This window comes from bacterium, assembly GCA_023145965.1.
Taxonomy (GTDB): Bacteria; UBP14; UBA6098; order UBA6098; family UBA6098; genus UBA6098.
In genome coordinates, this window is the sequence record JAGLDC010000017.1 from 1 (window position 1) to 47,625 (window position 47,625).

Annotated in this window: 39 protein-coding genes, 1 other RNA gene and 1 pseudogene; 10 read left to right on the forward strand and 31 right to left on the reverse strand. The window is 44.3% G+C overall.

The genetic code is table 11. The features are described from left to right. The 3 genes from KAH81_01990 to KAH81_02000 form a co-directional block, all read right to left on the reverse strand. On the reverse strand, positions 1 to 333 hold a 333-nt coding region (locus KAH81_01990), incomplete at its 3' end, for a DUF2089 domain-containing protein (protein MCK5832418.1). A 708-nt stretch (positions 334 to 1,041) separates the two neighbouring features. After that, positions 1,042 to 2,463 carry a hypothetical protein gene (locus KAH81_01995; GenBank protein MCK5832419.1) on the reverse strand — a complete coding sequence of 474 codons (1,422 nt, stop codon included), beginning with the start codon at positions 2,461 to 2,463 and terminating at the stop codon, positions 1,042 to 1,044. An 820-nt stretch (positions 2,464 to 3,283) separates the two neighbouring features. Further along, positions 3,284 to 5,734: a leucine--tRNA ligase gene (locus KAH81_02000; protein MCK5832420.1), complete on the reverse strand. Its 2,451-nt coding sequence runs from the start codon at positions 5,732 to 5,734 to the stop codon at positions 3,284 to 3,286. Positions 5,735 to 6,274: 540 nt separating this feature from the next. Here KAH81_02000 and KAH81_02005 point away from each other — a divergent pair. Next, positions 6,275 to 6,814 (forward strand): HD domain-containing protein, encoded by a 540-nt coding sequence (locus KAH81_02005; protein ID MCK5832421.1) that lies wholly within the window; start codon positions 6,275 to 6,277, stop codon positions 6,812 to 6,814. Positions 6,815 to 6,900: 86 nt separating this feature from the next. Here KAH81_02005 and KAH81_02010 read toward each other — a convergent pair whose 3' ends face one another. The 19 genes from KAH81_02010 to KAH81_02100 all read right to left on the reverse strand — a co-directional run bounded on the left by KAH81_02010 (position 6,901) and on the right by KAH81_02100 (position 26,523). Continuing rightward, positions 6,901 to 7,392, reverse strand: a complete 492-nt coding sequence (locus tag KAH81_02010) for an asparaginase (GenBank protein MCK5832422.1) — start codon at positions 7,390 to 7,392, stop codon at positions 6,901 to 6,903. Positions 7,393 to 7,599: 207 nt separating this feature from the next. Next, positions 7,600 to 9,051, reverse strand: a complete 1,452-nt coding sequence (locus KAH81_02015; protein ID MCK5832423.1) for a pyridoxal-phosphate dependent enzyme — start codon at positions 9,049 to 9,051, stop codon at positions 7,600 to 7,602. Further along, positions 9,029 to 9,529, reverse strand: coding sequence for a hypothetical protein (locus KAH81_02020; GenBank protein ID MCK5832424.1), 501 nt, complete (start codon positions 9,527 to 9,529; stop codon positions 9,029 to 9,031). Before KAH81_02020 ends, KAH81_02015 begins: the two co-directional genes overlap by 23 nt. After that, positions 9,526 to 10,335, reverse strand: coding sequence for an XdhC family protein (locus tag KAH81_02025; protein MCK5832425.1), 810 nt, complete (start codon positions 10,333 to 10,335; stop codon positions 9,526 to 9,528). The genes KAH81_02020 and KAH81_02025 overlap by 4 nt, the downstream gene beginning before the upstream one ends. Further along, the gene (locus tag KAH81_02030; protein ID MCK5832426.1) at positions 10,313 to 11,050 is read right to left on the reverse strand and encodes a DUF364 domain-containing protein; all 738 of its coding nucleotides are present in this window, start codon (positions 11,048 to 11,050) and stop codon (positions 10,313 to 10,315) included. The genes KAH81_02025 and KAH81_02030 overlap by 23 nt, the downstream gene beginning before the upstream one ends. A gap of 120 nt (positions 11,051 to 11,170) precedes the next feature. Further along, the gene (locus tag KAH81_02035) at positions 11,171 to 11,806 is read right to left on the reverse strand and encodes a hypothetical protein (protein ID MCK5832427.1); all 636 of its coding nucleotides are present in this window, start codon (positions 11,804 to 11,806) and stop codon (positions 11,171 to 11,173) included. Continuing rightward, positions 11,803 to 12,645 (reverse strand): FAD binding domain-containing protein, encoded by an 843-nt coding sequence (locus KAH81_02040; protein ID MCK5832428.1) that lies wholly within the window; start codon positions 12,643 to 12,645, stop codon positions 11,803 to 11,805. The genes KAH81_02035 and KAH81_02040 overlap by 4 nt, the downstream gene beginning before the upstream one ends. Continuing rightward, the gene (locus KAH81_02045) at positions 12,636 to 13,109 is read right to left on the reverse strand and encodes a (2Fe-2S)-binding protein (GenBank protein MCK5832429.1); all 474 of its coding nucleotides are present in this window, start codon (positions 13,107 to 13,109) and stop codon (positions 12,636 to 12,638) included. The genes KAH81_02040 and KAH81_02045 overlap by 10 nt, the downstream gene beginning before the upstream one ends. Next, a complete protein-coding gene (locus tag KAH81_02050; protein MCK5832430.1) occupies positions 13,099 to 15,237 on the reverse strand; it encodes a xanthine dehydrogenase family protein in 2,139 nt (712 codons plus the stop codon). Before KAH81_02050 ends, KAH81_02045 begins: the two co-directional genes overlap by 11 nt. After that, a complete protein-coding gene (locus KAH81_02055; protein MCK5832431.1) occupies positions 15,230 to 15,796 on the reverse strand; it encodes a nucleotidyltransferase family protein in 567 nt (188 codons plus the stop codon). The genes KAH81_02050 and KAH81_02055 overlap by 8 nt, the downstream gene beginning before the upstream one ends. Continuing rightward, positions 15,793 to 16,977, reverse strand: a complete 1,185-nt coding sequence (gene thrC / locus KAH81_02060; GenBank protein MCK5832432.1) for a threonine synthase — start codon at positions 16,975 to 16,977, stop codon at positions 15,793 to 15,795. The genes KAH81_02055 and thrC overlap by 4 nt, the downstream gene beginning before the upstream one ends. Continuing rightward, on the reverse strand, positions 16,971 to 17,984 hold the full coding sequence (locus KAH81_02065) for an ornithine carbamoyltransferase (protein ID MCK5832433.1): 1,014 nt from the start codon (positions 17,982 to 17,984) through the stop codon (positions 16,971 to 16,973). The genes thrC and KAH81_02065 overlap by 7 nt, the downstream gene beginning before the upstream one ends. Before the next feature lie 2 nt (positions 17,985 to 17,986). Beyond that, complete coding sequence (locus tag KAH81_02070) at positions 17,987 to 19,174, reverse strand: YgeY family selenium metabolism-linked hydrolase (GenBank protein MCK5832434.1); 1,188 nt, start codon at positions 19,172 to 19,174, stop codon at positions 17,987 to 17,989. Further along, positions 19,171 to 20,268 (reverse strand): 4Fe-4S binding protein, encoded by a 1,098-nt coding sequence (locus tag KAH81_02075; protein MCK5832435.1) that lies wholly within the window; start codon positions 20,266 to 20,268, stop codon positions 19,171 to 19,173. Before KAH81_02075 ends, KAH81_02070 begins: the two co-directional genes overlap by 4 nt. Beyond that, positions 20,261 to 21,559 carry an amidohydrolase family protein gene (locus KAH81_02080; GenBank protein MCK5832436.1) on the reverse strand — a complete coding sequence of 433 codons (1,299 nt, stop codon included), beginning with the start codon at positions 21,557 to 21,559 and terminating at the stop codon, positions 20,261 to 20,263. Before KAH81_02080 ends, KAH81_02075 begins: the two co-directional genes overlap by 8 nt. Next, a complete protein-coding gene (locus KAH81_02085) occupies positions 21,559 to 22,902 on the reverse strand; it encodes an amidohydrolase family protein (GenBank protein ID MCK5832437.1) in 1,344 nt (447 codons plus the stop codon). Before KAH81_02085 ends, KAH81_02080 begins: the two co-directional genes overlap by 1 nt. After that, positions 22,899 to 25,223, reverse strand: coding sequence for a molybdopterin-dependent oxidoreductase (locus KAH81_02090; GenBank protein ID MCK5832438.1), 2,325 nt, complete (start codon positions 25,221 to 25,223; stop codon positions 22,899 to 22,901). The genes KAH81_02085 and KAH81_02090 overlap by 4 nt, the downstream gene beginning before the upstream one ends. Next, positions 25,216 to 25,683 carry a (2Fe-2S)-binding protein gene (locus KAH81_02095; GenBank protein MCK5832439.1) on the reverse strand — a complete coding sequence of 156 codons (468 nt, stop codon included), beginning with the start codon at positions 25,681 to 25,683 and terminating at the stop codon, positions 25,216 to 25,218. Before KAH81_02095 ends, KAH81_02090 begins: the two co-directional genes overlap by 8 nt. Positions 25,684 to 25,686: 3 nt before the next feature. Continuing rightward, positions 25,687 to 26,523: an FAD binding domain-containing protein gene (locus KAH81_02100; GenBank protein ID MCK5832440.1), complete on the reverse strand. Its 837-nt coding sequence runs from the start codon at positions 26,521 to 26,523 to the stop codon at positions 25,687 to 25,689. A 251-nt stretch (positions 26,524 to 26,774) separates the two neighbouring features. Here KAH81_02100 and KAH81_02105 point away from each other — a divergent pair, with 251 nt between their 5' ends. Genes KAH81_02105 through cobO form a run of 3 tightly spaced genes read left to right on the forward strand, consistent with a single transcriptional unit; the run spans position 26,775 to position 28,742 of the window. After that, entirely contained in the window at positions 26,775 to 27,242 is a 468-nt protein-coding gene (locus tag KAH81_02105; GenBank protein MCK5832441.1) for a GyrI-like domain-containing protein, read from the forward strand. Then, complete coding sequence (gene meaB / locus KAH81_02110) at positions 27,239 to 28,198, forward strand: methylmalonyl Co-A mutase-associated GTPase MeaB (GenBank protein MCK5832442.1); 960 nt, start codon at positions 27,239 to 27,241, stop codon at positions 28,196 to 28,198. The genes KAH81_02105 and meaB overlap by 4 nt, the downstream gene beginning before the upstream one ends. Before the next feature lie 34 nt (positions 28,199 to 28,232). Next, on the forward strand, positions 28,233 to 28,742 hold the full coding sequence (cobO, locus tag KAH81_02115; protein MCK5832443.1) for a cob(I)yrinic acid a,c-diamide adenosyltransferase: 510 nt from the start codon (positions 28,233 to 28,235) through the stop codon (positions 28,740 to 28,742). 63 nt (positions 28,743 to 28,805) lie between these two features. On the opposite strand, the pseudogene KAH81_02120 reads toward cobO, so the two are convergent. The 4 genes and pseudogenes from KAH81_02120 to KAH81_02135 form a co-directional block, all read right to left on the reverse strand. Continuing rightward, positions 28,806 to 29,061, reverse strand: a pseudogene (locus KAH81_02120) (TMEM165/GDT1 family protein). After that, complete coding sequence (locus tag KAH81_02125; protein ID MCK5832444.1) at positions 29,061 to 29,360, reverse strand: zinc ribbon domain-containing protein; 300 nt, start codon at positions 29,358 to 29,360, stop codon at positions 29,061 to 29,063. The pseudogene KAH81_02120 and the gene KAH81_02125 overlap by 1 nt, the downstream one beginning before the upstream one ends. Positions 29,361 to 29,362: 2 nt before the next feature. Next, positions 29,363 to 29,860 (reverse strand): tRNA (N6-threonylcarbamoyladenosine(37)-N6)-methyltransferase TrmO, encoded by a 498-nt coding sequence (gene tsaA, locus KAH81_02130; protein MCK5832445.1) that lies wholly within the window; start codon positions 29,858 to 29,860, stop codon positions 29,363 to 29,365. Beyond that, on the reverse strand, positions 29,857 to 31,056 hold the full coding sequence (locus KAH81_02135) for a pyridoxal phosphate-dependent aminotransferase (protein ID MCK5832446.1): 1,200 nt from the start codon (positions 31,054 to 31,056) through the stop codon (positions 29,857 to 29,859). The genes tsaA and KAH81_02135 overlap by 4 nt, the downstream gene beginning before the upstream one ends. A gap of 354 nt (positions 31,057 to 31,410) precedes the next feature. Between KAH81_02135 and KAH81_02140 the strand changes: the two genes are divergently transcribed. The 3 genes from KAH81_02140 (at position 31,411) to recJ (ending at position 35,159) form a co-directional block, all read left to right on the forward strand. Continuing rightward, positions 31,411 to 32,847 (forward strand): aldehyde dehydrogenase family protein, encoded by a 1,437-nt coding sequence (locus tag KAH81_02140; GenBank protein MCK5832447.1) that lies wholly within the window; start codon positions 31,411 to 31,413, stop codon positions 32,845 to 32,847. A gap of 204 nt (positions 32,848 to 33,051) precedes the next feature. Next, positions 33,052 to 33,409: RNase P RNA component class A (gene rnpB, locus KAH81_02145), an RNA gene on the forward strand. Between the two features lie 40 nt (positions 33,410 to 33,449). Then, positions 33,450 to 35,159 (forward strand): single-stranded-DNA-specific exonuclease RecJ, encoded by a 1,710-nt coding sequence (gene recJ, locus KAH81_02150; GenBank protein ID MCK5832448.1) that lies wholly within the window; start codon positions 33,450 to 33,452, stop codon positions 35,157 to 35,159. Between the two features lie 269 nt (positions 35,160 to 35,428). On the opposite strand, the gene mnmA is transcribed toward recJ, so the two are convergent. Genes mnmA through KAH81_02165 form a run of 3 tightly spaced genes read right to left on the reverse strand, consistent with a single transcriptional unit; the run spans position 35,429 to position 38,569 of the window. After that, a complete protein-coding gene (gene mnmA, locus KAH81_02155; protein MCK5832449.1) occupies positions 35,429 to 36,484 on the reverse strand; it encodes a tRNA 2-thiouridine(34) synthase MnmA in 1,056 nt (351 codons plus the stop codon). After that, positions 36,481 to 36,903: an iron-sulfur cluster assembly scaffold protein gene (locus KAH81_02160; GenBank protein ID MCK5832450.1), complete on the reverse strand. Its 423-nt coding sequence runs from the start codon at positions 36,901 to 36,903 to the stop codon at positions 36,481 to 36,483. Before KAH81_02160 ends, mnmA begins: the two co-directional genes overlap by 4 nt. A 1-nt stretch (position 36,904) precedes the next feature. Beyond that, complete coding sequence (locus KAH81_02165; protein ID MCK5832451.1) at positions 36,905 to 38,569, reverse strand: tetratricopeptide repeat protein; 1,665 nt, start codon at positions 38,567 to 38,569, stop codon at positions 36,905 to 36,907. Between the two features lie 366 nt (positions 38,570 to 38,935). Here KAH81_02165 and KAH81_02170 point away from each other — a divergent pair, with 366 nt between their 5' ends. Genes KAH81_02170 through KAH81_02180 form a run of 3 tightly spaced genes read left to right on the forward strand, consistent with a single transcriptional unit; the run spans position 38,936 to position 41,649 of the window. Then, positions 38,936 to 39,160 carry a 4Fe-4S dicluster domain-containing protein gene (locus KAH81_02170; protein MCK5832452.1) on the forward strand — a complete coding sequence of 75 codons (225 nt, stop codon included), beginning with the start codon at positions 38,936 to 38,938 and terminating at the stop codon, positions 39,158 to 39,160. Then, positions 39,160 to 40,227: a 3-methyl-2-oxobutanoate dehydrogenase subunit VorB gene (vorB, locus tag KAH81_02175; GenBank protein ID MCK5832453.1), complete on the forward strand. Its 1,068-nt coding sequence runs from the start codon at positions 39,160 to 39,162 to the stop codon at positions 40,225 to 40,227. The genes KAH81_02170 and vorB overlap by 1 nt, the downstream gene beginning before the upstream one ends. Then, on the forward strand, positions 40,228 to 41,649 hold the full coding sequence (locus tag KAH81_02180) for a 2-oxoacid:acceptor oxidoreductase family protein (GenBank protein MCK5832454.1): 1,422 nt from the start codon (positions 40,228 to 40,230) through the stop codon (positions 41,647 to 41,649). 260 nt (positions 41,650 to 41,909) lie between these two features. On the opposite strand, the gene KAH81_02185 is transcribed toward KAH81_02180, so the two are convergent. Both KAH81_02185 and KAH81_02190 read right to left on the reverse strand, forming a co-directional pair. Beyond that, on the reverse strand, positions 41,910 to 46,280 hold the full coding sequence (locus KAH81_02185; protein ID MCK5832455.1) for a hypothetical protein: 4,371 nt from the start codon (positions 46,278 to 46,280) through the stop codon (positions 41,910 to 41,912). 284 nt (positions 46,281 to 46,564) lie between these two features. Beyond that, positions 46,565 to 47,625 (reverse strand): hypothetical protein (locus tag KAH81_02190; GenBank protein MCK5832456.1); only part of this gene is annotated, 1,061 nt, incomplete at its 5' end.

The following is a 47,625-nucleotide window of genomic DNA, read 5'->3' on the forward strand; positions in this document are numbered from 1 at the left end:
AACATCCATTTTGCCTTCTTCAAGGTTTTTCAAGATATCAATCCTATCATTTGATTCGATAGGTATCTCATCGAGGCCAAGTGCGATATTTATCTCTCGAAGACGGGTTTTTACTGTCGGATAACTAAGTCCAAGGCGCGCCTCCATTTGCTTAATATTTCCTCCGGATGCCAAAAAAGCCCCCACTATCCCTACTTGCTCTCGATTCAAATTATCAAAAGGTCCCGCCTCAAATTTACCGCGAACAGTAATATCACATTTAGGACAATAGTATTCTGTGACAATTACCTCGCCATTACAAGATGGGCACCCTTTTAGTTTTTTCAGTTCCATAATAAACCTCTTTCATTTGAATTAAACATAATCATCATTTTAATTATTTCAAGTCTTTTTTTAAATATATTAATATTTATATTAAATATATTAAGATTAAGCTGTATTTTATTAATATACAGCAACTTATGACCATGTGGTCATAAGTTGCACTGCTTTTAATCTCAAATACCCCTTCTCGGGCGGCATCGCGCAGAATGATATAATCATTCTGCCAACGGCAGGCCGATTAATCATTTAATACAAATTGCAATATCTCGCTCCGGCCTGCCGAACTTTAGCTTTATCGGAAAGCTAGCTTTCCGATAAAGCTAAACGCGACGCCGCCCTTTTGAAGAACACTGGAAAGTAATACTAATCACTATATTAAGTATATAAAAAGAAGACAAAATTCTTTGAAACTGGCTGTTGCTGATTATTGCACTCTTTGGAACTGTGGTAGCGTAGCAATAAATGGGTCTATTTGTTTGTAGTTAGTTGACATATTATCTACTTACTTGCTTTCATTGAATGGACATTGAACCAGAATTTAAGGAACGCCCTACACGATTCATCCGTTTGGAACCCATACATATTCTTCAATTTGCGCTCTAATGTCCTTTACAGGCCTCGGTTGCCGTTGAAACCCTCTCCCGACGCTTCGCGTCAAATATGACGCAAAGCAATAAAAAGAGCGCCTCCATGCAGGAGTTTGGGAGCGAAGAAAAACTAATCCCAGTTGTGTTTGTATAAATAAACCGGCGGAGCCGATTCCGCCGAATCCTCGACATATATCAATTTGGATTGTGGCGGGATTTCATGTTCGCCCGCGCGTATGCTATAATCAGGGTGCATCATTACATCGAATTCACTGCGACTTATCTTGCCGCTTCTAACCTCCAAACCCTCACGCGTGGCTATACCAGCCGGATCGATGATTTTCCTATCGGTAACATATCCCGCCAGTCCAATGCGGCCTATCTCTATAGTTGCATCGTCGGGTGTATTCTTGTCCACATATGCGACCATTCTGTCAAGATTTGAGTCAATCTTGCTTCGACGAATGGTTCTCGTTATATAAGCCGCAGTCTGCAATGCAAGAAGTAGGATTGAGATTATTGTGATTAACAAAATCACATTTCGTTTTGAACATCTACCCAGATATTTCAAGATTACCGACGCACTCCAAGCTCCTAGTACCGCGATAAAAGGCCCGTAGGTTACAGTATATCTACTGGAAAAATTCCACTCTTTCAGGCCGAGAAAATAAAAAGCTAGCATACCCAACACCCAAGCTATTTCCAAATCGCGCTTCATAAAAGCGTTACCTAGCCTTTTTTCTTTATATGCGATAAAAATCCCACCTAAAGAGATAACAATCGGTATTAAAAAGCCGCGTAAGATCATAAATATCAACCTTATGCGATGATGAATTATTCTGGAAAGCGGCCAATTTGCGGATGATTTTGCGATTATTGTAATAGGAACGATAGTGCCATATGTTTTTTGCGCATAGACTATCCATGGAGAATAAACAAGAAGCGCAACCAACAATGCCAATAAGCCCTTCAAACTTCTTTCTCGCCACACTCTATGAACGACAAACAATAAAATTAAGGGAATCCCTTCTGGCCGTGTCAATGCCGTCAGAGCCATTAAAATACCAGACGCGATAGGAAGCCGCTTCCTCTCTATTTCCGCCCTGTGGACAAGGAAAAGCGAAGCCGTTAGTAAAAGGAAAAGGCTCATCTCCATGGCCATATTGTAGGAGAAATAAACATCCCCCGAAAGCAAAGCCAGCCCGATTACCATTGCGTAATCATCGCCTCGCTTGCGGATTAATTTTGATAAAAGTATTATTGCAAAAACACCGCAAAGCCAGCTTAAAATTCGTCCTATCCATAGAAAATCCAGGCCGGTTAAATAACCTATCGAACCTAAAAGGAGAGACCATAAGGGCGAGGTGCTCGAGTAGGTCGGGAGTTCCACATTGAACGACAGGACGCCGTAGCGCGCAAAATTACGCGCTGTTTGCATGTGAATCCAGGTGTCGTCGCATGGAAACCCGATACTCGCTAGGTTATAAAGAGAAAATAGCGATAGAAATATGATGAAAAGCAATAGCTTCTGTTTATGAGAAAAAGTCTCCAAATCATCATCCTTTCATTATCTTATTCGCTCGGTTGCCATTGAAACCCTCTTCCATCGCTTTGCGTCAAATATGACGCAAAGCGATAAAAAGAGCGCCTCCATACAGGAGTCTGGGAGCGAAGAAAAATCCCTAAATTTTTCGTTTTGACACGCCTTCGGCTACTTAACGACCGGTCGGTATAAGTAGGGAAGCACCTATGTGGGCTTCCGCGTTTCCGCGTCCCTTTATTGCACCATAAAAAAAGGCGACTCACCGGCGCGCCTTTTGCTCCTTCGGCATGCTGTCGGCAAGGGCTAAATCTGTCGTATTTCCGTTCACCTTAAACATCCTAAAAAGCAATCTATAGCATTCATTACCCAAACACAAGAGGATTTTACTAAAACATAAGCTGTCTTTTGGCATGGCGTGACCCATCGCACATTTCACTAAATATTGATCGCTCCATTTTCATCCGTTTGCGCTCCTATTTTAGATAAAGGATTCGTTTCGTGATATTGTTAACCCCGCCCGTTGCGCGAACGAGATAAACGCCGGAACCAAGGGAGGGAGAGGAATTCGGGCATTGTAGGCAGACGCATATGTCGGCCCGTGCAATGGGTGTTTCGTAGAATCCGGGAATTTTTTTACGACAATTTTCCTACCGATACTTGGAAGCCTGTCCCCTCCGACTGGATTCCCAATCGAAATCGGGAATAACATAAGAATGACGCAATGCATCAAACCAGTGCAACCGGGGCAGCCACACAAAATGAAGCGAGAGTGCGAAAAATGCTGGGTGTTATAAAAAAAGCGGCCTCCATCCGGAGGCCGCTTATTTGTTTATTTCGCGATTATGTTCAATATTCGGCCTTTTACATAGATCACCTTAAGTATCTTTTTGCCTTCAAGATTGCGTTGAACATTAGCAACCTCCATCGCTGATTTAATCGCCGTGTCCTGATCGGCATCGGGCGAGATATTTATTGTGCCTCGGAGTTTACCGCTTACCTGAACGCCTATCTCCACCGTGTCAAGCGCGATAACCGATTCATCCCAGGTCGGCCATTGCCTTTCGACAATAAACTCGTCATATCCGAGACGCTCATTGAGTTCCTCCGCAAGGTGCGGCGCAAACGGCGCGATCATGCGCGCTAGGCTGTCGGCTATCGAATACGCGATGCGCGAACCGGCCATATCTTCAGGCGAAACGATATTGATGAACTCCATAAGGCGCGCGATGGCGGTGTTGTAGGACATCCCTTCTATGTCATCTGTGACGGCCTTTATTGTGCGATGAAGAGTTTTATAAAGCTCCATATCTCGCTCGTTCAAACCATCGACCGAATCGGCAACCGCGCTCTTGTCTATGTTACCACTGACGAGCGAATCAATTCGGCGAAGGAAGCGCTCTGCCCCTTTCATGCCATCCTCATTCCACGATATCTCGTGCCCCGGAGGCGCGAAAAAGAACATCGCCGTGCGCGAAACATCGACACCGTGCTTATCCGCAATCTCGATCGGGCTAATCACATTGCCCTTGGATTTGGACATCTTGTCGCCTTGCTCGTCGCAGACCATACCGTGGTTGAACATTTTCACCACCGGTTCATCCACCGGCAGAAGCCCCATATCGAAAAGAACCTTTGTAATCCAACGAAAATACAGAAGATGGCTGGTTGCATGCTCGATACCGCCTATGTATAAATCAACCGGGAACCATTTCTTGGCTTCTTCGACCGAAAAGGCAGCGCTATCGTTATTAGGATCGAGATAGCGTAGTTCATACCAACTGCTACAAACATAGGTGTCCATGGTATCAGGGTCGCGGCGCGCGGGGCCTCCGCAGACCGGGCAGGTTGTATTCATAAACTCTGGAACATCGGACAGAGGGCTTCTTCCTCTTGGAAGAAAATCCTCGACATGAGGTAATATAACCGGCAAGTCTTCCTCCGGAACCGGCACTATCCCGCATTTCTCGCAATGGACAACCGGGATAGGCGCGCCCCAATATCGTTGCCTACTTATAAGCCAGTCGCGAAGCCGGAACTGTATCGTTGGTTCTGCGTGATGCTCCACCGCACCAAACTCGACAATGCGCTTCTTGGCTTCGAGCGACTCCATCCCGTTGAACTGCGCCGAATTGACAATAAAACCCGGTTCGGTGAACGCCTCGGTCATCGCACCGGGGTCGAGGTTTACGCCCTTCGGGTTGATGACTACCTCGATCTTTATATCATATTTCTTGGCAAATTCGAAATCGCGCTGGTCGTGCGCCGGGACTGCCATCACCGCACCAGAACCGTAGCCCGCGAGCACATAATCCGCGACAAACAGCGGCACATTGTCGCCGTTGAAGGGATTGTGCACATGAAGGCCGGTGAAAACGCCGTCCTTCTCGCGGTCTTCGGCCATGCGTTCGATCTCGCTCTTCAAAGCTGTTTTTTGAATATACTCCTCGACGGCCTCGCGGTTCGGGCAGATGCCGACGAGTTTTTTCATAAGTTCAGCCTCTGGCGCAATTGCCATAAAGGTTACGCCATAGACTGTGTCCGGTCGAGTAGTGAACACCGGAAGGTCATCGCCGGTTTCAACCACTGAAAATAAAACATTTGCGCCTTCTGAACGACCTATCCAATATCGCTGAATACCCTTGAGTGTGTCCGACCAATGTTCGAGTTTGTCGAGATCATCGAGCAATCGCTGAGCATAGTCTGTAATTTTGAAAAACCACTGCTTGAGCGATTTCCGTTGAACCGGTGTGTTCTCATGGCGCCAGCAACATCCGCCAGTAACCTGTTCGTTCGCCAGAACGGTGTTACATTCCGGGCACCAATTCACCATGGCCTCTTTTTGATATGCGAGGCCCCTTTTATATAGCTGAACAAACACCCATTGTGTCCATTTATAGTATTCAGGTCTGCTAGTGGCTATCTCGCGCTCCCAATCGAATGAAACACCGAGCGCTTGAAGCGTGCTCTTTCCGGTAGCAATATTTCTCTCAGTCCATTCGCCCGGATGAACTCCTCGTTTTATGGCGGCTTGTTCGGCGGGTAGTCCGAAAGAATCCCAACCAAAAGGATGGAGCATTTTTTTGCCGCGCATACGCATATACCGCCAGACCAAATCACCAATAGAGTAATTACGGAAGTGCCCCATGTGAACATCCCCGCTTGGGTATGCAAACATCTCCAATAGATAGAACTTATCCTCACCGGGATTTTCCGGGGTTTTAAAAACCTCGGCTTCGCGCCATCGGGTTTGCCATTTTTTTTCTATATCTTCGAAAGGCATGATTCCTTCCTTCGTTTTAACTCAATAATATTTTTTCTATTAAAAAAACAGATTCTGAAAAAGCAAACATAAATAGTTTGCCTGATTCGAAGGATTATGATTAAAGGCCTCGGTTGGCCGATATAATGGCCACCGGTAGCACCTCCATAATTATTGGTCTCTTCTTCTTGGCGGAAAATATAGTTATCAAATTGTCATTCGTCAAGGGATTTTGGCAACCACAAATCGAAGAAAGATTAAGGGCTAAGAAATTCTTTGCAACTCATTTGTAACCAACTCATTAGGCCTCATTAGAGACCCACTTATTGCAACGCAGCACTAATTCTTAATAAAGCCAATATTATATTCAAGTATACAAGTTCAAAACTCCGGATGATAATATCGTCATCTCTTTTATGTTGCTATAATAGCCCTATAACGATATAATGATTCTAACCTACCTCAATATAGATCCCCCTGTAAATAAAAGAACTCTTATATTCACCTTGACCTCAATCTTACAATCTATATTATTTTGCTTAACTAGACTGGAGGTAATAAATGAAAAAACTTTGGCAAAAATTATCGATCATCGAGGAAATATCAGACGCGGCGCTGCGTGAGAAAGTCCGCAAAACCATGGAATCAGCCATCCAGACGGCAGGATGGACAGAGAAGCAAGCGCTCGATATACCTTTTACTCTGCTAATTCCCAAAACAAAAGTCTCGCTGATCGAGCACACAAAACAAGTTACACTGATGGCTCTTGAAAACGCGGAACGCATGGCTGAAGCCTATGATGGTTACAAATTCGACCGCGATGTTCTAATCGCTGGCGGCATTCTCCACGATGTTGGCAAATTTCTCGAATATAAATTTGAAAACGGCAAATATGTCAAATCCCAAATTGGTAAATTCTTAAGACATCCATTCAGTGGCTGCGCTTTTGCATATAAAATGGGACTTCCCCCCGAGATATGCCATTGTATTGCGGTCCATGCCCACGAAGGCGACGGCGGGTGGCGAAGCCTCGAGGCAATCGCCATAAACAAAGCCGATTTCACAAATTTCAATTCGCTTCAGGAAGTAGAATTGGCATGACCTTCTTTATTAAGAATTGATTCAGACATAAGGAAGGCGGGTTTAAGACTAAAACCCGCCCTCCTTATTAAGGTTTAAATTTAAGGCTATACAGCAACCTCTTGAAACACACCAAGTTCCTTGTTTTTCTTGACATTATCCCATTTAAACACCCTGCCGTTCATAACAATAAATACACCCGGCGGAAGCAGTTGAATCGCCATTACAGCGCATCCGAGATTGAAAAGCGCATCTGATTGGCTGAAACTGTAGGGCACCATCGAACCGGTGATAACAATTGTCTTCTCGAGATTAGCTTTACCTATAAGTTCCGCAGTTTCAGACATGGTATCGGTGCCATGAGTAATAATTAATTTTTCTTCATCTGACCACCTGCACGATTCGAGTATCTTCATTCGGTTAGAGTCTTTGAATTGAAGGCTATCCAATAATTGATTGATCTCGATCTCAATTGGGACAGTGCATCGAACATATTTTAGTATTTCTGGAAGGTGGGAATCTTTAAAGGTTAGTTCTCCTTTTAACTCATCGTAATGCTTGTCGAAAGTCCCGCCTGTAATAATAATTCTTATCTTCATTGTTTTACCTTTGCTACCTTGAATTTGATAGATTGAGATTCATATATGAATTTGAAAGAATAATTCAAGGGAATTTTACACCAAAAACAAAGATATTCATATTATCTTGTTTCTGGAATTCACAACCCAATTGAAATCTTTTAAATTCGAGACGGATTGTTCCTTAGGCAGCAATTGTAGTTTCGCAGTTTTCTTGATTTTTAGGTTTTACATCAGCCTTTTATTGAAATCTGTTATTACGCTATCGATATCATCGACCATATTGTGTATTCTGTTCCAATAATCGTGGTCATACCATTGTGCATTAAGCTCTGAAAGCTCACGATTCTGTTGCTCAATCCATGTATAATATTTCAAATTATGAATTCGCTTCTTTTCGGAATAGGTCAACTCTTTAAGCCAATCGATTCCAATATCTTGCAAGAGACCGAAATCACGCGAAGCATCCACCTCGGTATATTCGGGTTTTTTTATTTTGAGTTCGGCCATACGAGAGTTGTAAAGCTCCATCGAATCAGTGAAAACTGTTATCACAACATCGTTTTCGTCGAGTTCATAATATTTAGCCATCTTTATGGCCCCGATAACATTTGCAATCGACGAAATCCCGAGAAGATCGAGGTTTGCGACAATATCTTCCGGCACACCTTGTTTTACAATGAAGTCTTTTCCGGCTGATTCGTTGAAAAGCCGCATAAGGCGTATGGTATGTTCATCATCGATATCAATGACCATATCCGAATTGCGAACATTGTGTATCCATGGCACATGCTTATCGCCGATACCTTCTATGCGGTGGCCTCCGAAACCATTATTCAAGAGTGTCGGGCATTGGAGGGCTTCACCCACAGCAATTTTCGAGTTTGGATATACTTCTTTAAGATAATCGCCACACCCAAGTGTGCCTGCCGAGCCGGAGTTAGAGACCAAGCCGGCAAATCGCCCATGTTCACCCAGTTCCTTCTGCAAAACCTCCTCCATTGCACTACCAGTAACATAGTAGTGCCAAAGGTGGTTCCCGAATTCATCGAATTGATTGAAAATAACGATGTCATCGCGCACTTTTTTTAGCTCCCAGCATTTATCAAAAATTTCTTTTACATTGCTCTCACATCCGGGAGTAGCGATGATCTCACCTGCCACAATTTTCAGCCACTCGAAGCGTTCTTGCGACATCTCCTCGGGAAGAATAGCGATTGATTCACATGCAAGTAGCGAGGAAACATAAGCACCCCCTCGGCAATAATTCCCAGTAGAAGGCCACACCGCTTTTTGTTTCGTGGGTTCGAACTGGCCTGTAACAAGCCTAGGAGCAATACATCCATAAGTCGCACCAACCTTGTGTGCGCCGGTGGGAAACCACTTACCAACAAGCGCTATTATGCGCGCGCGAACACCTGTAAGTTCTTGCGGCAATTCCATATAATTGACTCCACTATAGCCACCACCGGTCTTAACAGGCTCATTTTTCCAGGTAATTCTAAAAAGATTGCGAGGATGTATATCCCAAAGCCCAACAGTTTTAAGATCGTCTTTGATCTTTTGCGGAACAAGACTGGGATCACGCATCTGCGCAAAAGTAGGAAGTAATATTCCGCGCTCCTTGCAGTGCTTAGCTGAACGCTCTATCTGCTTTTCATCGATTGTTAAATCTATCATTGTTTTCCTCCATCGGAAGATATTCAATCCTTACATTTTTCAATAAATATTTATCGATAACGCTTTCGATACAATCGCGCCGAATAGCCATTATTATATCGATTCCCGAATCGATAAGCACTCGAATTATCTTGTCCCATCCTCCACCAGCAAGTTCGATAGGACCTATCTCGTCCAAATATATCGGAGTTTTATCCTTTTCAATTATCCAACTAAGTGTCTTTTTAGCCGACTCGAAGGCTTTTATCGAGAAACGAAATCTACCATAAATATAATCTCCGAACTGCTGAGCTGATTCCGCCAATCTCGCAAAAGGTGTCTTTTCACCGGTAGAAAGGCGTTTGAGATCATAGCCTATGAAGTCGCCATCCTCGAACACCTTAATTGATAGAAATCCATCACCACCGTGAGCAACGTAATATTCGGCCATCGCTGTTGTTTTACCAGAATCTATGTCTCCGGAAAAAATAGTAATCATTGGTCTCTAAGATGTTTTTGGCCTTCGATACAATTGCGAACCACCTGAATCTCCGCAACTATTGAAAGAGCGATTTCCGTTGGGGTATCACCACCGAGGTAAATACCCGCCGGTGTGTATAGACATGACAAATCGGCTTTTTCGCCTAAATCAGATTTAAGTTTACCGAGAATAAGCTCGCGCTTTTTTCTCGACGAAACGAGACCAACATATCTTGGATTATCGCATTCCCTGAAAATCCTATTTAGAACCTTATAATCATGATCGTGGGCGTGGGTCACTACAACATGGAAAGAGCCTTCCGTAATAACCTCTCCAATATTCACACTTTCGAAATCGCCGATAAATATTCTAAATCCAGCTTTGATGGTTTCCTTCATCTCCGGTCTGTCATCAATTAGAATTAATTCAAATCCAAGGCTGGATAACATTTCCGCTAGTAATTTCCCAATGTGCCCTGCACCCCATACATAGACCTTTTCCGCCGGTTTAAAATATTCAAAGAAAAGCGTTACCTCACCACCGCAAGCCATGCCCAAGGATTTTGCGCCTTCTGTGGCTTCGTCGTCCAAATTATATGTAATTAACGAATGTTCTTTAGTGGAAAGCGTCTCGCGCGCCTTATCTATCGCTACCTTCTCTAACATGCCACCGCCGACTGTTCCAACCAACACCTCATGCGACACCACAAGCCTTGCGCCAGGCTTACCGGGTGAAGACCCTTTAGCGGAAACTACAGTTATCATCACAAACTCGACGCCTGATTTTCGGCACTCAAGTGCTTTATCCAAAGGATTTTCGTGCATAATCTTCCTTAAATAAAGTAACCTTGTCCGTTCCACCGATGTTTTTGAATGATATCCCCTCTTTTACTTGCCGCTTAACCAGCACTCGATCTCTTACTATCGAACCAGAAATAGCGTCGATTCCATAATCGAAGAGAATAGGCGAAAGCGGTGTTGTCGGGCCAAGAACAATTTTATAACTTCCACCTTTACAATGGGTTAGAATATCCTCGAAGGTGTGGTTTGGTATAGATGTCGCGGTTATTGCGACCACATCGGCTTTATTTAGCAAAAAAGGTATATCTTGCTCACGAAGGTCTCCCTCTGTGGGAAATTTCTCGAAAACCATTAATTCTTTGAATTCATGAGAATTCTCGACAAAGGGAAAATGGCCAATTAAAGCAACTATTTTCCCCACACCCTTCTTGTATATCAGATTTTTTGCGTTTAAAATAGGCGTATTAGAGTCTATTCGAGGTAAAGACGCGTTAATCGCAGCCATACCTATACCTGCCTCGATGAGGTAATCTGAAAACAAGAATTTTGCCAGTTGACCAGTCGATTTTCCCGTCAATTCTCCGCAATCCTCGACAGGTCTGTGAGGTCGGATGCCATATCGAAGCGTGCTGGACAGCCCACACTCTCCAGCGCATATAAGGGTTGCATATATACCTATGATAATATCATCCACAGGCTCATCAGAAATAGTTTTTATAAGGTCTTCAAGAATTGGCATTTTACTTCTTTAAATATCGATTTATAATTCTTATTTTTTTCCCGCCATATCGGGAAAAGTATTTTACAGACTGTAATCCAGCTTTCTAGAAATTAAGCTGATCGCCCATAAACCTAAGCCTTATATCAACTTGACCCCAAATTGGATAATCACTGCTAAAACTAGAGTGAGAATAGAAACAGCCGGTTGAATTCTAATATTCGATCCTCCTAATTCAGCTTTTCTACTCGAAACAATCAAATAAGCACTAATTAAAAGCGAATTCAGAATCATATCTACTACTAAAAATTTGGCAATACTCCATGTTCCAACAGAGAGTAGGCCAGTATTGGAAGCTACAACAGCAAGATAGCCTACAAACAGCACTCTCCATCCAAGACTCATGACCAATACGGGAATAGTAACGAACGCTGGTTTTTTCATATCTACAAATCTATAGACCAAAGCTACGGATGCCCCTTCTAGCATAATTGCAATAGTCGGGTTTATCGTGCTAACAGGGGATAATCCCGGCACCACGAGGTTAACGAGCTTTATTGCTGAAGCAATAACAGCTACTCCAAACATTGAATGTATTTTGCCCGTCTTTGTAAAAGCTAGATGCATAAAATAGAATCCAATAGGAAACATCACTGCACCGGAAATCCACGGCCCAAGAGGTTTTATTGCATGAAAAAATAGACCGAGTGTCGCCTCGGCTATTCCCCAAAGGGCGCCCCAAAAAATCACAGGGAAAATTCTGTTTTCTTTTATCATATTAACTCCTTAAGATAATTTCTTAAAAGCCTTAGACATACTGTTTTACGGTATTCTGCAGTCGATCGTTGGTCATTTATAGGTCTTATTTTTTGGGAATAAGAATTTATTATTTCATCTTCCATTAGAGCAAGTGATTTAGCATCTGCACCAATGATAGTAAGCTCGGTCTCTCTAGAGCGGACTACTTTCGGTGCCACAGCACCAAAGGCAATGCGTATATCTTCTATATGCTCTTCGCAAACTCGGGCCAATCCCACAAATGACAACTTAGATAGTGCAGTTGCACGCCTTGTGCCAGCTTTATGATATGAAATGCAATCAAAATTTACTTTTGGTATAATTACCGCTTCTAATATTTCGTCATCCTTGAGATCAACAAGGCAGGGACCAATAATGAAATCCCCGATGGGAAGAATGCGTTCATCGGAAGCGCTTATCAGGTGGAGTTTCGCGTCCAAGACATAGAGTGGTGGAAGTGTGTCACCTGCTGGAGAGGCGTTACAAATATTTCCTCCTATGGTCGCTATATTACGCGTCGCGACAGAAGCCATCCGTGAGATAGCCATTTTCAAGAGCTTGGGCGTAAGTTTATGTTCTAGTATCTCGGTAAGAGTGCATGCTCCTCCAAAATAGATATTCTCATTATCGGAGGTCACGACACGAAGCTCTTTTAGATGCCCAATATGCAAGACCGGCTTATCGAAGCTTGGAAGGGAACAAAGGCACTGCTTGTGCTTGACCATAAGGTCAGTGCCACCTGCAAACGGAATTGCGGCCTTGTCGTATCGTATTCTCAGTGCTTCGTCTAAATCTTTCGGTCTGAATACTATCGCCATATTAAGCCTCCCTTCACAGAGGCCATTTGAACCGCTTCTATTATCATGTTCATGCCGGTGCAACGGCAGAGATTACCAGATAGCCACTCTCGTATCTCGTATCGAGTGGGCTTTGCGTTCTTTCGGAGAAGAGCGACAGTCGAAATTATCATCCCCGGTGTGCAAAAACCACATTGCACCGCACCAGCCTCCGCAAAACAATTCGATATAAGCTTAAACTCTTCGCTGTTTCTAAGCCCCTCGATAGTAACAATCTCCTCGCCCTCGACAGCACTGATCGGAATAAGGCATGAATTGACATTTTTTCCGTTAAGCAATACCGAACATGCGCCACATTCACCCTCACCACAACCTTCTTTTGAAGCAGTGAGATTAAGATCCTCGCGAAGAACATCGAGAAGGCGACGCATTGGATCACATTCGACCGTAGTTTCAGCGCCATTGAGTATAAACCTAAATTTCATGAATAAACTTTCTCATAAGTTTCTCCGGTGTAACCGGAATTTCGTCGATATCAATATCAAGTGCATCTGAGAGAGCAAGGGCAAGAGCAGGAGCACCGCCAACCAATGTGAGCTCTCCGGCACACTTTGCTCCAAAAGGCCCCATTTCATATGGGTTTTCGATAAGCACGCTTTCTATTGGTGGTGCATCAAGCGCTGTAGGGATCATGTAATCCGTGACGCATCCTTGATGAAGTTTTCCATTAATAGCGCGCATTACCTCTATCGAACCATAACCGAGACCCTGTAATATTCCGCCGTCTATCTGGCCTCGCATCATTCTTTCGTCTATAGCGACCCCTACATCGAATACCGCCCATACTTTCTTCAGTTCAATCTCAAAAGTGACAGTATCGACTACAACCTCGACCACATTGACCCCCCACGAGTATTCGGGATAGGCATCGCCAGAAAGAGTTTTTTGGTCCCAATTTACCCATGCAGGGTGTTTATATGTTTTTGAAATTTCGACAGTCTCGCCCTGAGTCCATTTTTCTTTGAGCTCGAGGGCGGCTTTTTCGAGAAGTCCTCCAGCTATCATGGTTGTCCGTGAAGCAACAGTGGGGCCAGTATCCGGCACGCGATCTGTGTCCGGATTAATACAGATAATATCCTCGATTGGTAATTTCAATGTTCCAGCAACTATTTTGCGCATGGTCGTAGCCTCACCCTGACCCATCTCTGTATTCGAGATAAGTATCTCGACCTTGCCATCAGGAGTTCTTTGGAGTGTGGCTACACCGCTAATAATCTGTTCGCCCATACCTGTGAATCCGCAACCATGAATGAGATTCGATAAACCAATACCACGCCTAAATCTACCCTTATCACCCGAAAATTCTTCCTTCTTAATTTGATAACCGGACATTTCAATCGCCTTATCCATCATTTCGGTGATTTTTGTTTCACCATGGATTATCCCCCCGGTGCAGGTTTTATCACCCTTTTTTAGGCAATACCTTTTTTTAAACTCAGAAGGCTCTATATCGAATTCGAGAGCTATCTTCGCCATGTGCATCTCTAGTGCAAAAAGCGTTTGAGGAGCTCCGAAACCCCGGAATGCACCGCAAGGCACTGTATTCGTAGCATAAGCGCATCCTCGGATGCGAACATTGGGGATGTTATAAACACCGGTCGAGGTAAAAAGACCACGCTGAAGAACGACGTCAGAGAGGCCGGCATAAGCCCCGCCGTCGAAGCTAACTTCTATGTCCATCGCTAGGATATCACCCCGTGAATCATGAGCAGTGCGGTATTTAATGATAGATGGATGGCGCTTGGTGGTTACATTGATATCTTCGGTTCGTTCGAGGATAAGACGAACAGGTTTCCCCGTCTTGTATGCCGCAAACGCTGCCTGCCCAGCTAATATCGATGGATACTCCTCCTTGCCTCCAAACGCCCCACCCGTTGTCGATTGAATTACTTGAATTCGAGAGCCGTCCCAGCCAAAAGCCTCTGCAAGGGCGTTCTTAACGTAATAAGGGCATTGCATCGAACCATGGACTGTAATCCGATCGTTTTCAAAGATACCAATTACACCGTTGGTTTCGATATACATCTGCTCCTGATAGCCAGTGCGATATTCCCCCTCAACTATCCTTGCAGCTCCTTCAAAAACGGATTGGACATCTCCCACACCGCAAATATAATCGGCAAATAGATTATCTTCACCGAATATGGGTGGCTTTTCACCGGATAGAGCATCCTCCAGCGTGAAAATTGGATCTATATCCTCGTAGTTTATGACCACCTGCGAAGCAATTTCTGCCAAAACCTCTCTATCTGGTCCAACGACGAGCATTATCGGTTCTCCGATATAATTGACTACACCATCGGCAAAAAAAGGCTGGTCATAGATTAGCATTCGCACGCGGTTCTTCGAGAGCACATCATCCTTGTCAACAATATAATATCCCTCGGGCAAATCGGGAACAGTGATATTCAATATTCTTGCGCGTGGGCGTGTCGATCGAACGGTTACAGCCTCGATCATTCCATCTAACCGATAATCGGCTATATATTTGGCTTTTCCGGCACATTTATCGAGCGCATCGACGCGAATAATTGGCTGACTGATATTACCCATAATTTCTTCTTAGTTTTTCATAATCCAAGGGCGAATCGATATCTATTAATATTCCTCCATCTTCCACTTCGATGAAAAAAGGAGATTTTTTATGTATAAAGACTCGAAGATTCGATTCGTCAGATTCGGCAAGTATATCCGAAATCAAGCTTGAATCAAATAGAACCGGATGGCCTTTTCTGCCATGGTATTTTGGTATGATTATTTTATCTTTATGTTCGAGCATATTTAACATCGTCGAAGATTTTACCGAGGGAATATCCCCGGGCAATAGGAAAAATCTCTCAGCGGAGACTTCCGCTATTCCAATCTTCACAGATGTGAACATACCCATTTCAAATTTGGTATTACAAATAAGCTCAACTTTTGGTATATCACAAACCAACTGGGTCAATTCTTTAAAATTGTATCCTCCAACAAGAATAATTCTATCCGCCAGAGAAGCTACAGACTCGATAGTTCTTATTATAACCGGCTTGCCACCCAAATCGAGACCCGGTTTGAACGCTCCCATCCGGCTCGAATAACCTGCAGCCAGTATTACGGAATCCACACTCAAACTATCTCCTCGATGCTAGTAATCGGCTCTATGCCGAATTCGACTATTCTCTGTGCCGAATCTATATCTTTAAGACCGTTACCTGTAATAAGCAGAACAACGGTTTCCGATTTATCCAATCGATCTTTGATTTTAAGGAACCCCGCAAATGACGCCGATGCTGCCGGTTCGGCGAATACTCCTGTTTTCCTAGCCAATTCATGCTGTGCAGAGAGTATCTCTTCATCGGAAACACGAACACAAACACCCCTGTGTTTTATCAGATATGAAAGCGCGCGCAATCCCGCGCGCGGAGCATCGACGCAAATAGAATCGGCGACGGTTGTCGAAGGTTTAAACTCATCAAAATCGCCGCTTTCTGATGCGCGGCTAATAGCATCGCTACCCTCGGCTTGAATAGCGTATATCATTGGCATTTTGTTCATTATGCCGCAAGATATTAAGTCTTCGAAGCCCTTGTAAACACCCGATAAGATAACACCATCGCCTACCGGCACGAAAAGCACATCGGGCGCGCGTCCTAATTGAAAGAAACATTCAATAGCCACCGTCTTCTTGCCTTCGATAGTCATAGGATTGAATGCAGTGTTTCTGCAAAGAGAGCCTGTAATACGAGAATACTCGAGTGAGAGCTCGAAAGCTCGATCATAATTGCCATCGACTCGAATGACGCGCGCACCATATTGAAGCGCCTGGACTAACTTGGCCTCGGGGGCCTTTTTCGGCACAAAAACGGTTACTGAAAGGCCTGCCGAAGCGCCTATACCCGCCATCGAAGAACCAGCATTACCAGTCGAGGCAACCGAAATATCTTTTAATCCAAATTTACGCGCGAAACCAGCGACCAGATATGAAGCTCGGTCCTTTAAAGAACCGGTAGGATTGAGCGAATCGTTTTTTAAAAATAGTCTCTCAAAACCTGTTTCCTCATTTAAAATAGATGGCTGCCAAAGCGGCGTGTCTCCGACAGGTATCTCCGGCAAAAAAGCGCTTTCTATAGGAAGAAAATCCCAAATAGACTTTGCTGAAAAAGCCTTGGGGAAAACCATTTTGACATCGAGAATGCCCTTTAATGGTTTGTTAGGCAATTGCTCTCGCGAACATAAATCGCAAACCATATTCTCAGAAGTTATTGGGAATTCCTTGCCGCACTCTGAACATATATATTTTGCTTCTAAAATCCGGTCACCTTTCCCATAGTAAGTGTGAGAATAGCTTTCGAAGTATGAAGACGATTCTCCGCTTCATCGTATATAATTGAATTAACACTATCTAGAACATCGTCGGTAACTTCCTTGCCCCTATCGGCCGGAAGCGCGTGCATGACCTTAGCATCAGGCCTTGCCAGAGAGAAGCGTTTAGCATCGCATATCCAATCCTTGTGTCGCTCGAGATTTGCCTTCATAGCTTTAGAATGTTTATCATCGTCGATATATTCGTCAAAACCACCGAAACCTCCCCAATTCTTGGGAATAACTACATCCGCGTCTCGTATGGCTTCCTCCATGTCATTATAAACTGTGATCTTACCGCCATTCTCGCTTGCGTTATTTGCCGATCTTTTCAGAATATCTTCCATTAATGGAAATTCTGGAGGATTTGCGATTGCGACATCCATGCCGAAGCGCGGAAAGAGCAACGCCTGTGATTGTGGGACTGACAGTGGTTTGGCGTGTGATGTTGCATAAGCCCAAGTAACAGCGACCTTCAGGCCAGACAGGTTTTCGCCAAATTTTTCCTTAATCGTCAACAAATCGGCGATAGCCTGAAGTGGGTGATAGATGTCATCCTGCATCGAGATAAGTGGCACGCTAGATTCTGCGGCAATTTCCGAAAGGTATTTATTCCCGATACCATAAAAGCAGTTTCGTATCGCAATGGCCTCGCCCATTCGCGAGAGCACCTGTCCTGTGTCGCGAGCGGTTTCACCATGTGATATTTGCATCTTATCTGCATTCAAGTCATGCGCATGTCCGCCCAACTGGGTCATCGCAGCTTCCATAGAATTTCGCGTCCGAGTGGATTGCTCGAAAAAGATCATGAAAAGGGTTTTATTCTTAATGTAATCCGTGATTACACCCTTTTTACGGAGTTCTTTCAATTCCATAGAGAGAGAAAGCGTTTCTTCTATTTCGTCTTTCGACCAGTTATCGAAAGTAATCAGGTGTTTTCCTACAAGTTCGCTCATTGTTAAAGCTCCTTCGTAAGATGAAATGGCAGTTCGGCGTAAAAGGCAGCCGCAATGTTAAGATGTTCCCGAGATGTGGTCTCATTCGGTGCGTGAGCAGCTGTTTCGTTGCCCGGCCCGAATCCAATAGTCGGAATTCCATGCCTCCCGGCTATGGATACACCATTTGTAGAAAATACCCATTTATCCACTATGGGTAAATGGCCAAGAACCACCGAAGCCGCCGAGATTCCGCCTTTAGTAAGTGGGTGGTCGATTGGTGTTTTCCAAGAAGGGAAATATGCCAAAATTGGATGTGAGACACCCGTGTAACTCTTTTTATTATACAATGGGACTTCGACTGAAGCCTCCTTCGGCAACAACTCGCTCACTTCACTCAACGCTGACTTTTTCGTTTCACCCCAGGTAATTCGACGGTCGAGGTGCATTCTGCAAATATCCGGCACAGCACATAGCGATGGAGACTCCGATCGGATTTGAGTAACAGCAACAGTTCCTTTACCGAGGAAATTATCCGTAGCAAGCCTTTCATTGAGTTTCTCGATATCAAGAGCAATTTTAGATGCGATATAAGCTGCATTCACACCGCGTTCCGGCGCTGAGCCGTGTGCAGAGATACCTTTTATCAGTATTTCCATCTCCATTCGCCCACGATGCCCTCTATATAGGGCTAAATTTGTGGGTTCCGTAATAACCGCGAAATCTGGAATTAGCCCCTCTTTCTCTATCATATAATCCCAACACAAACCGTCGCAATCCTCCTCCATAACAGTGAAAGTAAATACCATCTTGAACGGCAATTCGTCCTCGACCTCGGCCAGCATACGCGCGGCTGTTACCATAGATGCAGCCCCGCCTTTTTGATCCGTAGTTCCTCGGCCACGCACCTGAGAATCTGTTATCTCCCCCGAAAAGGGGTCCCAGTTCCATTGGCATAAATTCCCCGTATCGACAGTATCGATATGTGCATCGATGGCAATAATTCGTGGGCCGTGTCCCATACAAGCTACTAGATTACCCAAGCCGTCAATTTTACAATTGCACACACCCGAGGCCTCGAGTATGTCTTTAAGTTCGCGAATAACATGTTCTTCTCCGCAACTTAAGGATTTTATTTTTACTATTCTTGAAAGCGTTTCAGCAGTGAAATCCGCCAGCCGACTAGCTTCGGCAACATAATTCTTTCTCATCTTTCCTTCAGTTCTAAAGCCGAAAATTTACAGAAACTCGCACAAAAACCGCATCCGATACATTTTGTTAGATCGACACAGCATTTTCGGTCGATGACCGCAAGCGCGCCCTGCACGCATCTTTTTACACAAGCGCCACATGCCTCACATTTCTCGGGATCAACACTCATTCGGACATCACGTGATAGCCGTGCAGCAGATTTTATTTCATTATCGTAAAGGCCGATAATCTCGTTTACAGAAGTGAAATCGTGTGCATCGAGCCAACTGTCTATCTCGCCCACGATTTTACCATATATACTGTGCCCCTCGCGAATAGCCGCAGAACATACCTGCACCGCCGAAGCTCCGGCCATTAAAAATTTAACAGCATCCTCGCCCGAACTCACACCCCCAACACCGATGACCGGTTTATCCTGAACCTGAGTAAGTGTATTGACTATGCGAAGTGCAATAGGGGTTATAGGCGGGCCGGACATCCAACCATAGCCAGTTTGAGAACCAAGAAAAGGCACCCGTTTTTCTATATCGAAATCCAGTGTTGGCCCAAAGGAATTAACCGCGACAAAACCATCGACATGAGGAGATACAGCTTCGGCAAGTCGTTCTATCTCTGGAAAATTCGGAGATACTTTCATGAATATCGGTAAAGATACGGCCGCTTTAAGCCTCGAAGCAATCTCCACAATCGGATCGACAGAACTCCCGACATAATGTGTAGAAAACTCGATAGCATCGGGTGAAAGCTCGCGTTCGAGCATTGGACCCAACAATTCAACCTCATCGGCTCTGTATCCAATGGAAGCAATTATGGGCACACCCAACGATCTGATTTTCTGGCAATCAAATATAAAATCCTCGGCGGGTATCTCTGACCAGGTTTCGCAATTAACCAAACCCCGACATTCGGTATTGTGTATTGTAGGTCTTGGATCTTCAGCGGGTTTTACTGAAATCGTTTTTGTAACTATGGCACCGACACCGCTTTCCGCTGCCGCGAGCATTTGCGTCGCAGTTCGAACATTCGGCCCTGCCGCCGGCATAACCGGATTCTTAAACTCTATCCCACATATTCTCGTCGATAAATCAGCCATAAAACCTCTCGTGTAATTTTTTAGCAACTTTCCGGGCGGAAACAACTATCTCAAACTCATCGATACCTGTCAATTCACCCTCTTTTAGAATTATTCTTCCGTTTGCTATAGTCCAATAAGCCCTTGCATTTTTCGCGCCGAAAATCAGATGAGCAACGACATTGTCGCTATTTATCGGTGTTACCGGTCTATAATCGAGCACTGCAATATCCGCCGGCGAACCGATAGTTAGACCGCCACAATTCGGGAAGAATTTCTGAACCAGTAATCTTCGATTTTTAAAAATTGCGTAACCAAGCTCATCAAATACCGACTCCTCATTACTTCCATGAAGAAATTGGAAGCGCGCCTGTGAGATAATATCGCCAGACATGCCATCGGTACCGAATAAATAATCGGGTATGCGCTCTCGGTTCATCGCACCAACCCGGTTATTCCAATTAGATTCCGGGTTTGTCACTATTAAGGGTTTTGTATCATTGATAATCTGATAATCCTCCTCAGATAAATGGACACAATGAGCTAAAATTGAGCGGTTATCTAAAAGACCAAATTTGGCTATTCTTTGCACGGGACCATCGTAACCCAGTGAACGGCAATATTTAAAATCGTCTTTAGCTTCGCCGCAGTGTATGTGAATAGGCATATCAGAAGGTTTGCAACCAGCAATTCGAGCGAGAGACTTATCACAGAGTGTGAAGTTAGCATGAAGCCCAAACATCCCTTTAATATTATCTGAATCTCTGTGTTTTTCGAAAAAATCTATGTTTTCGGCAATATGGTCTGAAATATCGATTGTGCCATCACGCTCAGAGGTCTCGAAGCAAAGGACTCCACGAATACCAAATTCCTCGAAAACACTCTCGATAGTTTCTAGGCTTCCGCGTACGAAACCCATCGAAGCATGGTGGTCGAAAATCGTGGTTACACCATGTTTAATCGAATCGATAATCCCGATTCTCGCCGAAACAGCGATAGCTTCTTCATCGAGGATAGAATCGAGTCGCCACCAGAGATTATTCAGAATTCCAGCAAATGTCGAGGTTTCGCCGCGAGGGACAAGAGCGGTCGCCAACGCTGAATAAAGATGAGTATGAGCATTTGCCAACCCTGGGATTATAAGCCTTCCACCCACATCTATGGAATAGTCGGCAAGGGCGGAGATTTCGTCCGAAAAGCCAATACGCGCTATTTTTCCGCTTTCGATAAGCATACCACCATTTTCCACGAATATGCCTTCGCAATCTGTAACAACACCATTAATAAGCGCATATTTTTTCCTTTGTTGCATCATGTTCCGCACGACCTCATTAAATATCGCCCGAAACCCCTCTGCACCTCAATACCCGAATCACAGTCAAAAATAATCTTTCCGCGAAGCATCGTTTTTACAAGTTTCCCTTTAAACTCTTTTCCTTCGAATGGTGTAACCTTGCCCTTAGATAAGAAATTTTCACCCCTTACTTTCCAACTGGAACCCAAGTCAAAAAGCGCAAAATCGGCATCCTTTCCAACCTCGATGGAACCTTTCCGGTCAGATATACCGTAGCGCCGAGCCGCCGCTGTGGAAGTTACCTCGACGAGTCTGCTTAATCTGATTTTTCCTGCTAAATATCCCTCAGAGACCATAAAAGGTAACATAGTGCCGCTTCCCGGTATGCCTGAGTAGTCGGTCCATATTGAGCCGGTTTTCTTTTCGGATGTGGGACACGGGGCATGGTCGGATGCCACAAAAGAAATCTTCCCTTCTGCTAGAGCTTGCCAAAGAGCAGCTATATTCCCCTCGGATTTAACTGGCGGTGTTACTTTTAGAGCCGAACCAAGGAGTGAGAAATCATCGAGTTCGAAGGCCAGATAATGAGGTGCAGTCTCGCCGCTAATATCACCCTCACCGACCATAGAAGCACATGAACCCGCACTAAGGTGAACTATATGTAATTGAGCACCAACATAATGTGCTATAGCCACAGCACTGGAAACCGCGATTTCCTCGGCAATTTCTGGCCTGGAAAAGTAAAAGGCCTCTGGGCCATCATCGAGCTTGCTTATCTGCTTAGTTGCCGATTCTATATAATCGAAATCCTCCGCATGGAGCAAAACCGGGATACCCAACACTTTAGCCTCTTCGAGCACACACTCGAATCTAAAATGATCCAGTCGTCCAAAAGATTCCATCCCTGAGATAAAATAGGTCTTGAACCCAAGAACATAACGCGCGAGCTTCCTCATATTCAGGGGGAAATCCTCGTCGAAAGACTGCATGGATACACCGCCGAAGAGGCCGTAATCGATTATAGCTTTGGGGCTTATCACGTCAAGTTTCTTCGTGAGGTTTGCAACTGAGGTGACCGGTGGAATAGATGTGCAGGGCATATCTATTACTGTTGTTATACCTCCAGATGCAGAAAAGCAGGTAGCAGTGAAAAAATCCTCACGTTCGGTGAAACCCGGGTCGTTGAAATGGACATGCGGATCAATCCCCCCGGGAAGAACAAGTAACCCGTCGGCATCAACAATGACATCACCATCGATGAACTTCCCTATCTCCACAACAATTCCATCCACGATACGAATATCCGCACGCACCGGTTCATCATAATCCGGTAAAGCCAGCATTCCTCCGCGAATTATCAAATCACGCCCTCCTCAACCATCCTACGATAGACACGCTCTTGAGTAAAAGGCATTTCTAGCATGCGAACACCAATAGCATCGAAGATAGCGTTTGCTATAGCCGGTCCTGGGCCATTAATCGCAATCTCACCTGCGGATTTTGCCCCGAAGGGACCCGTTTTCTCGTAAGAATCGGCAATTATGGTTACCATTTCCGGAAGATCACGGGTGTTATATATCTTATAATCCCAGAAACTCGGATTTGTCATCTTACCAGAGGAGTTGAATATATACTCTTCGCAAAGGGCATAGCTTATCCCGTTGAGCGTTGCGCCCTCGACCTGGCCTTCGGCCAGTTTAGGATTAATTGGTTGACCGCAATCGATTGCCGACACGAATTTTATTACATCAACCTTACCAGTTTTAATATCAACTTCGACTTCGGCGAATTGAGCAATAAAAGGTGGAGGTGATTCTGTGCCAAAATAAGAGGCCGATGCTTGAATCTGAAATTGGTTTGTCTCGTAAAACGCGCGAGTGCATATATCACTATAAGTGACAAACTCATCCCCACCAAAACGGCGAACCCGGTCATGATGGAGGTAAAGTTCAACCGCTGAACATTTCAGTATCTCCCCCGCAACCTGAAGTATCTGATCACGCACCTTTTCAGCACACAGCCTAACTGCATTACCAGAAACATATGTGGTGGAAGAGGCATAAGCGCCTACATCGAAAGGAGTGAGATCGGTATCTGAAGAACGAACAATTAATTTTTCTACAGAAATGGAAAGCACCTCGGCTGCAATTTGGGCTAGGACGGTGTCCGAACCGGTGCCTAAATCGGTCGCGCCCATATGAAGATTGAACGAACCATCCTCGTTCATTTTCATATGCGCACTTGCCATATCTACACGCGGAATACCGGAACCTTGCATCGAGACAGAAAGCCCTACACCCTTAACCTTGTCTCCGACTCGAATACGCTTATCCCGTATTTTATACCAGTCGATGGCCTTTGCCCCTCTATCTATACATTCTGTGAGGCTACAGGAGTTAATATATTGCCCGACTCCCTCTTTTCCCTCTCCGAGGGCCGCAAAAACGGGTGAGGTTTCACCTATTTTAATAGTCCTATTCTTGCAATACTCAAGTATGTCCTGATTAATTCCCCTTGTGATCATATCGATAATCTGGCAATATGCGAAATAGCCCTGTGTTGCGCCATAACCGCGATAGGCCCCCCCAATCGGTAAATTAGAATAAACCGAAGTCCCTTCGAAATGAATATTCTTAATTTTGTTGAACAAGGGAAGCACCTTAGAACCGGCGTTCGAAAGGACAGTCAAAGCGTGACTACCATATGCGCCAGTGTTCATAAGTGCCTTCATTTCGAGCGCGGTTATCTTGCCGGAATTCTTAACGCCAGCGCGTATCGTCACACGCATGGGGTGCCTTGTGCGCGAAGAAATAAATACTTCTGAACGATTAAAAATAGCCTTTGATGGTCGGTGCGTCTTCCATGTTGTAAAGGCAACCACTTGCTCTAAAAACACCTCCTGCTTGCCTCCAAAACCACCACCTATTCGAGGTTTTATAACTCTTATAGCGCCAATTGGAATACCTAGTGTATGTGATACTATACGCCTAGCATGAAATGGAACCTGTGTTGCTGTAATGATCACTAATCTGCCGCGCTCATCAATATAGGCTAAGGCTGAATGCGGTTCTATAGCACAGTGGCTCGCATACTGCGTTCGAAAAGTTCCATCGACAATGAATTCAGCTGACTCGAAACCTTTTTGCATATCCCCAAATTTAATCTCAGCCTTGGCGGCGATATTTTTTTCGGGAATAAAGGCAGTCGGGATAGGCATATATTCCTCACCAAAATGAAGCCTTGGGGCATCGTCGTCCATCGCCTTTTCGTAGTCAAAAAGTGGGTCCATCTTTTCGTATTCAACCTCGATGGCATTAACTGCTCTCGTCGCTATTTCCGGCGAATCGGCTGCAACAGCCGCTACCCTGTCACCCACAAAACGGACTATATCTTCGAAAATATAGGTATCATATGGTGAGGGCTCGGGGTAACCCTGTCCTGCTGTGGTGTGCAACTTGCCCTTGGCGTTACCGTAATGCATGATTTCAGCCACTCCGGCAATCTTGCTTGCATTGCTCGAGTCTATTTTTATTATCCTTGCAAAAGCGTGGGGTGAGTATTTAAAGGCTATAAAAAGCGGATTTGTAAGAGGAAAATCATCCACAAAACGCTCATTACCCGTTGCGAGAGCAAGAGAGTCAATCTTTTTAACCGATTTACCGATGCTATTAAAATCATTCATTTTCGTTCATCCTTTTCGCGGCAAGTTTAACAGCATCGATTATCTTTGAATAACCGGTGCAGCGGCATAGATTGCCATCGAGGGCTGTTTTTATTTCCTCATCCGATGGATTGGGATTCTTTGTGAGAAGAGCGTGAGTCGAAAGCACCATTCCGGGTGTGCAGAAACCGCATTGAACCGCGCCGGCATCTACAAAGGCTACTTGAATGGGGTGTGGATTATGGATATCCCCTATTCCTTTTACAGTCAATATTTTACGCCCCATGGTCTGCGCAGCGAAACACTGACACGAATTAACCGGCTTGTCATCGAGTAGAACCAGACACGCACCACAATCTCCCTCTTTACACCCCTCCTTAACCTCTACAAAACCGTTATCCCGCAGAACTCTTAGTAGTGTTGCTTGCGAAGCAAATTCTATTTCACACACCGAGCCGTTTATATCGAATGAACCTCTCATATTCTATCCTTTTAAAATTTTGGCAAGCCCGCGTTCGAGTTCTATCTCGAAGAGCTTTCGAAGGTATTCGGGAGTTCCGAGGGGCTTTTTCCCGAACTTAATATCTGTTTTTTTTCCTATACCGATGAGATTGATTTTGCTTATGGGCTTATCTCTCAGAATTTTCTCTATTTCGGTTAGCCTCTTGAATTTATTTTTACAACCAACCACAATTATTCGGCAGTCACCGATTTCATCGCCCTTAATGTCGGCGAGAATCGAAATATTAAACGACGAATAATCGAAATTCGTTCGTTTGGCGGAGTAGAAATAAGATTTCCAGCCCTTTTCGAGGAATTTTACTCCTAAAATAAGTCTCTGCGTGCGTTCGTTATCCGCGAGATACTGCTCTATTGGAATAGCCCTGGGTTCACCATCGAAGATAACGACTTCCGCTTCGTGTGCCACCAGCGGCCCGATAACATTCGACCACATCGGGAAAGCAGCTATGCTCCCTCCTATCGTTATATGATTCCTAAGAGGAGTGGAGGCCGAACTCGTTAACGACTTCACTATAAGCGAGTCCCTACCGAGATACTCGATGACTTGGCTGAATCTCGCCATAGCGCCGATTTTTACTATTCCATCATCTATTGTAATTTTCTCCTCTAGCGCTCCATTTAGATCAACCATTTTTTCTATTTTAGATAGATCCCTTTTCAAAAGCCATGTTCCACCGGCACAAAGGGTCGAGCCACCTTTAAACGCGGCAAGAACTTCCTTTTGCGACGAGGGAAATTCCCATTTCATTTCATTAATATCCATGCATTCAGCTCCACTTGTGATTATCCATTTAATCATGAAAAATAATTCTTTGAAAATTCTAAGTCAAGGTAAATTGTTTAGTATAATATTTAATTGAATTCATTTAAAGCTAACAAATATCAAATATTCTTCTACTACTCAGGCTTGCGCTCACACAATTAATTGGCGGCATTTCCGACTATTATTCACCGTTAAATAGCTTATACTACAATCTAAAACATATTTCAAAAACCACTTCAAAAAGGACAGTATAATGATTATATAATTTATTGCTTTTAGGAGGTTTAATGTTTGAAATTAAGATATTTAAAGAAAAAGACCGAACGACGGTAGCGAGAAGATATAATTCGAAAGCCTATCCCGATGTGCCTTGGTTCGATTTTGCTACAGAGCTTACGAAACTTGGACATCTAAGTAAAGAATGGGGTATAGTCGAGTATCTCTCCGAACGAGAATGGGATCCTGAAGATCACGATTACTATCTTCTTTTGGAAGTTCATGGCGAAATTAAAATCGAACCACCGTTTGAGAAACGTATTCTCCACGGGGGTAAGGTAGCATCTATTCTACACAGAGGCGATTTTTCCTGCCTCGAAAAACCATACACTCGTCTTTTAAATTGGATCGAAGAAAATGGCTACCATATTTCGGGAAATCTGCGTAAAATACATCTTCGCTGCCCACGAAACACAATCGATACCGAGGGCTTTGTAACTGAATTACAGATACCTATCGACAAAGAAGTAGGCCAATGAAATCTCTGCTTGCTAAGTTCAATGATGGCTCTTCGCGCGCGCTCGCAAAAATTGTCTCGATAATCGAGAACAGAACCGAGGGCTATGAGAAACTGATGGCCGAACTTTACCATAAGCCCAACCAAAACTCATACCGAGTGGGCATTACTGGCCCTCCCGGAGCAGGCAAAAGCTCGCTTCTCGATAGAATAGCCCTTACATCGAAGTATTCCGATTACCCCATCGGCATAGTGGCAATCGACCCAAGCAGTTCTTTCACCGGTGGAGCGATTCTTGGTGATAGAGTTCGAATGCGGGATCTAGCGACAAAAGAGAATATCTATATTCGTAGCATGGCTTCTCGCGGTTCGATGGGAGGTTTATCCGAGGCCACAAAGGATGTCCTTGTGGCGCTTGAGGCCTTCGGAAAAGAATTTATACTTCTCGAAACGGTCGGTGTTGGTCAGGTAGAATTGGATATTATCGATGCTTCCGACACGGTTGTAGTCGTCCTGACCCCAGAATCCGGCGACTCGATACAGGCCATGAAAAGCGGTATTATCGAGATCGCTGATATTTTTGCGGTCAATAAATCGGATAGGGAAGGCGCTGAGTATTTCGCAATGGAACTAAGCACCATTCTCGACTTGAAAGAGCGCACCGATACAAGCTGGATTCCCCCAATAATAAATACTATAGCATCCACCGGCGAAGGGGTGGACGATCTCGTTTCGGCGATAGAATCTCACAAGAAATTCAAACTCAAAACTGGCCTTTTCAAGGCACATCGAATCCGGCAAATACAGCAAAAAATCAAAGAAACCATTATTTCGAGAATTGATATATTTATCGAGAATGAAGGCTTATTGGATAACGATTTGGATCAGATTGCCGAAGATATTATCGTGGGTCAAAACGATCCATATACATTTGTTGACAGCAAATTCCCGATTCGTAAATTCAGACTTATAAAATAATCGAGGATATCAAGAAAGGGCTTTCGGTGCTTCAATGATTCAGGTTTATACAGGCAATGGCAAGGGTAAAACCACAGCAGCACTCGGTTTGGCCTTTAGGGCTTGTGGCCATAGTAAAAAAGTGATCATGATTCAATTCATGAAAGGTGACATCGAATACGGCGAGATCACCGCATCTAAAAAACTGGATGGTTTCTCAATCCATCAGTTCGGTTTACCAACCTTCGTTAAAAAGGGAGAACCTTCACCAGAAGACCTTCGCCTTGCAAAAGCCGGTTTCGATTTTGCAAAGAAAACTATCACCGAGACTAAACACGATATTGTAATCCTCGATGAGATAAATGTCGCTATTGATTACGGCCTTATCGAACTCGATGATTTGCTTAAGTTACTGAACGATGTCCCATCAGATATGGAGATAATCCTCACCGGGAGATATGCAAATCCGGCCATTCTCGAAAGGTCGGACTTAGTCACAGAAATGCGAGAGATAAAACACCCTTATATAAAAGGTGTAGCCGCGCGCGAAGGAATTGAGTTTTAGGAATTATCTTACTGTCATTCCCTCAAAAGCGGGAATCTAGTCTCGATGAAACAAAGCAATTTTCTATTTAGCAGAAATAACAACGAATCCACCGCCGGCTATCTTCGATATTATTTGTGCAGGAATTACTTTACCCAAAGCTGACCCAAGAACCACCGCAAATGCCGAGGATAAAACCAAGGCCAAACCAGAAGCAAAGAAAACTACAAAAGACTTATTGGTTTTACTAGCGAAGAGGAAGCGTTGCAAGTTGCGTTTTATCGCCTAATTCCGCAAGAAAAATAGTCCCGAATGCTACAAAAAAAGTCTTCCAATACATTATTTGCCTTCAGTTTTCGCCTTCTCTTCAATGGTTTTTGAATTTTTATCTTCCGGTTTCGTCTCTCCGGTTTCTATTGTTTTTTCGGGCTTGGAGCCAATTGTTGCTGAAGACTTGCCTTTGCCATAATCGGTGACATACCAACCCGAACCTTTGAATATCACTCCAGAACCTCCGTAAATTACTCTTTTGAGTTCACCCCCACACTTAGGGCAAACACAAAGCGGGCTATCGGAGATCTTTTGAAATTCCTCGAAAACATAACCACAAGCCTTGCATTTGTATTCATAAGTCGGCATAATTACCTTTCTTTTTCGCTATCTCTTCGCCGCTTAACACCATCTTTTCTTTCTCCACAGTTTTCGAGCCAACCGCTCCTAATAGCTGTGAGATTTTCTTTCTCGATAAATCCCGGAACATAAGGTTTTATATCAATAATCGGGGTTTTATCTAGAATATCCAGACCGCTTACCTCGATAAATCTGCCTTCGATTCCAAGGTTTTGTAAAACCGAAATACCCAGACGATTGGGGCGATATGGTGACCTGGTTGCAAACACTCCCCTTTTCTCGTCACCTAAATAAGGATAAGTGAGGAGTTCAAAACCATCCGAGCGGTCGAAAACGAATATTACTGTGATGAGTGAAAATCCCTTTACGTCTTTGAGACCTTCCGTAAACTCCGGGAAAACCTCTATTTTGCCCTGAAATTCGGAATATTTAGGCTGTATTGGGGCCTCGGATTTAGATTTCAAAGGCGAATGGACAACTCCGATGGGTTTTATTTCGAATACTTTCATTTCAATTTACCAACAGACTCAGCAATACGCGGAACTCCGCGTCTAATGTTATCCTCGCTACACGCAAAGGAAAACCGCATATAACAATCCGCGCCAAACGAACCGCCGGGCACAGCAGCGATAAGCGCATCGTCCAAAAGGTAATCCGCAGCATCGAAACAGGATTTAATGGTATCGCCGTTGGGTTTAACCTTTCCCATCCAATTTTTGATATCACAGAACAAATAGAATGCACCATCAGGCACAAAAGGAATGATGCCGGGAACATCCTTTAGGAGTGAAATAAAAAGGTCTCTTCTACTGGAATACTGTGCGACCCAATCAACCATGAATGAGTCATCGCTTTGAAGAGCCACCTCTGCGGCATATTGGCTTATACTCGAGGGACAACTCGTTGTGTGGCTTTGTATTTTACCAGCACGTGAAATCAATTCCGCCGGGGCTGCAGCCCAACCAATTCGCCAGCCGGTCATCGAAAACGCCTTGCTAACACCATTTACTACAATAGTCCGTTCTGCCATTTCAGGAAATGAGAAAGCTATTGAGGAATGTTCTTTTTTATCAAAAATAAGCCTACTATATATTTCATCACTTAATATCCATATATTGGGGTGCTTAAGCAGAACTTCAGCTAACGCCCGAAGCTCAGATTTGGAATAGACTGTGCCAGTCGGATTATTGGGTGAATTTAGCAGCACCATTCGAGTTTTAGGGGTAATATGAGCTTCGAGGAGCTCTGGTGTAAGCTTAAAACCCTCTTCGCGACTAGTTTTTACTATCACTGGCACTGCGCTCGCAAATTTAACTATATCGGGATAACTAACCCAATAAGGTGAGGCGAATATAACCTCCTCTCCCGGATCGACTGAGGTGAGAATAGAAACAGCGATAGCGAATTTTGCACCAGTCGATATTAAAACCTGATTAGGTTTATATTCGACACCCACTTCATGAGCCATCCATTTAGCGACGATTTCGCGTAATTTTGGTGTGCCACTACTTGCTGTATATCCGGTAATATTCTTTTCAATTGCTTCAATTCCTGCCAACCTAACTGGATTTGGCGTATTGAAATCAGGTTGGCCTGCGGAAAAACTTATTATATCAAGACCTTCGGAAACTAATCTTTTAGCTTTTGCGGCTATTGCAAGAGTTGGTGAATTGCTCATCTGCGAGCTTAGAAATGAGTATTTCATAATTCCTCCATAAATATTTTGTAAGGCATTCATTATATTTATGATGTTTGTTCATTCAAAGGATTATTTTCTATTCATTCGGTTCATTGAGCGAAATATTTGCTGCTCTGATAACTTTACCTTTGGCAGAAGAAACCGCTATTATAAAAATTTAACTCTCTATTTATACAAATTGAACCTACAGCCAGTGTAATAGTGATTTATGACTTACACCGGAACATTCAAAAAATTGTCTCGATTAATTCATTTTACATCTCATTCACACCTCTCTTTTACTGACCGGATTCTTCCCTTCGCTTATTACTTGATTTCCTTCCATAAGAAAGTAAATTAAATTTAAACTGAAAGGATAACATGGAAAAATACCCTCTTATTATTGGTAACGAAGAGCTTTATATCGAAAATGCGATGACTGTTTACTCGCCATTCGATGGTAAAAAGGTTGGCGAGGTATGTATAGCCGGCAAAAATGAAATAGAATTAGCGTTGTGTAAAGCACATAGTGCCTTTCCTCTATTCTCGAAAACACATATTAAGTTTCGAGTATCACTTTTAAACAAGATCGATTCCCTCCTCGAGGAACGATCAGAGGAATTCGCTAAAATGATCACTGCCGAATGCGGAAAACCTATTCGAGATGCACGAGGCGAGGTTTCCCGCACGCGCGAAACCTTTAGGCTTTCCGCAGTTGCAGCGCAAGAACATATGGGAGGAAAAGTCATACCCTTTTCGCTTGCCTCAAATGGCGCTGACAAATGGGGTTTCTATCAAAGATTCCCTGCGGGACCTGTGCTTGCAATAACACCGTTTAACTTCCCGCTTAACCTAGCAGCACACAAGATAGGCCCAGCTATCGCGGTGGGTAATCCCTTTATATTAAAGCCAGCCGAACAAACACCTATCACCGGTTATTTACTCGGCAAACTGCTTCTCGATGCGGGGCTTCCGAAGGGAACAGTTTCTGTATTAAACGGCCTCGGTCCCGATGTGGGCGAACCCATGGCTAAAGACGAACGAATAAAGGTTGTCACATTCACCGGTAGCCCGGTTGTTGGTGCACATTTATCAAAAATATGTGGAATAAAACACACCGCGTTCGAGCTTGGCTCGAACGCGGCCGTCTATGTCCACCACGATGCCGACCTCATGCGCTCCGCCGACAGGATAATCTCCGGTGGTTTCGCCAATGCCGGCCAGATATGTATCTCGACACAACGAGTTTATGCCGATTCTAATATTTTCGACGAGCTTATCGACCTTATTCTCATCGGAACTAAGTCTCTCAAAGTTGGCGATCCGAAGGAAGAACTAACCGCAATTGGACCAATGATCTCCGAGGAAGCTGCCGAACGCGCAAATCTATGGTTAAAAAAAGCAGTCTCTCTCGGCGCTAAAATTCTAATCGGAGGCAAAAGACGCGGGACGCTTTTTTCGCCCACTGTAATCACAGAAATCCCGGACGAATGTGAGCTCGCGCGCGAAGAGGTCTTTGCCCCGATAATAGCCGTGAACTCCGTAGCTTCCGCCGATGAAGGCTTATTCAAAATTAGCGATACCAAATATGGTCTTCATGCAGCAATCTTCACAAAAGATATAGATTTGGCTCGAAAAGCCTTTGAAAATATCGAGGTTGGCGGAATTATTATCAATGATATTCCAACATTTAGAGCCGATCTTATGCCCTACGGCGGCACAAAGCTTTCTGGCATAGGCCGTGAAGGCCCGGAATTCGCCATAGAACATATGACATACTGGAAAAACTTTGTCGTCCACAAAAACGAAAATAACTGATAATGACTTAAGAAACCTGAATATATAACAGCTTCTCGACTACCTTTAATACTTGCGCTGTCTTTATTTCTATAAAAACAAATATCTTTTATGGAAATCGAGAAGATTTTTGAATATAATAAGAAGGATTTTTGAAATTTTTTATTGTTAATAAAAACACATAGAAATTTTACGAAAGGGATTTAGGCCAAAGGGCCAAATTTTGAATCGATTCGGGCGTCCGCCCCAAGTGGGAGGAAAGTCCGGGCTCGTGAAGCTAGCGTGCCGGGGATAATCCCGGGCTTATAGTAGTTTGCTTTAGGACGGAAAGTGCCACAGAAACTATACCGCCTCAATTATTCGGGGTAAGGGTGAAAAGTGTGGGATTAAGACCCCACTCGGCTTGTTGAAAAACACTGCCGTGGTAAACCCCGCGTCGAGCAAGGCCAAATAGAAGGATAGGGGTGGCTTCCCCCTTTGATCCTCGGGTAGGCCGCAGAAGTGTCGAGGTAACTCGGCATACAGATAGATGGACGCCCCCCATTACAGGGGACAAAATCCGGCTTATAGAATCGGTTCAATTCTCGATAAGTTTCTATGATAAATATGAAAGGGGTTCCATAATGAAATGGACCCTATCTGAGCAGGTCAATCCAAGACTCGCAAGAGAGCTTGCGAAAGAGCTTGAAGTTCCCCGAATAATTAGCCAAATTCTGGTTAATAGAGAGGTTTCCACCGCTGAAGCGATGAAAACCTTTTTTTATCCAACATTAGAAAATCTTCTCGATCCAATGGAACTTCCGGGCATGGAGAAGGCAGTTAAACGAATTATTTCTGCTTTAGCTAATCGAGAAAAAATAGTTATTTTTGGAGATTATGATGTAGATGGAATAACTGCTACCGCACTTCTATATCTCGTCCTCACACGCTTTGGTGGCGATGTCGAATGGTATCTTCCCGACAGAGTCGAAGAGGGCTATGGCCTCAGCAAAGGTGGCATTGACAACGCAGTGGAGAAGGGCGTTACGCTTCTTGTTTCTGTCGATTGCGGCATTACCGGAATAAAGGAGGTAGCATACGCTACCTCTGTGGGAGTAGATTGCGTTATTACAGATCACCACGAACCAGCAGAAGTGCTTCCCGATGCTGTTGCACTTGTCGATCCAAAACTTGGCCCAGAAGACTCTCCTTCAAGGGAATTAGCTGGAGTCGGTGTGGCGTTTAAAGTCGCCGAAGCACTTTTCGATGAGCTTCACGAAGACAAGAGCGCCCTCTTTGAACACCTCGATCTCGTGGGCCTCGGCACAATAGCAGATATAGTTCCACTTGTAGGGGAAAATCGCATACTCGCCAAGTTTGGGCTTAGGCAAATCGAATCAACCAAAAAACCCGGTTTGAAAAGCCTTCTTCAGGTTACAAGCCTATGGGGCACAGAGCTTTTTAGCTGGAACATTGTTTTTGTTCTTGCACCACGCCTTAATGCAGTCGGAAGGATCGGCTCTGCTGCGAGCGCCTTTAAATTGCTTACTACACACGATACAATGCAGGCCGCTCAAATGGCTCGCGTTCTCGAAGAAGAAAATAAAAAACGAAAAAAACTAGATGAACAGATTTTTGAAAGCGCTGTGGATTTGGTCGAAAACACCGTCGATCTCGAAAACGAAAAGGCTATTGTAATTGACTCTTCAGATTGGCACGTAGGAGTGATAGGTATCGTAGCTAGCAGACTCGTAGAAAAATATCACAGACCTTCTGTTCTTATCTCCACTGCCGAGGGCGAGGGACAAGGAAGCGCAAGAACTATATCGAGTTTCCACCTCCTAGATGCTATTAAAGACTCAAGTGAATATCTTGAAAAATTCGGTGGCCACAAATATGCAGCCGGTCTATGTATAAAACCAGAAAAAATCGAGGATTTTCGAAGAGAGTTCCTACGTGTAGCTAGAGAGAGACTCACCGATAATGACCTAGAACCACAACTGAAAATCGATGCCAAAATCGACGTTTCTGAAATCGATATGCAACTGCTCGATTGGCTGAAACTCTTCTCTCCATACGGCCCAAAAAATATGCGGCCAATATTCTCAATTACTAACGCCGATCTATTCGAGCAAACACGAACAGTAGGAAAAAACCACCTTCGCTTTAGAGTAAAAACCGGGAAAAAAGCTATCGATGCTATAGCATTCGGTTACGGTGAAATGAAATATGCAATCGATAACGCTATTGAACCAATAAACTTAGCTTTCGTTATCGAATCAAACGATTACTATGGATATCCTCAACTCCAACTCAGAATAAAAGATATATTTATCGGGGATTTGCAACTCTAGAAATGAATACAAATTAAACCATTTCTAGCAAATAGCTTTAAGCCAATACAAAAATAAGCTCTGCAAATAATAACCAATATTGAGCACTGGCGCGGGCTGGGACGCTATAATAAAACTTGCCAAAACTTGCAATTTTTATTACAGCGAGGAAAAAGGGCGAGGATTTTTGCACAATTATATGATGCTGACAGCGCCATAAAATCGGAATAGCAAAAATCGTGACAGCGCCGTCGTAGGAACAAAAAAATCTGCTAAAAAATATATCCCGTTTATGCGATATATCCGCCCCCGGCAACTCTGTCGCCGCTATAGAATACAGCGGACTGTCCGCGTGCAGGAGCGAATAAATCCTTTTCAAGGTTGATTATTGAAGCTTCCTCTCCCGTTCGTCTAACATTCCCAAAAATTGTCTCCCCAAGATGGCGTATCTGAATCAAATACCTCTTTTCTTCACCAATATCGAGTTTATCGTGGAAGATTGTCCCGGTGGTTATTATTTCTTTACACATCAATGCGGACCGTGGACCGAGTATCACTCTTGAATCAATTGAATCCACATCGACAACATAAAGCCTACCTTCCGAGGACGCTACTCCCATTCCTCTTCTCTGTCCAGGTGTAAAACCAACCCAACCATTATGTTGCCCAAGCTTCTCCCCTGTCAAATCAACGAATTCTCCCGGATAGTTCTCGATACCCGACATCGAAAGAAACTCAACTAATTTCCCCTTCTTAAAAAAGCATACATCATTTGATTCGCGTCTATCTGAGGAAGGTAAGGCCATCCCCCGAGCCAAAATCTGAACATCGCTTTTCAAGAATCCCCCAAGTGGAAATAGAGTCCTTCTAATCCACTTCTTAGGAACCCGATAAAGAAAGTAAGATTGATCTTTTTTATCATCTAAACCTCGAAAAACAAAACCATCTGATGCCCGCGCAAAATGGCCGGTAGCTAATAGTTTAATACCTAAATCTTCAGCAATCTTAACCAGACCACCCCATTTCATCTTAACATTGCATTCGATACATGGATTTGGAGTCGAACAGTGCGAATAAACCTCGATAAAGTTCCGTATAATAGATTCTTCAAAGTGCCCGCGCATGTCCACTACCAGATGAGGAATATCCAGTAATTCCGCTGAAGCCTTTGCATCAGAAATAGATTGATTATCGCTTATAAAATCGAATGTTACACCGATAACCTCTGCTCCGCGTTCTTTAAGGAGATATGCTGAAATCGATGAGTCTATTCCACCGGACAGAGCAACAAGAACCTTCCGTCCTTTTAAATCTCTGTCCAAAGGGTCGAAATTGAGTGAAGTCATTGGGTGAAATTGCGCCCGAACAGCTTGATACAATCTGGATGCTCTTCAATATTGCCATTTCGTTGCCAGTATTTACATATTGCTCTTCGAAGGGCATCAATGCCTATAATACTACAATGAACCTTCATTGGTGGTAGGCCGCCTAGTTCATCCACTACGTCACCTCGAATAATAGCAAAGGCCTCATCTAAGGTCTTGCCTTTTGCCATATCGGTGATAACGCTCGACGAAGCGATAGCCGCAGCGCACCCAAAGGTTTTGAATTTTATATCGACGATTATATCGCCTTCGATTTTTAGATCAAAACGCATCATATCACCACAAAGTGGATTGCCGGCATTGCCCGTAGTAGAAGCATCTGGGATCTCGCCAACATTGTGGGGGTTGGCAAAATGGTCTATTACCTTTTTTGAATACAGATCATTCTTCATTATTGATTTCCTCGAGTCTTTCTCGTGAAATCGTCAAATCGGGATCGAGTTCAAGGGCGCGTCTAAAATACCCCCTAGCTTTTTCATCTTCGCCAGTTTCATGCAAAACAACGCCGATATGCTCCAAAATAACAGGATCCACAATCTTTGAAATTCTCTCGGCCTGAAATAGTTTTTCAAGCGCAAAGTCATACTGTCCTTTTTTATACAATAGCCAACCATAGCTATCAATAAAAGAAGCATTATTGGGTTCTTGCTTCAAAGCAAGAGATATAAGACTATCCGCTATCTCAAAATCCTGCTCTTCTTCAATCAGGAGATATCCTAAATAATTTGCACTGAGTGGATCCCCCGGAATAAGCTCTATAAGCTCCTTAAAGGTCGCAATAGCGGAATCCCGTATCCCGAGTCTCTCGTAAGCGTCCCCGATACCGAAAAATGCCTGCGCGTTTTGAGGCTCGAATTCAACAACATCTTTATAGAGCTTTATTGCTTTTCCATAATCCTTATCTCGCGAGTAAACGACACCTTTATAAAAAATTAAATCGACGTTATCTGGATAGTTTATCTGGGCTTCTTCGAGTATTTCTATCGCTTTTTGTGCGCTATCGATCTGAGAATAGGCCAATGCTAAGTCTATATATAGGCCAGGATTAGTCTCCTTATCGAGGATAATCTTGTATTGCTCTATGCTTTTACGGGGCATCCCCAATTCAAAGTATGCTCTTCCAAAATAGACCCGTGCATCGTTATCATCTGGAGACGCATTTAAAAATTCCTGAAAATATTTTATTGCACCTTCATAATCCTCGTTAGAGAAGGCTAAAAAACCCGCCTGTCTTACAATATCCATATCTTCCGGCGAATAATCGAGATAGCTCTTAGCCATCTCATAGGCATTATCAAACTTCGCGAGTTCAACATACTTGTTTATAAGTGTTCTACGAAGGTCTATATCTCGGGGATTTTTCCTCAAATATATCTCTTCGCATTCGATGGATTTCTCGAATTCGCCCATTTTTCCATAAGCTGTCGCAAGCCCAATATAAGCTCGGGAATACGTGGAATCGATCTCAATAGCCTTCTTGAAGGCTCCAACTGCCTCTTTTTCATTACTATCAGACAAATAAATACTTCCCTTAAGACCGTAAGATTGTGGATTGTCGGGGTATTCTTGGGATATTTTATCCAATTGTTTAAGAGCTTCTTTTTTCTTATGAATAGTCAATAGAGTAGTCGCATATTGAAGCCGCATGACAAAATCAGCTTTGTCATTCTCAACCAACCATTTAAGATTATCATAAGCAAAAATGACTTGGCGTGCTTTAAGCCCTGCTATAGCAGCACCTCGACGATAAGCAGCATTTTCCGGTTCGAGTTTTACTAGTTTTGCAAACCATACTAAAGCCTGCTCAGATTCTGCAAAATTCATGCACAGCTCGGCTATAGTTAATAAGATAGTGGGTTCATCTTTGGCGTAATTCTCTGCAATGAGGTAACTTCCAAACGCACGATCAAAATCACCATCAATCTCTGCGGTCATACCGTCGATAAAGTATCTAACCGCAACCGGTGATATTGAACTACCTTGGGCAAAAATGATTGCGGCCAAAAAGCAAAAAATGATCAATTTCTTTTTAAATTTTATTACCATAACCATTCATACTAAGCAAAATAGAAGCCAGTTTCAAGGAATGACTTCATCGTATTAAAACCGCACTTTATTTATATAAAATTAAAACCTTTAATTGAAATGCTACTATTCAAAAAATAAGCTTTTTCTGTCGTTATTTAGTAATAATCCTCTTCCAAATTTAAATATTATAGCAAAACACTTTTATCGAAGGTCTCAGAATTATTTTTTCCATTCAATTAAGAAGATATTCTAGCTTTTAGGCACTTTTGAGAATGCAATTATCTAAAACAACAAACACCTTGATATTTAAGAAGCATGGATATATATTAATTGTTATTTCGGTCTTTTAATCATTATATCAATAATATCTATGGAGGTAAATCAATGCCGAAGATTGTAGTGCAAATCGATCATTGTAAAGGCTGTGGGTTATGCATCGACGCTTGTCCACAACATTGCATTGAGGTCGATAATGAAGTCCTCAACAAATTGGGTTATCACCCCGCCAAATATAAAGGCGAAGGCTGCACAGGCTGTGGAATATGTTTCTATTCCTGCCCCGAACCGGATGCAATAATCGTCTATAAGAAAGATAAGGAGGTGGAATAATGGCGAAAGAGTTAATCAAAGGCAACGTGGCTGTTATTAAAGGCGCGCTTTTGGCAGGTACAGAATGCTTTTTTGGTTATCCGATTACCCCAGCTAGCGAGATCGCGCAGGCTGCAGCTTTCTACTTTCCACCACTTGGAAGAACCTTTTTACAGGCAGAAAGCGAAGTTGCGGCGATTCAGATGTGCTACGGTGCCGCAGGTGCAGGTGTTCGAACGATAACCGCATCTAGCGGTCCGGGAATCAGCCTTAAACAAGAGGGCGTCAGTTACGCTGCAGGCTCCGAGCTACCAATAGTCATAGTGGATATTATGCGCGGCGGTCCGGGACTCGGCAATATCGCGCCTGAACAGAGCGATTACAATCAGGTTGTCAAAGGCGGCGGTCACGGTAACTACAAATGCATCGTTCTCGCACCGAACTGCGGTCAAGAGATGTGTGACCTTACTATCCTCGCGTTCGATTTGGCGGAAAAATACCGCACACCGGTTTACGTCCTTACCGATGGTTTTATCGGCCAGATGATGGAACCGGTCGAATTTGGAGAACCCATTAAATTCGACACACAAACCAATGCCGAATGGGCAATCATGGGAACACCCGAAACCAAACACAACCTAATCAATTCGATCTATCTCGAAGCCGAAGAACTTGAAAAACATAACATCAAGCTTCAAAAAAAATATGCTAAAATAGAAGAAAATGAGGTTCGCACCGAAGAATATAGACTCGACGATGCAGAGATCATCGTTACAGGTTTCGGAATAGTTAGTCGAATCCTCAGAAGTGCTGTCGATGCCGTTCGCAAGAATGGAATCAAAGCCGGACTTTTAAGGCCTATTACACTTTTCCCGTTCCCTAAGAAAGAAATCGTTAAATGTGCTGATCAAGCAAGCGATATCCTTGTCGTTGAACTTAACAACGCCCAGATGTATGAAGATGTTTTCATTGCCGTTAGTGGCCACGATGTCAAAACACATTTCTACGGTCGTATGGGTGGTGTTGTGCCAACTGTCGAGGAATTGGTCGAGAAAATTACTATGATTTCTAAAGGGGAGGTGATATAAATGGCTAAAGACGTTCTCAGAAAACCCACCGGTTTCATGGACACATTTGTTTTTAAACCGGGTCAAGATAAGGAAAATACTCACTATTGCCCGGGCTGCGGCCACGGAATTCTTCACAAACTGATAGCTGAAGCTATCGAAGATTTTGGCATCGGAGACCGCACTATCATGGTTTCTCCAGTCGGATGCTCGGTATTTGTTTATTACTACTTTAACACCGGCAACATTCAAGTTGCACACGGACGCGCGCCGGCAGTTGCTACAGGACTCAAACGTGCCAATCCGGATAGCATCGTGATTAGCTATCAGGGTGATGGCGATCTCGCCGCTATCGGCGGTAATAACATACTCCAAGCTGCAAACCGTGGCGAGAGTATCACCGTGTTTTTCGTAAATAATGCAATCTACGGAATGACCGGTGGCCAGATGGCTCCGACAACTTTGATCGGCCAGAAAACAACTACTACGCCTTATGGAAGAAAAGTCGAGAATGAGGGCTACCCCCTGAAGATAGTCGAGCTTCTAGCAACACTCGAAGCACCGGCGTATCTCGAGCGCACTTCGCTTCATAATGCAAAGAACATTATGAAAACGCGCAAAGCAGTTCGTAAAGCTATTCAGTGCCAGATCGACGGCAAGGGATTTAGCCTTATCGAGTCATTATCTGCCTGCCCAAGTGGATGGAAAACAACACCTGTCGAATCCAAAAAGTGGATCGAGGAAAAGATGATGCCATACTTCCCGCTTGGAGTTACTAAGGATGTTATTGCGGAGCGTGAAGGATATTTCCCTCAAAAAACTGAAATCACTAAAATCGAGATAAAGGAAAAACTCGGTTTGATGAAGGATAAACTTTTCCGCGACCGCTTGATGTCGGATGTCCCAGAAAAATACCGAAATCCGAAGATAAAGATTGCCGGTTTTGGTGGACAGGGCGTTCTGCTTCTCGGTCAGACCCTTGCGGAGGCCGGCATGCGCCAAGGTTGGCATGTAAGCTGGATTCCCAGCTATGGGCCGGAGATGCGCGGTGGCACTGCAAATTGTCAGGTTACTATTAGTGAGAATCCCATCGGTGCCCCCGTTGTTGATTTTCCAACCATCCTTGTGGCTTTGAACAAGCCTTCGCTGGACAAATTCGAGCCAATGGTTCAGCCCGGTGGAGTTATCTTCTACAATACCTCTATGATAGACAGAAAACCGACCCGCACAGATGTCGATAGCATCGGATTACCTTTCTCGGATATAGCTGATGAGCTAGGCAATCTTAGATTTGCAAATATGGTTGTGATTGGGTCCATTCTAGCCAAGACCAAAATCATAAAAATGGATATTGTGAAAGACGCACTTAAAGAGGTTATCCATAACAAAAAATTCATCGATCAAAATATCGTGGCCCTCCAACGCGGTTACGATGAAGTATAAATATCCCATTCCCACCTTGTGGTGTGAGTAACTTCTAAATCCAAGCCTCCGCATTTAAGCGGGGGCTTTTTTTAGAGTGTTTATTTTACTATTCCACAATTTAACCAAAGTAGTTGAAATACTACCCCAGCTTTTAGATTAGTATATTCCTTAAAACCCAACTCTTCAATTGAACAATTTGTGATTTATTCTTGATATTTTACAAAAGTGAAGCCCCTTCTTTCGAAGGGGCTTCGGTCGCGGGATTATAAGTGAGCGACTTACTCCAAATGCGCTTTTACATAAAGTCGTAATATAATAACACGTGTATGATTAGCGTTATTGCTATTCCTAGGGGCTTTGAATTGCAACCACAGTTTTTCAGTGTTATTTGGTTCGGTAACCGGAGGAATATTTTCTCCGCCGGGGCCAAATATTGCCGGTTCAGCGCCGCCTTCGTTAATTGCCCAATATACGGTCTCGATAATAAAATCGCGTGTAAGCCACCAAGTTATTGGTGGTTCGGGATTATCATTGAAACGACCTCGGAGAACGAAGATATTATCATCTGTAGAACTTCCCGGTGACCAGAAAGTATCCGGTCGCCAACCAATATTCGTATCGATGATCCCGCTGATCATTAACCCAAAATCTACAGGAACATTAGACAGATTATGTATATTCATCGAGTCCACAGGACTCATCGTAATTGTTTCTTCCCAATCCAGAGAATCCCGAATATTCCAGAAAACGGAATCGCATGGGTAATGTCTATGGTGGCCAATCTCGATATGAAGATCGATTTGTATCCCCTCATAAAGTGCAACGAAAGTGTCTGGAGCCATGAAGGGGCCAACCACTCTGAAGGTATCGATAGGTCCATCTTCCCAAGCGATGAAACGATACAGCGAATCGGCGACAGTATCAAACTTACTTACCGCAACCGGGAAGGAATAACCCTCATCAACCCATGCTTCGAACTCTCCAATATCGGGGTAAGCCACGCCATCGAAATATATAGAACCATGATATTCGAGAGGATCTTTAACAACTCTGCATAGATACTGTGTATTGTAATTAGCAGATAAAGAATCGTGATGTGTAATCGGTCCGATAGATCTACTGGGTGTAGAAACGCCATCGCTCCATCCATGGAATATATATTTAACCACTAGAGATGAATCAACATCCGTAACAGTGATGTCATGTGTGCTTCCTTCACGCCACCATACATCCTGTCTTACAGATGCAATTCCAGTATAACCTATAGCATCGATATTTAATACGCCTAGCGTATCCTCGACAGGCGATTTGGTGAGAATATAATGGTAATCCGTGAAATAATCAGCAAAGAATGTCGTATCGGTTATGGGAGCAACATCTCTAAGGCCCGCTTCTGAAGGCGCATCTCGCCATGCATCAAAAACATATCGAATTGTATCCGTTGAATCCACAACGCTAACCTCGATACTATGACGCGACCCAATAGCCCACATAGTGCTGTAGATTCCATCGAATGTTGTATCTCCATCGACGATTATCCAACCCGGTGAGTCGTGCATTGGGGATTTAATAATATCTACCAAAACTCCACGCTCATACATAGCGGTAACTGCGTATGCTTCATCCATCAATATCCAGGTATTGTGAGACAGTGTATTCCCGATAGTTGGACTTTCGTCCCCAGAATCCCAAAACATGAATGCAAAGGGAATGCCCGAATCCCAAATGACACTGTCAGTTACTAAGGTAGCTGTATCGCCATCGTTATACCAGCCTTCCACTCCAAGACCAGTCGGGTCAACGCCTCCCGGGAGTCCCACATGATCTAGAGTGAGTTGATATTGATCGCTATATTGCCAATCTAAAGTTCCATTATCGGTCATAACAATTGACACGCTCGACTCGATTCCAGATGTTGGAACAACAGTTCCATCTCCCAGCCAGCCTGTGCAAATGCTTCTATGATCTGCATCTTCGTAGAAAGTGTCCACGACTGTAGCAAAAATAACCCTTCCGCGCGGATGATAGCTTCTTCCTATTAGAGGAAATGCATCGGAATAGGCCGGGGCGGTAACGTCGAGATAAACAACATCGCTATCCCAAATCCAGGTAATGCCACTCGGCTCCGTAATTGTGAAATGAAGACTATCTTCATAACTTGAGTCGGGAACACTGCCGTAACCCTCGTAACCCGTGCAGAACCACATTCCATCCGGGCTTGTAACCCAAGCATCGACTTCTGATCCGATTGTATAGTAGTGAATTCCAACCGGCGGCTCCGGAGTGTCGTGATCCCCTGGATTCTGAACAACCAAAGGCACAACATCCTCGCCCCACTGCCAAGTAATCGTGCTTGTCTCATCTATAGTGAAAGTTACCGTATTGGACACGCCCGAAAGCGGCGCGCTTCCGGTTCCTATCCAACCCGAGCAATCATGTCCGGCGGCTGGTGTTGGAACCATAGCAGTCACAGAATGCCCGGCAGGATATACATGCATCCCAATGCCCGGGACTGGTTCGCCATAAGGACTGAACACCCAGAGTGTGCAAAGCTCTGCGGGAGAGAATTCCCATTGCCAATCAATAAATGTCGGAGAGTCGATTATAAAACTTACACTATCCGCGCTCGTAGAAGGCACCGAACCCCAATAATTAGCTTCATAGCCTGTGCACCACCATAGGCCGTCGGGGTTCGTAACCCATGCGGAGGTAAGAGTCGCATAATCGAGCCAATGAGTGCCGGTGTCAGGAACGGGCGAACCATGATAGCTCGGTTCCGAACCGACAATAAGCGGCATCCAATCTTCTTCCCATTCCCAAACCAACCAGCATGTTCCGGTAACTCTGATAGCCACCTCGTTATCGGTGCCTGTAGCCGGAACAATTGCACCATCTCCGCGCCAACCGGTGAGTTCATGCCATGCCCCATCGACATAGGTGCTTTCTTCAACGCTGCAATTTATCATAGTCCCATTAGGAACTATCCACATGCCATCAGGCGATGGGTGACCATAGGGACTGAATACCCAAAGTGTGCACATCTCGCCAACAGGTGTCCATCTCCACTCGATGGAGGAACAATCGTAAATCTCGAACCAGAATTCGCTACCAGCACCGGAAGGTAATGAACCGGTTCCATTATAACCCACAAGAACGCTATCTCCAACTATAAGTGGCGTAATAGAACCCTCTACAGTGTCACCTTCGTCACGCCAATAGCTTCCAACAGGTGGGACCGGTGTCCCAAGACCCGATGGGTTGGCAACATCGAACTTGAACTCATGATGATAATCTGCTGTAAAAATCGAATCACCGGTAATTGTGACATTTCTAACCGTCGGAGCTGACGGTGAGTCCTCCCAATAGTCGAAAACCCAAATTTCACAAGCTGAGATCCATACTGTATCTTTAACAGCAATCTCATGGGTTGACATATCGAACCAATCTGTATAATAAGGACTAGGCAGCCATGATCCATCGATGCGAACACTGTCGCCCCCAAACGATGTTTGGACTACAATAACATTGCTGGCAGCCATATAATGAATTGTATCGGTAAAGAAGCCGTCTACATCATGGAAACGAGTAGAATCCCAAGCAACAGCACGAAGTGTCGGGATTCCTGTCGTTGTATCGGTGAACTCGATTATACTACCCCAATCAGTCCATTCCTGCCAGGTTTCCCACAAACCGCCCTCGACATGTCCGGGGCCGAACTGCTCATGGTTAAGCGTTGCAACTGTGTGAGTCGGGTCTGTACCATCGAGAACTATCATTGGATTCAGCTGATGCCAATATCGAACATTATAATCGGCCTCAGTCCCATCGATAACCCAAATTGTATCATCGGTGGAATTGACCATCCAGCGTTCTTCGTCGTCAGATGCTGTGGACAATCTTGAAACTTCGGCTTGAGTTCCCGGAACACACCATACTTGTGCACAGTGCCCTTCCCATATATGCTCGACAATAGGAACACCGAGATCGTTGTTATAAGAAAGGGTAATATAGTTAAGCTCATCGGTCGGAAGTCCAGGATCGGTATAGACACAGAACTCAACAACATAATTAACAATAACCGTATCCTGATCGCCCCATGGTGCTTCGTTACGAGCTAAATCGCGTGCTCTAATACGGAAGTTATAAGTCATTCCGGGGATAACTGCTACCGGTAAAGATGGACCGAAGGTCGCAAAGGTGTCGGTAGTGGCATCCCGCCATGGTGTCCACGCTCCACCCCCGATGGAATACTGAACATCATAGTTCCAAATTCCCCATCCCCAACCATCTTCAGCCGTTGTATCGATACCACTCCAGGTTAACACCCAGCTTGTATCCGATGCATATTCCACAGCAAATGTGAACCAACTGAAGGGATAGCGAAAATCAACATCGATTTTCCTGTGGCCGGAATAAAGGTCGAAACTCGTGCTCGATAAAGGACCATCGGTAACTGGAGTCGATTGCCCAATCGAAGACGAAAGCCTATAACTCGTCGATGTTACATCGTCGCCCTCATTACCACCACTTTGGATAGATTTCCATTGGAGGTTGTAACTGGTCGAGGAACCATATTGGGCAAAAACAGGCAAAGCTATAACTACGATCAACGCAGCAATCAGAATGGTGCAAGATGTTATGCGACCCATTTTAATCCTTTCAATTAATAATCTAATATACATTATAATGCTTCCTTTTTAAAAAAGCCAAATCAAAGATTTCAAAATATAGACGGTTTCTCCGGGCCGTCCTTACATTCTTTCGCACGAAACGTCGATCTCACCCACGACCGGGTAAGGGAAAACCTATATGCCCTCTTACGTTTCGGGAGCAAGCGCAATCCCCTACAATCCTCGTTTTCAATCCATAGTCGAGGCTTGCCCCGACCACCGCAAACGGGCACGTCGACGCCGTGCCCCCATTACCTCTCGCTTTATGGCGCACCTATCGCCATCCATGTAATCGAAATATTTCTTGTTCCACCACTTTTATTCTCTATACAATAAGACCAAGCTCCACTGCCCCCCGATCTGAACACGGAAACCGACACGCCCGCGGGATGAACCTGCGAGGAACCGTCGGCGCAATTGTAAAGAGACGCGAGGACTTGATATGCGTTGCTCAGGCCGTGGGGGATGGTTGCCCAATACCGCGCATTATTGCTTAAATTCCCATACGTTATTCGACCGTATGTGATTTTGATATTCGTGGCGCTCGCGCCTATCGCATATCCGTTGGCCATATCGACATATCCGTTGACATCGAGCTTCTGGCTCGGAGTTGTCGTTCCGATGCCGACGTTGCCGCCACCGTTGAAATAGGACGGGTTCGAGGCATGTGCTGTGATTTTGACTCGAGGGGTGCTTTCGGTTGCATAATAAAGCCCGAGATAGCCCAATCCGGGCGCGGTGTTTTCCGTTCCTATTATTGCGGTCGGGCCAGAATATGAATAGGAACTAAACCTCGCTATTTCGCCGCCACCCGATGTTTGAACATGTAATTTTGTGCTCGGGCTGCTCGTTCCGATACCGACATTACTTCCGTTGTCATATATCTGCGAGTTGCCCTGTGAATAAGCTCCCGTCCATTTAGTGATATAGCCGCTCGCGCCGGAACCGATATGGACATCGGCACCCGTAAGGCTTCCGGTGATATTCACATCGCCGTCGAAATACCCGGCATATGAGGTTGCGGTGCCCGAATTGTTATCTACACCGATAACACCGGCCACAGCGCCGTTTGCCGGTGTAGTGTTTATCGCCCCGTTAACCGCGCCATAGACGCCGCCGATCCAGTATGTTCCAGTGGCATCGAGCGTCAACACCGTTGGTGGCGTTACGTTTCCGCGAACGCCGATGCCCGCACAAATCGTAGTTCCGTCGAAATTATCCAGCACTGCCGGATAGGAATAACCATCGACGCCGACCATGCGGCCGGATGAATCGTAGCCTGTGACATAAGCCAAGCGACCGGACTCCCTTCCGCTCTGCAGAT

Bases quoted from the DNA above. Each gene is read 5' to 3' on its own strand.
- KAH81_02170 (MCK5832452.1), top strand. From the start codon at position 38,936: ATGCCGAAGATTGTAGTGCAAATCGATCATTGTAAAGGCTGTGGGTTA.
- KAH81_02140 (MCK5832447.1), top strand. From the start codon at position 31,411: ATGGAAAAATACCCTCTTATTATTGGTAACGAAGAGCTTTATATCGAA.
- KAH81_02040 (MCK5832428.1), bottom strand. From the start codon at position 12,645: ATGGCGATAGTATTCAGACCGAAAGATTTAGACGAAGCACTGAGAATA.
- KAH81_02015 (MCK5832423.1), bottom strand. From the start codon at position 9,051: ATGATAGATTTAACAATCGATGAAAAGCAGATAGAGCGTTCAGCTAAG.
- KAH81_02045 (MCK5832429.1), bottom strand. From the start codon at position 13,109: ATGAAATTTAGGTTTATACTCAATGGCGCTGAAACTACGGTCGAATGT.
- KAH81_02000 (MCK5832420.1), bottom strand. From the start codon at position 5,734: ATGCCTTTCGAAGATATAGAAAAAAAATGGCAAACCCGATGGCGCGAA.
- KAH81_02165 (MCK5832451.1), bottom strand. From the start codon at position 38,569: ATGGTAATAAAATTTAAAAAGAAATTGATCATTTTTTGCTTTTTGGCC.
- KAH81_02030 (MCK5832426.1), bottom strand. From the start codon at position 11,050: ATGCCAATTCTTGAAGACCTTATAAAAACTATTTCTGATGAGCCTGTG.
- KAH81_02105 (MCK5832441.1), top strand. From the start codon at position 26,775: ATGTTTGAAATTAAGATATTTAAAGAAAAAGACCGAACGACGGTAGCG.
- KAH81_02010 (MCK5832422.1), bottom strand. From the start codon at position 7,392: ATGAAGATAAGAATTATTATTACAGGCGGGACTTTCGACAAGCATTAC.
- KAH81_02080 (MCK5832436.1), bottom strand. From the start codon at position 21,559: ATGCAACAAAGGAAAAAATATGCGCTTATTAATGGTGTTGTTACAGAT.
- mnmA (MCK5832449.1), bottom strand. From the start codon at position 36,484: ATGACTTCACTCAATTTCGACCCTTTGGACAGAGATTTAAAAGGACGG.
- meaB (MCK5832442.1), top strand. From the start codon at position 27,239: ATGAAATCTCTGCTTGCTAAGTTCAATGATGGCTCTTCGCGCGCGCTC.
- KAH81_02065 (MCK5832433.1), bottom strand. From the start codon at position 17,984: ATGAGCGAACTTGTAGGAAAACACCTGATTACTTTCGATAACTGGTCG.
- cobO (MCK5832443.1), top strand. From the start codon at position 28,233: ATGATTCAGGTTTATACAGGCAATGGCAAGGGTAAAACCACAGCAGCA.
- tsaA (MCK5832445.1), bottom strand. From the start codon at position 29,860: ATGAAAGTATTCGAAATAAAACCCATCGGAGTTGTCCATTCGCCTTTG.
- KAH81_02125 (MCK5832444.1), bottom strand. From the start codon at position 29,360: ATGCCGACTTATGAATACAAATGCAAGGCTTGTGGTTATGTTTTCGAG.
- KAH81_02095 (MCK5832439.1), bottom strand. From the start codon at position 25,683: ATGAGAGGTTCATTCGATATAAACGGCTCGGTGTGTGAAATAGAATTT.
- KAH81_02090 (MCK5832438.1), bottom strand. From the start codon at position 25,223: ATGAATGATTTTAATAGCATCGGTAAATCGGTTAAAAAGATTGACTCT.
- KAH81_02050 (MCK5832430.1), bottom strand. From the start codon at position 15,237: ATGGGTAATATCAGTCAGCCAATTATTCGCGTCGATGCGCTCGATAAA.
- KAH81_02075 (MCK5832435.1), bottom strand. From the start codon at position 20,268: ATGGCTGATTTATCGACGAGAATATGTGGGATAGAGTTTAAGAATCCG.
- KAH81_02185 (MCK5832455.1), bottom strand. From the start codon at position 46,280: ATGGGTCGCATAACATCTTGCACCATTCTGATTGCTGCGTTGATCGTA.
- KAH81_02135 (MCK5832446.1), bottom strand. From the start codon at position 31,056: ATGAAATACTCATTTCTAAGCTCGCAGATGAGCAATTCACCAACTCTT.
- KAH81_02070 (MCK5832434.1), bottom strand. From the start codon at position 19,174: ATGAGAAAGAATTATGTTGCCGAAGCTAGTCGGCTGGCGGATTTCACT.
- KAH81_02020 (MCK5832424.1), bottom strand. From the start codon at position 9,529: ATGATTACTATTTTTTCCGGAGACATAGATTCTGGTAAAACAACAGCG.
- recJ (MCK5832448.1), top strand. From the start codon at position 33,450: ATGAAATGGACCCTATCTGAGCAGGTCAATCCAAGACTCGCAAGAGAG.
- KAH81_02005 (MCK5832421.1), top strand. From the start codon at position 6,275: ATGAAAAAACTTTGGCAAAAATTATCGATCATCGAGGAAATATCAGAC.
- KAH81_02035 (MCK5832427.1), bottom strand. From the start codon at position 11,806: ATGATAAAAGAAAACAGAATTTTCCCTGTGATTTTTTGGGGCGCCCTT.
- KAH81_02180 (MCK5832454.1), top strand. From the start codon at position 40,228: ATGGCTAAAGACGTTCTCAGAAAACCCACCGGTTTCATGGACACATTT.
- vorB (MCK5832453.1), top strand. From the start codon at position 39,160: ATGGCGAAAGAGTTAATCAAAGGCAACGTGGCTGTTATTAAAGGCGCG.
- KAH81_02100 (MCK5832440.1), bottom strand. From the start codon at position 26,523: ATGATTAAATGGATAATCACAAGTGGAGCTGAATGCATGGATATTAAT.
- KAH81_02025 (MCK5832425.1), bottom strand. From the start codon at position 10,335: ATGCACGAAAATCCTTTGGATAAAGCACTTGAGTGCCGAAAATCAGGC.